Source organism: Streptomyces sp. NPDC002853, from assembly GCF_053591915.1.
In genome coordinates this window covers 319678-376409 of record NZ_JBSFUS010000003.1, presented here as the reverse complement: position 1 = coordinate 376409, position 56732 = coordinate 319678, and the positions used below count along the sequence as shown (strand labels likewise).

Genomic DNA, 56732 nt, shown 5'->3' with positions numbered 1-56732 from the left:
CTCCGTCACGGACATGCAGATCGTCGGCCCCGCCCCCGGCAGCAACGACCGCCGCCACTGGTCGATCAACCTCTACCGCGTGCACAGCGGTTCGGGCCGCCCCATAGGCATCGCGGGCCTCGGCACCGACGTCACCCGGCGGCACGCCGCCGCCCGCGAGGCCGCCCACGCCCGCCGCAACCTCGCCCTTCTCAACGAAGCGGGCGCCCGCATAGGCAACTCCCTCGACCTGGAGACGACCGCGCGCGAGCTGCTCGACGTCACCGTCCCCGGCTTCTGCGACCTCGCGTCCGTGGACCTCTACCAAGGGCTGCTCGACGGCGACGAGACGCCTCCCGGCCTCGCCGACGGGAGCGCCGAGCTGCGCCGCGTGGCCTTCGCCAGTGCCGTCGCCGACGCGCCCTTCCCGGACGGCGGCCACCCCGTCGACGTGGGCGCGGTGCACCGCTTCGGTTTCACGTCGCCCTGCGCCGACGCCCTGCGGACGGCGCGGCCACGGCTGGTCTCGGGGGCTGACGACGGCTCCGCGAGCAGGCTCACCGGCGGGCTCATCCAGTCGACGCTCGCCGTGCCGATGGTCGCCCACGACACCGTCGTCGGCCTCGCCCAGTTCTCCCGCACGAAGGGCAGCGAGCCCTTCGGGGAGCGCGATCGTGCCCTCGCGGTCGAGCTCGCCGCGCGCGCCGCCGTCTGCATCGACAACGCCCGCCTCTACCGCCGCGAGCACGAACGCGCGCTGATACTGCAACGGTCCCTGCTCCCGCCCGACGACCCCGAGGCGTCCGGCCTGGACATCGCCTGCCGCTACCTGCCGGGCAACGCGGCCACCGAGGTGGGCGGCGACTGGTTCGACGTCATCGAGCTGCCGGGCCACCGCACCGCCCTGGTCGTCGGCGACGTCATGGGCCGCGGTCTGCGCGCCGCCGTCGCCATGGGCGAACTCCGCACCGCCGTACGCACCTTGGCGCTCCTCGATCTGGAGCCCGCGGAGGTGCTCTCCGCGCTCGACGAGATCGCCCGTGGCCTCGGTGACCCCTCAGGCACCCAGCAGGCCACGAGAGCGGCCCGTCAGACGCGCTCCGCGAGCGAGACGGACCTCTCCGAGGTCTACCTCGCCACGTGCGTCTACGCGGTCTACGACGCCGTCACGCGCCGCTGCACCTTCGCCAACGCGGGGCATCTGCCGCCCGTGCTCGTCGAGCCCGGCGAATCACCGCTCATGCTCGACGTGCCGCCCGGCATGCCCCTGGGAGTCGGCGGCGAGCCCTTCGAGGAGGTCGAGGTCGAACTGCCCGAGGGCGCCCTGCTCGCGCTCTACACGGACGGGCTCGTCGAATCCCGCGACCACCCCCTGGACGAGGGCCTGAACGCCTTCGTACGGGCGCTGGACGACCCCGCGCCCGCCCTCGAGGACGTCTGCGACCACGTCCTGAACACCCTCGACACCCACCACGGAGAGGACGACATCGCGCTCCTCATGGCCCGCATCCAGGGCCTGCCCGCCGAAGCCGTCGGTGACTGGACGCTGGAGCGCGACCCGAAGTCGGTGGGCCGGGCCCGCGAACTGGCCTGCGCGCAGCTGCGCTCCTGGGACCTGGACCCCCTCTGCGACACCACCGAACTGCTGGTCAGCGAGCTGGTCACCAACGCCCTGCGGTATGGCGAGGGTGACATCCGGGTACGGCTCCTGCTCGACCGCACCCTGGTGTGCGAGGTGTGGGACGCGGGGCTCGTCCAGCCGCGCCGCCGCCGGGCGCGCGACACGGACGAGGGCGGCCGAGGGCTGCAGCTGGTCGGCCTGCTGAGCGCCGCCTGGGGCTCGCGCAGGACGCCGCGCGGCAAGACGGTGTGGTTCGAGATGCCGTTGCCGGACAGCGGGGTGCAGCCGATGGACGCGGCGGAGGCGCTGCTCAGCCTGTTCTGAGTACTCCTACGGGGTAGTTCTGAGTGCTCCTAAGTGGTCATGTGGTCGCTTTGAGCGCGGCGAGGCGGGCCGCGACCTCCGCCTCGTCGCCCAGGCCGTCCAGCTGCTCGAACTGCGCGTCGAGGGAGGACGCGGCGAGTTCCTGCTTGCCCAGCGCCCTGGCCTCCTCGCGGCGCACCTTGTCCTCGAAGCGGCTCAACTCGCTCGCCGGGTCGAGGACATCGATGCTCTGGGCGGCGTCCATCATCTGGTTCTGCGCCTGCGCGGTCTTGGCGCGGGCGACCAGCTGATCGCGCTTCGACCGGAGCTGGGTCAGCTTGATCTTCATCTGGTCGAGGCCGGACTTCAGCTTGTCGACGACCTCGGTCTGCGAGGCGATCGTCGGCTCGGCGTCCTTGGCCTCCCGCTCGGACTGCAACTGCCGCTGCAGCGCGACCTTGGCCAGGCCGTCGAACTTGTCGGCCTCAACGGCGCTTCCGCCGGAGCGCAGTTCGTCCGCCTTCTTGCTGGCGGCGACCGCCTTGGAGCCCCATTCGGCCGCCGCGTCCTGGTCCTCCTTGTGGTCCAGTTCCAGCATCCGCAGATTGCCGATCGTGGTCGCGACCGCCTCCTCCGCCTCCCGGATGTTGTTCGTGTAGTCGCGGATCAGCTGGTCGAGCATCTTCTGCGGGTCCTCGGCCTGATCGAGGAGGGAGTTGATGTTGGCCTTGGCGAGCTGGGCCACGCGGCCGAGGATCGTCTGCTTCGTCATGTGGGGCTCCTTCGTATGAGGGTGGCGGGGGAGAGGCGTGGGAGAAGCGGGAGGGGGTGCGGGAGGAGGGGCGTGGGAGGGCGCGTCTCAGAACCTCCCGCCCCCGCCCATCCGCCCCCGGGTCCCCCCGCCGCCGAAGCTTCCGGGGCCGCCTCCGCCGAAGCCGCCCCCTCCGAAGCCGCCTCCGCCGCCCGCCCCTCGGCCCATGCCTCCGAAGAGCTCGCCGAGGATGATGCCGCCGAGGACCGCGCCGCCCATGCCGCCGCGTCCGCCGCCGCCTCCATAGGGGTTGCCGTAGCCGCGTACGTCGCGTTCGGCGAGCTGCTGGGCCTGCCGGGCCTGGGCGTCGGCCTGCTGGGCCTCGGCGAGCGCGGCGGGGGCATCGGATTCCTGGGCGGCCTCCGCGCCCGAGAGGTGGCGCTGGGCCTCGGCCAGGCGGGTCCTCGCCTCGCTGCCCACCCCGCCCCGGTGGGTGTCGATGAAGTCCGCCGCCGTTCCCACGGCGCTGCGCGCGGTGAGCAGGGCCTGGCCGAGGAGGGCCGCGGCGCGGCGGCCGGTGACCTCGCGTTCGCGGGCGCCCTTGAGGGACTCGTCCAGGACCGTGTCGGCCTCCTCCACCCGGCGCAGGGCGTCGATCGGGTCGTACGGGCTCGCCGCCATCGTCTTGCCGACCTCGGAGACCACCGTCTGGGCGCGGGCGATACGGCCGTGCAGATCGGCCGTGGACGCTCCCGCCATGGTGCCTTCGAGGAGCCCGCGCGCCTCGGCGAGGTCGGTCTCCGTCTCGGTGAGCGCGGCGGGGAGCTTCTCCGCGGCCAGCGCGAGCTCGGCGGCGAGGCGCTCGACGGCGTCCACGAAGGTGCCCGCCTGATCGACGGCGCCTTCGGCGGCGCGCAGGTGGACGGCGGCCTTGCCGTTGTCGCGCGTGTGGATGGCCTGGCGGGCCTCGTTCAGATGGGTCGTGGCGAACATGAGCCGGTCCTTGGCCTGCTCGACATGGCCGATGACGGGCGCCGACGCCGACGGCGCGTACTGTTCGCGGATCCTGCCGAGGGTGGTCTCGGCCGCGGCGGTGCGGCCCGTGACGTCGCGGAAGATCTGCTCGGCGTGGTTCAGGGCTCCCGCCACGTCGCGTTCGAGGGCGCGCAGCTGGTCGAAGCCCGCGGCCTCCGCGTCGAGGCGGCGGCCGGCCTCGGTGCAGCGCGCGATGATCTCGTCCAGCATCGTGCGCCGGGTCGCGTCGTCCTCCGGGTAGGCATCGTCCAGCTGCTGGCGCAGCTTGAAGGCCTTCGTCAGCTCGGAACGTGCGTACGCGAGCGCGTCCGTGAAGGGACGCACCGCCTCGTCGCCGAACTGGGCGGTGGCGAAACCGAGTTCCTCCGCGCTGGTGCGGATCGCGTCGTCGGTCTCCACCAGGAGCTGTTTGCTTTGCCTGTCGAGTTCGGGGAGCGGGATCTGCTGCCCGCCCGCCGCCCCCTTGCCCCAGCCGCCGCCACCGGGCGTCGTCCGCGTGGCGGTGCGCTTCTTCCGCCGCCCGTACGCCACCGCGGCGAGGGCGCCCGCGCCGCCGACCACCACGATCGGCAGCACGAGGTCACCGGCGGCCGTCTCGTCACCGCTGCCGCCGCCTCCCGGGTCGGCGGCACCCGGGGTGATGGCCGGGGTGGGGACGGGCCGCCCGGCGAGCACCGCGCTGTAACCGTCCGCGGCGCCGATGGCGGCGCCCGCCCAGTCGTTCTGCCGCAGCGCGGGCTTGATCGCGGTGGTCGCGACGTCCTGGAGCTGCGCCTCGGAGAGCCGGGAGCCGACGTCGGCGGAGTAGGCGTACTGACGGTCGTGCGTGGCGACCACGAGCAACAGGTCCTCCAGGCCGAGCCCGTTGCGCTCGGCGGTGGCGTCCGCCCAGTCCTGCGCGCCGCGACCGGAGAAGTCACGCACGTAGACGACGAAGAGCTGGAGGCCGCGGTCGTCGTAGAGCTGGTCGAGCGCCCGCTCGGTGGAACCCTTGCGGTCACCGAGGGCGCTCACCTTGTCGGTGATCTGGCCATCACGGGAGAGCGTGACCGGATCATCGGCCGGGGCGGCGAGTGCCACGGGGGCGGACAGGAGCAGCAGGCACCAAGCGAGCAGTGCGGTGGCTGCCGCTGTCGCCCGCACGGCCATGTGCGAGGGCGGCGTCACATTTGGGAGCGTATGACCGTCTTCGGGGGTACGCGACCGGGGGACCGGGCGGCGCCTCCGGTGCTCTTTTGCTCATTGCGGCCCGGTGCCGTGCCGCCCGGCTCTACGCCAGCACCAGTTCCACCGCCGCCTCCGGCCACCGCACCTCGTCCGCCCCCGGCGTCGGATTCGCCGCCCGCCGTGCGCGGGCCTCCGCGAGGTGAGTGCCGTGCCGCCTCCTGCCCCCCCCTCCGCAGGGAGACCGCGCTTCACCCCGCGAACTCCACCTCCGGGTACTCCTCCGAGGGCCCGTCCAGCAGGTGATCGTCCTCATCTCGCAGCCAGCGGTCGAAGAACGACGTCGTGTACGCCCGTTGTGCTGCCACCGCCTGGCTCGGGCCCACCGTACCTATGTGCTCCTCGATGACCTTCTTGTCCACCCCTGCCTGCGGAAGCAGCGCGGCGAGGTCCGTGTACGTCTGGTGCGTCGAGCCGCGCAAGGTCAGGTTCCGCTTCCAGCCGGTCGAGTGGGACCAGAACGCGCGCCACGACGGTTCCGTCGTACGGTCACTGCCCTGCCGACCCATGAGGAGGAAGGGGCCGCTCAGGCCGTGCCGGGCCGCCGGCGTCAGATTCGTGCCATTCGGTTCGGGGTTGTTCTCCAGGGTGCCGTCCATGTTGATGCCTGCCTTGACCCGGTCGTCCTCGTACATGGTCTCGGCTGCCGCGATGCCGCCCGCCGACTGGCCGACCATGCCGACCCGCTTGCGGTCCACGACCTTGGCGAGGCCGTTCGGCAGCGAGCCGAGGCGGTCCATGACGAACTTCGAGTCGGCCACCCGGACGTCCAGGACCTTCTTGAGGAGCGCGGGCAGCGCTTCGTCCTCTTCCGCTTCCGCCAGTGCCGCGCGGAGCGGGGCGTCGTCCTTGACCGAGCCGTCGGGGAACTGCACGCCCGGCGCCTCGTACGTGTGGTCGATCGTCACCACCACATAGCCGTGGCTCGCGAGCTCCTCGACCACTGACGTGCCCCACGTGCGTGGGTCGTTGGCCCCCGCCGCGTACAGCAGGACAGGGCGCCTGCCCCCGCTCGTGTCGGCCGGCGCACCCTCCCGCGCGTGCGTGCGCATGGCGGCGAAGTCGATCGCGTCCTTCGGTATGCCGTGGGGAGACGTGGCGTTCCAGCGCTCCGCCGCTCCCGGTGCCATGTACGGAGCCAGGCGGTGTCCGGTCGCGCCGCCCGCCTTGCCCGCCGCCGGATACCAGACGCTGATCATCAGCTCCCGATACGGCACGGACCTCACCCAGGGGTCGTGCCGGGAGGTGTCGACGACGCGGGACGACACCGTGCCGATCCGGTGCGGTCCCGTGGGCGCGGGGAGCATCGCCTCGCCACCCACGGGCCCCGCCTGCGCGGGAGCCGGAGCGGGGGCCGGAGTGGAGGCCGGAGTGGAGGCAGGAGCGGCGCCCAGCGTCGCCGCCGCCAGACCGACCGCCGCGAGGCCGAGCACCGAGCGCCGGGTCACCACCGCACGAGCGGCCGAACGAGTCACAGCCGAGGAAGAGTTCATGCCTCAATGCTGATCTCGGCCCGGCCCCGTGACCATGGGGGAAATCTCGACTCTTCGGCCTGGGGGATTACCCCCAGATCCCCTAAGCCCCGAGCTCACCAGCTCCCCAGCTCCCCAGCCCTCCAGATCCCTCAGAACTCCCGGCCTCGCGTCACTTCTCCCCGCGACGCCGAATCTTGTCCCCGAGCCAGACCAGCGGATCGTACTTCCGGTCGACCGCGCGTTCCTTCAGGGGAATCAACGCGTTGTCCGTGATCTTGATGCCCTCCGGGCACACCTCCGTACAGCACTTGGTGATGTTGCAGTAGCCGAGCCCGTGCTCGTCCTGGGCGCTCTTCTTGCGGTCGATCCCGCTCTCCGCGGCCGCGTCCAGCGGGTGCATGTCCAGCTCCGCGACCCGCATCAGGAAGCGCGGACCGGCGAAGGCCGCCTTGTTCTCCTCGTGGTCACGCACCACATGGCACGTGTCCTGGCACAGGAAGCACTCGATGCACTTGCGGAACTCCTGGGAGCGGTCCACATCCGCCTGCTGCATGCGGTACTCGCCAGGACCGAGGCCCTCCGGCGGCACGAAGGCCGGCACCTCCCGTGCCTTCGTGTAGTTGAAGCCGACGTCCGTCACCAGGTCCCGCACCACGGGAAAGGCCCGCAGCGGTGTCACCGTGATGACGTCCTCGCGGTCGAACACCGACATCCGCGTCATGCACATCAGCCGCGGCCGGCCGTTGATCTCCGCCGAGCACGAACCGCACTTGCCCGCCTTGCAGTTCCAGCGCACCGCCAGGTCGGGTGCCTGGGTCGCCTGCAGGCGGTGGATGATGTCGAGGACGACCTCGCCTTCGTTGACCTCGACCTTGAAGTCCTCCAGGTCGCCGCCCTGGACGTCCCCGCGCCAGACCCGGAACCTGGCGTCGTACGACGTACTGGAAGCACCGGGAGAACTCGGCGTAGCGGCAGCACTCACTCGAAAAGCTCCTCTTCGGCCAGGTACTTGACCAGCTCTTCCTTCTCGAAGAGAGCAAGCAGGTCGTCTCGGATGGGCTCGGTGGTGACCCGCACCAGGTCGATCTGGCCGCGTACGGGATCCGTCGCCGCCAACCCGCCCGAGGGGTCCGTGAGTTGGCAGAGCAGGTTCGCGCGGCGCCATTCGCGGTTCATGCCCGGATGGTCCTCGCGGGTGTGCCCGCCGCGGCTCTCCGTGCGCTCCAGGGCGGCCCGTGCCACGCACTCGCTGACGAGGAGCATGTTGCGCAGGTCGAGCGCGAGGTGCCAGCCGGGGTTGAACTGGCGGTGCCCCTCGACACCGGCCCGCCGTGCCCGCACCCGCAGTTCCGCCAGCTTCTCCAGTGCCTGTTCCATCTCGGCCTCGCGGCGGATGATGCCGACCAGGTCGTTCATCGTCTGCTGGAGTTCCTGGTGGAGGGTGTACGGATTCTCCGGCGTCGCCCCGGTCTCGGGGCCCTCCGCGCTGAACGGCCGCAACGCCTCGGCCGCCGCCGTGTCCACCTGGACGTCGTCGATCACCGGCCTGGCGCCCGCCCCGGTGAGCCCGGAGGCGTACCGCGCCGCGTGCAGCCCGGCCCGCCGCCCGAAGACGAGCAGGTCGGAGAGGGAGTTGCCGCCCAGCCGGTTCGAGCCGTGCATCCCGCCCGCGACCTCTCCGGCCGCGAAGAGCCCCGGTACGCGCTGTGCCGCGGCGGTGTCCGACTCGACCGCGATGCCGCCCATCACGTAGTGGCAGGTCGGCCCGACCTCCATCGCCTCGGCGGTGATGTCGACGTCGGCGAGCTCCTTGAACTGGTGGTACATGGACGGCAGTCGGCGCCGGATGACCTCGGCGGGCATGCGCGTGGAGACGTCCAGGTAGACCCCGCCGTGCGGTGAGCCGCGGCCCGCCTTCACCTCGGAGTTGATGGCCCGCGCCACCTCGTCACGGGGCAGCAGCTCAGGGGGGCGGCGGTTGTGGTCGGGGTCCTCGTACCAGCGGTCGCCCTCTTCCTCCGACTGGGCGTACTTCTCCTTGAAGACGTCCGGTACGTAGTCGAACATGAACCGCTTGCCCTCGGAGTTGCGCAGCACCCCGCCGTCGCCGCGCACCGACTCGGTGACCAGGATGCCCTTCACCGAGGGCGGCCAGACCATCCCCGTCGGGTGGAACTGCACGAACTCCATGTTCAGGAGCGGCGCCCCGGCGAGCAGCGCGAGCGCGTGGCCGTCACCGGTGTACTCCCACGAGTTGGACGTCACCTTGAAGGACTTGCCGATGCCACCGGTCGCCAGGACCACGCTCGGGGCTTCGAGGACGAAGAAGCGGCCGGACTCGCGGTCGTAACAGAACGTGCCGCTGACCCGCTCATCCTCCTTGAGGACGCGGGTGACCGTGCACTCCTGGAAGACCTTCAACCGGGCTTCGTGGTCGCCGAACTCGCGCTCGTCCTCCTGCTGGAGGGAGACGATCTTCTGTTGGAGCGTGCGGATCAGTTCGAGGCCCGTCCGGTCGCCCACGTGTGCGAGGCGGGGGTACTCGTGCCCCCCGAAGTTGCGCTGGGAGATCCGCCCGTCAGCCGTACGGTCGAAGAGGGCGCCCCAGGTCTCCAACTCCCATACCCGGTCGGGAGCTTCGCGCGCGTGCAGCTCGGCCATCCGCCACTGGTTGAGGAACTTGCCGCCGCGCAGGGTGTCGCGGAAGTGGACCTGCCAGTTGTCGCCGGAGTTCACGTTGCCCATGGAGGCGGCGATGCCGCCCTCGGCCATCACCGTATGGGCCTTGCCGAACAGGGACTTGCAGATCACGGCGGTACGGGCGCCCTGTTCACGCGCCTCGATCGCGGCCCGCAGGCCCGCCCCTCCGGCTCCCACGACGACAACATCCCACTGCTGCCGCTCCACTTGAGACATCAGAACAACCTCGGATCATCGAAGACGCCGGACGCGATCAGATACACGTAGAAGTCGGCCAGCGCCACACTCACCAGGGAGGCCCAGGCGAGCAGCATGTGACGTGCGTTCAGCTTTCCGACCCACTGCCACATGCGGTAGCGCACGGGGTGCTTGGAGAAGTGCTTGAGCTTGCCGCCGACGATGTGCCGGCAGGAGTGGCAGGAGAGGGTGTACGCCCAGATCAGCGTGATGTTGACCAGGAAGATGAGCGTGCCGAGGCCCATGTGGCCCCACTCGTAGTGCTCGTCGCGGAACGACAGCACGGTGTCGTACGTGAGGATGCCCGCCACCGGCACCGCCGCGTAGAAGAAGTAGCGGTGGATGTTCTGCAGGATGAGCGGGAAACGGGTCTCCCCGGAGTACTTCTTGTGCGGCTCGGCCACCGCGCAGGCGGGCGGTGAGGCCCAGAAGCCGCGGTAGTAGGCCTTGCGGTAGTAGTAGCAGGTCAGCCGGAAGCCGAGCGGGAAGATCAGGATGAGCAGGGCGGGGGAGAGGCCCCACCAGCTGCCGAAGATCTCCCAGTTGGGCCCTGACTTCATCGGCTCGCAGTTCTCGGCGAGGCAGGGCGAGTAGAACGGTGAGACGTAGGGCGCCGCGTAGTAGTCCGCGTTCGCGAAGGCCCGCCACGTCGAGTAGACGATGAAGGCGAAGAGACCGGCGGCGGTCGCCGCGGGCGCAAGCCACCAGCGGTCGGTCCGCAGATGGGCAGCGCTGATCGCGGCGCGCGTCGCCGCTCGTACGCCGCCGGGATCCTGACCGCTTTTCAGATGGGGTTCCGTGCCAGTGGCCAACGAGGCTCCACTCCTTTGTCCTCAGATCGGCGGTCCTCAGAACGGCGGTGCTCACAAAGGGCGTGCTCAGGGCGGGTGCGGCAGCTCAAGGGGCACGCCGGTCGCGCGCGCCGAGGCCCTCGTCGTCCGAGTCCGTCCACAGCGAGCTGTCGTACGGCGCGTCGGGGATGGTGACCAGGTCGGGCCGCTTCGCCGGGGCGGCCGCCGGATCCTGGGCCGCGGCGCGCAGGAACGCGACGCTCTCGCGCAGATGGTCGGCGTCCGTGCGGACGCGGCGCACGTCGATCCCGGCAAGACCGCCCCGGGAACCTTCGCCGACCTGCTGCTCCAGCTTGCCGACGGTGCGGACCAGCTCGTCGACGCATCGCTGAACAGCCGTCAGATCATCGTGCAGAGCCATGACTTGCCCTCACTTCACGGGTGCGGCGGCAACGTTCATGCGCCTGCGAGTGTCGCGCGTCACATCCCGGCTTGTGAAGGGATCTGCAGGGATTCCCGGCTCGTACGCGCTGAAATGCGCCGGGGTGTACGCCGCCGCCGCGGCCGTGCCTCGGCGCGCGGGCCGAGGCCTTCGTCACGCTCGGTCACGCGTGGTTGGGCCGCACGAGTGGGATCTGGCGCCCCCACGCCGTGTCGCTCCCGCGTGCCGGGTCCCGTCCCCTTCAGTGGATCGATAGATGTGATCAGCTCCATATACCGCCAAACGTGATCAAACCCGGCCCGGTCCTGGTAGCGGGCGGCCGGGCGAGCCCCGGAGGTACCCGTCATGTCCCCAGACCGCGCCAGACTGAGATCTGCCGTGTTCCTCGCCACGGGCGTGCTAGCCCTGCCCGCCCTCGCCGCCTGCAGCTCCCAGGACGAGGCGGGCTCCCCGACCGCCGGCCAGGACATCGCCCCCGCGGCCCGGGACCACGTCGCCGACGGCGGGACCATGAACTGGGCCGTCGAGTCGATGCCGGAGACCCTCAACTCCTTCCAGTCGGACGCGGACGCGGGTACTTCACGCATCGCGGGAGCCGTCCTGCCGTCGATGTTCCGTCTCGACGCGCAGGGCAGGGCGCAGCGCAACAGCGACTTCCTGGAGTCCGCGGAGGTCGTGGAGCGCGAGCCCAAGCAGGTGGTGCTCTACAAGCTCAACCAGCAGGCGGTGTGGAGCGACGGCCGGGAGATCGGCGCCGATGACTTCGCCGCGCAGCAGCGCGCCCTGTCCGGGAAGGACAGCGCGTACTGGACGGCGCGCAACGCGGGCTACGACCGCATCGAGAAGATCGAGCGCGGCGCGGACAACCTGGAGGTGCGTGTCACCTTCCACAAGCCGTACGCGGACTGGCGTTCACTCTTCTCGCCGCTGTACCCGAAGGAGGTCATGGGCACTCCTGACACCTTCAACGACGGTGCGCGGCGCAAGCTCAAGGTGAGCGCTGGGCCGTTCGCGGTGCAGGACTTCGACAGCAAGGCGGACGAGGTCACGCTGGTGCGCAACCCGCGCTGGTGGGGCAGGCCGGCGAAGCTCTCCAAGCTGGTGCTGCGCGAGGTGCCGCGCGAGAAGCGGGCCGCCGCGCTCGCCGAGGGCAAGGTCGACCTCGCCGAGATCGACGCCCCCGAGGCCCGGCGCATCACGAACGCGGCCCGTGACAAGGGCGTCCAGGGTCCGCTCGGCCACGGCCCCGAGGCGCAGCTGACCCCCGCCAAGGCGCTGCGGTCCTGGGCGGTCGCCCACGGCTCCGACGAGGACGCGGCCGACACCGAGCAGCAGGCCCGCGAACGGACCGACAAGGCGATCAAGAAGTACGCCATTGAGCAGTCGGGCCTGCGGGGCTACACCGTCCGCAAGTCCCTCGAACCGGCCTACACCCAGCTCGCCCTCAACGGCACCGAGGGCCCGCTCGCCGACGACCGGGTGCGGCGCGCGGTGGCCAGGGCCCTCGACCGCGAGGAGCTCGCCAAGGCGGTGCTCTCGCCGCTCGGTCTGCCCGCCGAGCCGGTCGGCAGCCACCTGGCCCTCGCCGGTCAGCACGCGTACGCGGACAACAGCGGGGCCCTCGGCGAACAGGACACCGCGGAGGCGCGGGCGCTGCTCGCCGACGCGGGGTGGACGCCGGGCGGCCCGCTGAAGGAGCCGAAGGGGAAGACGGCCGGGGGCGAGGCGGACACCAAGAAGGCCAAGTCCGATGCCGATTCCGATTCCGATGCCGATTCGGACGCGGACTCGGGTGACGACGGTACGTACGTCGTCGGCGAGGACGACCAGAAGCCGGGCGACAGCGGCACCTCGGTGCTCGCGCCCGCTCCGGCGGCGGAATACCAGCGGGCGGCGCTGACCCGCCAGGCGGCGACCCTCACGGCTCCCGGCGAGGCGGACAAGGAGAAGAAGAAGGACCCCGGCGGGCACGCCAAGCAGCACGCCGAGAAGCGTGCCGACAAGCAGGCCGCCAAGGGCGGTGCGCCCGGGGCGTATGCCCCCAAGGGGACCGCGGCGCCGGCCGCCTCCGCCGCGGCGGGCGGTCCGATGGCCAAGGACGGCAAACCCCTCACCCTCCGCTTCGTGCTGCCGTCCGGTGAGGGCTCGGAGTCGCTGCGGACGGTGGCCGACCGGATCTCGCGGATGCTGGAGAAGATCGGCATCCGTACGGAGACGGCGAAGGTCGCCGACGAGAGCTACTTCAAGGACCACATCGCTTCCGGTCAGTACGACCTCGCCCTCTACTCCTGGCCCGCGACGGCCTTCCCGGCCACGGACGCGCGCCCGATCTTCGCCAAGCCGGTGCCGGCCGCTGACGGGTCGCTGAACGTCGAGCAGAACTACACGCGGGTCGGTACGGATCACATCGATCAGTTGTTCGACCAGGCGATGGGGGAGCTGGACGAGGACGAGAGCCGTGCGCTGGTCAAGAAGGCGGATGCCCGCATCTGGGCCGAAGCAGGATCGATTCCCCTCTATCAGCGCCCCCAGCTGATGGCGGCCCGCACGAACCTCGCGAACGCGGGGGCGTTCGGGTTCCAGGTGCCGAACTATGAGGACATGGGCTTCCTGAAGCAGGGCGCCAAGCCCGCGGCGAAGTAGCTCCGCCGCAGGTCAGGCTCAGATTCCCCTCAACTCCCTTGCCCGCCGCCCCCACCGGCGGGCAAGGTCGTTCCCACCCCTTGACCCGGGACACCCCTGCCCCTTTTTCCCGCTTCTGCTTCTTGCCCGCGCACCTGGAGCTCGACAGGCTCGACCGCGCGCCCGAAGTGTCCGTCCCGGACCATGAAAACCCCAGGTCAGGCCCCCCTTCAGGCCCCCGCGGAGGTGACCTCCACGTAAGGGCCGTAGACTGGGGTGAGGCCGTGGCGTGTTCTGCCCGGCAGGGCACGCGTGCCGGACCGTACGCGCGGCCATCCACTCTTCCCGGGAGAAGCGCAGCTCGTATGCCCACGCGCCATGACATTCGTAATGTTGCCATCGTCGCCCACGTCGACCATGGCAAGACCACCCTGGTCGACGCCATGCTCAAGCAGGCCGGCTCCTTCGCCGCGCACGCGGCAGAGTCCCTCGACGACCGCATGATGGACTCGAACGACCTGGAGCGTGAGAAGGGCATCACGATCCTGGCCAAGAACACGGCCGTCAAGTACCACCCCAAGGATGGCGGCGACGTCATCACCATCAACATCATCGACACCCCCGGCCACGCCGACTTCGGTGGTGAGGTCGAGCGCGGCCTGTCGATGGTGGACGCGGTCGTCCTCCTCGTGGACGCCTCCGAGGGTCCGCTGCCCCAGACCCGCTTCGTCCTGCGCAAGGCCCTCGCCGCGAAGATGCCGGTGATCCTCTGCATCAACAAGACGGACCGTCCGGACTCGCGTATCGCCGAGGTCGTCGACGAGACGTACGACCTCTTCCTGGACCTGGACGCGGACGAGGACCAGATCGAGTTCCCGATCGTCTACGCCTGCGCCCGTGACGGCGTCGCCTCGCTGACCAAGCCGGAGGACGGCACCGTCCCGGCCGACAGCGAGAACCTGGAGCCGTTCTTCTCCACGATCCTGGAGACCGTCCCGGCACCGAAGTACGACGAGGACGCGCCCCTCCAGGCCCACGTCACGAACCTGGACGCCGACAACTTCCTCGGCCGTATCGCGCTCTGCCGTGTCGAGCAGGGCGAGCTGCGCAAGGGTCAGACCGTCACGTGGATCAAGCGCGACGGGTCGCAGTCCAACGTCCGCATCACCGAGCTGATGATGACCGAGGCGCTCACGCGCAAGCCCGCCGAGAAGGCGGGCCCCGGTGACATCTGCGCCATCGCCGGTATCCCGGAGATCATGATCGGCGAGACCCTCGCCGACCCCGAGAACCCGATCGCGCTCCCGCTGATCACGGTCGACGAGCCCGCGATCTCCATGACCATCGGCACCAACACCTCGCCGCTCGTCGGCAAGGGCGGCAAGGGCCACAAGGTCACCGCCCGCCAGGTGAAGGACCGTCTGGACAAGGAGCTCATCGGTAACGTCTCGCTCCGTGTCCTGGACACCGAGCGTCCCGACGCCTGGGAGGTCCAGGGCCGTGGTGAGCTCGCGCTCGCCATCCTGGTCGAGCAGATGCGCCGCGAGGGCTTCGAGCTGACCGTCGGCAAGCCCGAGGTCGTCACCAAGCAGATCGACGGCAAGACGTACGAGCCGATCGAGCGCATGACGATCGACTCGCCCGAGGAGCACCTCGGCGCCATCACGCAGCTGATGGCGACCCGCAAGGGCCGCATGGAGACGATGACCAACCACGGCTCCGGCTGGATCCGCATGGAGTGGATCGTTCCGTCGCGTGGCCTCATCGGCTTCCGCACGGAGTTCCTGACCCAGACCCGCGGTACCGGCATCGCGCACTCGATCTTCGAGGGTCACGAGCCGTGGTTCGGCGACCTGCGCACCCGTCACAACGGCTCGCTCGTCGCGGACCGCTCGGGCTCGGTCACGCCGTTCGCCATGGTCAACCTCCAGGAGCGCGGTGTCATCTTCACCGAGGCCGGCACCGAGGTGTACGAGGGCATGATCGTCGGCGAGAACTCGCGCGCCGACGACATGGACGTGAACATCACCAAGGAGAAGAAGCTCACCAACATGCGTGCGGCTTCCGCGGACACGACCGAGAACGTCGTGCCCGCCCGCAAGCTGTCGCTCGAGCAGTCCCTGGAGTTCTGCCGCGACGACGAGTGCATCGAGGTGACCCCGGAGACCGTGCGTATCCGCAAGGTCGTCCTGGACGCCAAGCAGCGCGGCCGCAGCGCTTCGCGCGCCAAGCACGGCTGAGTGCCCAAGATCCGCTGACGTCCGGCGAATTCGGCATCCGAGGCCGGTTTCCGCCCTTCCTCCGGGAAGAGGCGGGGACCGGCCTCCGTGCGTCTGCGGGGGTTACCCCTTGCGGCGCCCTCAGGGGGCACTACGCTGGCCCGGGCCCCGGGGGCGACGGGTAATCCGCCGTCGCGACTCTCCGCGCATCTACGCGCGTCCACAGAGCCGCCCCCGAAGACGCCTCGAGTCGCCTCCGGCGTGGTCCGCCGCAACCGGTTTTCCTGGACCATCTGTCCGGAATGCGGACGCCGTTGACCGTTAGATGTGTAACACGTCCGTTTCGCAACCATCTATCTCGGATCGGTTTGTCCGGATTTTGGAAGTTGTACGCACCAGGTGTGATTGAACCGAGACCAAAAGAGTGTGGTCGGGCGGTACCTCATGGCTAATAGTTGACCGCGTATAGCTCGGGTCAATGGGTCACGCGCTGTGGGGAGCGCCGACTCACGAGCACACTGGGGTACTTCGATCTACGCGCCGTCAGGGGTGTCGGCGCGATTCCTGTACCCCCTCTTGTAGTGAACAAGTGGACTCATGAGGAGGAACCCCATGCGTGGTGCCAAGAGCGCCAAGTGGGTCGCGATAGCGGGTGTCGTGGCGCTGACGGCAACGGCCTGTGGTGGCGGCGACGACAGCAGCGGCAACAGTGGCAAGGTCGACCCGAAGGGGATCGTCAGCTACGCCAATGGTGAGCCGCAGAACGCCCTGCAGCCTTCCAACACCATGGAGGCGTACGGCAGCGTCGTCATCGACTCGCTCTTCACGGGCCTGGTCCACTACGACAAGCAGGGCAACATCACCTACGAGAACGCCGAGTCGGTCACCCCCGACAAGGCGAACAAGGTGTGGACCGTCAAGCTGAAGTCGGGCTGGAAGTTCCACAACGGTGAGGCTGTCACCGCCAAGTCGTACGTCGACGCCTGGAACTGGGCCGCCGACCCGGCCAACGGTCAGCAGAACAGCGGTTGGTACCGCGACATCGTCGGCTACGACAAGGTCCACCCCGAGAAGGGGAAGGCCAAGTCGAAGACGATGGAGGGCCTGAAGGTCGTCGACGACAACACCTTCACCATCACGCTGAACACGGGCATCCCGTACTACGCGTACAAGCTCGTCTACGCGCCCTTCTACCCGATGCCCTCGGCAGCGCTGAAGGACCCGAAGAAGTACGGCGAGGCGCCGGTCGGCAACGGCCCCTACAAGTTCAAGAGCTGGGACCACAAGAAGTCGGTGCAGGTCACCGCGTGGTCCGGCTACAAGGGTGCCAACAAGCCGAAGAACGGCGGCATCAACTTCAAGGCGTACACGACGCCGCAGGCCGCCTACAACGACCTGCGCTCGGACAACGTCGACACGATGCCGCTGATCCCGGACAGCGAGCTCGCGAACTTCAAGCAGGACTTCGGCGACCGCGCCATCGAGCAGGACTTCTCGGCGATCAACACGGTCAACCCGGCGTTCTACAGCAAGGCGTTCAAGGACGTCGACGTCAAGGTCATCCAGGGCCTGTCGATGGCCATCGACCGCGACACCATCGCGAAGACCACCTTCGCCGGTACGCGTGAGTCGGCCACGGGCTGGGTCGCCAAGGGCGTCAAGGGCTACAAGGCCGGCGCCTGTGGTGAGTTCTGCAAGTTCAACCCGAAGAAGGCCAAGCAGTTCGTCAAGGACGGCGGCGGCGTTCCCGGCAACGCGATCACCATCCAGTACAACGCCGACCAGCCGCACAAGGGCTGGGTCACGGCGGTGTGCAACAGCATCACCAAGTCGACCGGCGTGAAGTGCACCGGCGACCCGAAGACCGACTTCCAGGCCGACACCGAGGTGCGGGACAAGAAGCAGGTCAAGGCGATGTACCGGTCGGGCTGGGTGCTCGACTACCCGTTCAACGGCAACTTCCTCGCCGACCTCTACGGCACGGGCGTCGACGGCAACAAGGGCGGCTACTCGGACAAGAAGTTCGACGAGCTGACCAAGAAGGCCGACGCGGCCAAGACCATCGACGAGTCCGCGACGCTCTACCAGCAGGCTGAGAAGCGCCTGGCAGAGACGTTCCCGGGCATCCCGCTCTGGTACAACAAGACGCTCTCCGCGTACTCCAAGAACGTGAAGGACGTCAAGTTCGACCAGGCCGGAGACCCCGTCCTCACCGACATCGAGGTCTTCGAGAAGTAGGCGTCGGAGCCATTCCCCCGAAGCGACGCCCGGCGATCCCGGGCGTCGCTTCGGGCGGCTCCGGATTGGACGGAGGCACCAATGGGGCGTTATGTCGCGCGGCGACTGCTCCAGATGATCCCGGTCTTCATCGGGACAACCCTGTTGATCTTCATCATGGTCAACGTGCTCCCCGGCGACCCCGTACGGGCGCTGTGGGGCGACAAGCCGCCGGACCCGGCGCAGGTGGCGCAGATTCGCCACGACCGAGGCCTGGATCTGCCGCTCTGGCAGCAGTATCTGCATTACATGGGCGGTCTGCTGCAAGGGGACTTCGGCAAGACGATCGCCGGAAACCGGCCCGTCCTGGACGAGATCACCCAGGCGTTCCCGGTCTCGATGCGACTGGCCTCCATGGCCTGGACGTTCGAGCTCATCGTCGGCATCACGCTCGGCGTGCTCGCAGGCATCAAGCGCGGCCGCTTCGTGGACAACACGGTCACGCTCTTCACGCTTCTGGTGATCTCCGTTCCGATCTTCGTGGTCGGTCTGCTGTGCCAGCTGTTCTTCGGCAATGAGCTGGGGTGGATCACACCCACGGTCCAGGACTCCGAGAACATGGGCCAGCTGCTCGTCCCCGCGATCGTGCTCGGCATGGTCGGCCTCGCCTACGTGGCAAGACTGACGCGTACGTCGATCGCCGAGAACCGGCAGGCGGACTACATGCGTACCGCGGTGGCCAAGGGCCTGCCGCGCCAGCGCATCATCACCCGGCACCTGCTGCGCAACTCCCTGATCCCCGTGGTCACTTACCTCGGCACGGACGTCGGCACCCTGATGGGTGGCGCGGTCATCACCGAGGGCATCTTCAACGTGACGGGCGTCGGCAACCTCCTCTTCCAGGCTCTCGCCCGCCGTGAGGGCGCGGTCATCGTCGGTGTGGTCACCGTCCTGGTGCTCGTGTACCTCGCAGCCAGCCTGATCGTCGACCTGCTTTACGCGGTCCTGGACCCGAGGATCCGTTATGCCTGACCTCACCAAGACCACGGCCGCCGACGAGACGGCCGGCACGCCGGACGCACCCGTCGACGCGATCGCCGCCGGTCCCGCGCCGGGCAAGCCGCGCAGCCTGTGGAACGACGCGTGGCGGGAGCTGCGGCGCAATCCGCTCTTCGTCATCTCCGCGTTCCTGATCGTGATCCTGCTCGTGGTGGCGGCCTTCCCCGGCCTGTTCACCGACGCGAACCCGGACAGCGGTGACCAGGTCAACCACTTCCTGGGGAAGCCCGAGCTCACCCACTTCTTCCAGGCGGACTGGTTCGGGTACGACAGGGTCGGCCGCAGCATCTACTCCCGAGTGGTGCACGGCGCGCGCAACTCGATCCTCGTCGGCGTCGGCGTGACGCTCCTCGTCACCCTCTTCGGCGGACTCTGCGGCATGCTCGCGGGCTACTTCGGCGGGTTCTGGGACAGCCTCATCTCCCGGCTCACCGACGTGTTCTTCGGCATCCCGTTCCTGCTCGGCGCGATGGTCGTCCTGAACGCCTTCACCGAGCGCACGGTGTGGGTCGTCATGGGCGCGCTCGCCTTCCTGGGCTGGACGCAGATCGCCCGCGTGATGCGCGGCGCGGTGATCACCACCAAGCACGCCGACTACGTGGTGGCGGCGCGCGCGCTCGGTGCCGGGACGAAGCGGATCCTGTTCCGCCACATCCTGCCGAACGCGCTGGCTCCGGTGATCGTCGTGGCGACCATCTCGCTCGGCACGTACATCGTCGCCGAGTCGACGCTGTCGTACCTGGGCCTCGGCCTCGGTGACGGCGCCATCTCCTGGGGCGGCGACATCTCCGACGCCACGCAGGACATCCGGAACAACCCGCACACGCTGTTCTTCCCGGCAGGAATGCTGAGTATCACGGTGCTGGCGTTCATCATGATGGGTGACGCCGTACGCGAAGCCCTCGACCCGAAGCTGCGCTGAGGGAGGCGTAAATGACCAGCATCGACATCAAGGAAGACTCGGTTCCCGCCCCCCGCTCGGGCGAGGAAAAGGGCGGCAGGCTCCTGGACGTCAAGGACCTGCACGTCGAGTTCCACACCCGTGACGGTGTGGCCAAGGCGGTCAACGGCGTCAACTACAGCGTGGACGCGGGCGAGACGCTCGCCGTCCTCGGTGAGTCGGGCTCCGGCAAGTCCGTGACGGCCCAGGCCATCATGGGCATCCTCGACATGCCGCCCGGCAAGATCCCGCAGGGCGAGATCCTCTTCCGCGGCCAGGACATGCTGAAGATGTCCGGCGAGGAGCGCAGGAAGATCCGCGGCCGCAAGATCGCCATGATCTTCCAGGACGCGCTGTCGTCGCTGAACCCCGTGCTCTCGGTGGGCTACCAGCTCGGCGAGATGTTCCGGGTGCACGACGGACTCGGCCGCAAGGAGGCCAAGGCCAAGGCCATCGAGCTGATGGACCGGGTGAAGATCCCGGCGGCCAAGGAGCGGGTGAACGACTACCCGCACCAGTTCTCCGGCGGTATGCGCCAGCGCATCATGATCGCGATGGCGCTCGCCCTCGAGCCGGACCTGATCATCGCCGACGAGCCCACCACGGCTCTCGACGTGACGGTCCAGGCGCAGGTCATGGATCTCCTTGCCGACCTGCAGCGCGAGTACAACATGGGCCTGATCCTGATCACCCACGACCTCGGCGTGGTCGCCGACGTCGCGGACAAGATCGCGGTCATGTACGCGGGGCGGATCGTCGAGACGGCCCCGGTCCACGAGCTCTACAAGCGCCCCGCGCACCCGTACACGCGCGGTCTGCTCGAGTCGATTCCCCGGCTCGACCAGAAGGGCCAGGAGCTCTACGCGATCAAGGGCCTGCCGCCCAACCTGCTCCACATCCCGTCCGGCTGTGCCTTCAACCCGCGCTGCCCCAAGGCGCAGGACATCTGCCGTACGGACGTTCCGGCCCTGGTGCCGGTGGCGGAGCAGGACGGCACGGATCTGCCGGGCCGCGGCAGCGCGTGCCACTTCTGGAAGGAGACGATCCATGGCTGAGCCGCTCAAGAAGACGGACGAGCCGCAGGACGCGATGCCGAACGTCTCCGAGGTGGAAACGGTCGACGCGGCCACCGCCGAGGAGGCCGTCGCGGCCATCGAGGCTCCGGTGGAGCGCGGGGAGCCGATCCTCCAGGTCCGCAACCTGGTCAAGCACTTCCCTCTCACCCAGGGAATCCTGATCAAGAAGCAGATCGGCGCGGTCAAGGCGGTCGACGGCATCTCGTTCGACCTCTACCAGGGCGAGACCCTTGGCATCGTGGGCGAGTCCGGCTGTGGCAAGTCCACGGTCGCCAAGCTCCTGATGACCCTGGAGCGCGCCACGGCCGGCGAGGTCTTCTACAAGGGCCAGGACATCACCAAGCTGTCCGGGCGTGCGCTGAAGGCGGTCCGCCGCAACATCCAGATGGTGTTCCAGGACCCCTACACGTCCCTGAACCCCCGTATGACGGTGGGCGACATCATCGGGGAGCCCTTCGAGATCCACCCCGAGGTGGCTCCCAAGGGCTCGCGCCGCCAGAAGGTCCAGGACCTCCTGGACGTGGTGGGCCTGAACCCGGAGTACATCAACCGCTACCCGCACCAGTTCTCGGGCGGTCAGCGCCAGCGCATCGGCATCGCGCGCGGTCTGGCCCTCAACCCCGAGATCATCATCTGCGACGAGCCGGTCTCGGCCCTGGACGTCTCCGTCCAGGCCCAGGTCATCAACCTGATGGGGAAGCTGCAGGACGAGTTCAACCTCTCCTACCTCTTCATCGCGCACGACCTGTCGATCGTCCGGCACATCTCGGACCGCGTGGGCGTGATGTACCTCGGCAAGATGGCGGAGATCGGCTCCGACGAGCAGATCTACGAGCACCCGACGCACCCGTACACGCAGGCGCTCCTGTCGGCGGTCCCGGTGCCGGACCCGGAGGCCCGTGAGGGCCGCGAGCGGATCATCCTCACCGGCGACGTTCCGTCCCCGGCGAACCCGCCCTCCGGCTGCCGCTTCCGCACCCGCTGCTGGAAGGCGGAGGCGAAGTGCGCGGAGGAGACCCCGCTGCTCGCGATCCCGCAGCGGTTCGCGGGCCTGGACACCCCGGCGGCACACGAGTCGGCGTGCCACTTCGCGGAGGAGAAGGACGTCGTGCACGCGGCGTGAGCCTGTGCACGGCCTGCACGTGATGGGGGGCGCCCGGAACCACTTGGTTCCGGGCGCCCCCCATTTTCGTGCGTAACATCTGGTCGCCGCCGAGCGTGTCCGGCTCAGAAGCAGAACCTGAGGACGGACGGGGGACGATGACGAAACGGCCGGAAGGTGCGAAGCACGCCGCTGAGTTCGACGCGTTCTACGCCGCCACCGCGAAGAGAGTGGTCGCCACGGTCTACGCGATGACCGGCGATCTGGCGGAGGCGGAGGACGCGGTGCAGGAGGCGTATGTGCGGGCGTGGCAGCGGTGGGAGCGGCTGACGCGGGAGGGAGATCCGCTGCCGTGGGTCCGTACGGTGGCGTCCCGCCTGGCGATCAGTACCTGGCGCAGGACGCGGAACCGGCTGCGGGCGCAGCTCAGGCACGGCGTCGCGCCGGACGTCCCGGGGCTGTCCGCGGACCGGGTGGCCTTGCCGGCCGCTCTGCGTGAACTGCCGCCGCAGCAACGCCGGGCGGTGGTCCTGCATCACCTGCTCGACCTGCCCGTGGAACAGGTGGCCCGGGAGACGGGGGCGTCCAACGGGGCGGTCCGCACGCGGTTGAGCCGGGCCCGCAAGGCGCTGGGGGAGTGCCTGACCGACACGACAGCTTTCACCGCGGAAGGGGCGGGTCGCCATGGCTGAGGTCGAAGAACTGCTGAACGACGGCACGGTACGGATGCCGAGCGGTGCGGAGCTGCGGGCGAGGGGCGGGAGGCGGACGATGCGCAGGAGGGTCGCCGTGGCCGCGGCGGTCACGACGTTGGCGGCGGGGGCGGTGTGGGCGGTGCTTCCGGCGGGCGGGGAGGGCAGGGATGTGCGCCCCGCGGCCACGCCGACGAAGAACCCCTACATGGTGGGCGGTGTCGTACGCCTGCCGACGCCGGAACAGATGCCGCAGGCCGCTGAGTGGCACTGGAAGGGGTACGAGGAGGAGAACATGGCGGACCTCCCCCTGCCGAAGGTGGGCGATGACGACAGCTGCCCGGGCTCGTACTCGTACGCCGGGCGGAAGGAGCCGAACCAGATTCAGTACGGCACGCAGTACTACAGCGACAAGGGCGCCACGGCCAGGCAGCGTGTCACCGAGTACGACAGCGCGTCCGTCGCGGCGCAGGAGGTGACCCTCCTGCGCGAGGCACTGACGGAATGCGGCCTGCGGGAGCACACGGGAGGGTCTGCCCCCTACTGGTCCGGAACCACTGAGTCCTCCTCGCGGCTGCGCGTGAGCGTGGAGCGGTGGCGGGGCTGGGTGTCGGTGCTGGAGACGGAGGTGGACGGACGTGGCTGACGGGGTTCGCGGACTGCGCCCGTGGAGCGAGCGGGACGCCGTCGTCGTGCTCGACGCGTTCTCGGCGCCGGAGATGTCCCGGCAGTCCGATGAGCCGGTCGACTCCCGCGAGAGCGCCGTCCGCTGGATCGCGCGCCGGGAGGAGGAAGGTCGCGCCGGTACCGCGTACTCCTTCGCGGTGGTCGGCGGCGACGACGTCCCGCTGGGCAATGTCGCCGTGGGCGCGGTGAACCACGTCCACGCGACGGGCTGGGCGTCGTACTGGACGGCGCCGTCGGCGCGGGGGAGTGGCGTGGCGTCGTACGGGTGCGACGCGCTGGCCCGGTGGGCCTTCGGTGAGCTGGGCCTCTTCCGCCTCGAACTGGGCCACCGGGTCAACAACCCGGCGTCGTGCGGAGTGGCGCTGGCCGCGGGTTTCGTGGCGGAGGGCGTGCAGCGGCAGAAGCTCGCGTACGACGGAGTCCGCTACGACGTGGAGCTGCACGCACGGCTGGCATCCGACCAACCCGCCGCTCAGCCGTCGAGATTCCCCAGTTTTCCGTAGCGTCGGAACGCGGCGGTCTCCACGATCCACGGGCCGAACGGCCGGCGGTCATGTAGTGCTCGATGCCCACGGCGGGATACTCGGTCAGCTTCTCGCCGTAGGCGTTGTTCGGGTTGGACGGGGAGACGTCTCGACGACGGCAGGACCTGCGGCTGATTCCGGATGCGACGAACCGTGCCCTCTGCCTTCCCGTGATGCCATCCGGGGGTTTCCCGGTCCTACTGGCCCCGGAAAGCCCCCGTAGAGATGCGCTGAGCCATGCATTGCGGTGTATTTGGGCCTAAGTCAGACACAGGACGTCGGGCGCAGGCCTGAAAGGGAGGCTCTCCATGCGTGGAGCCACGCACGCCAAGTGGGCCGCATGTGCGGTGACCGTCGCGCTCGCGGCGACCGCCTGCGGTGGAGGCGGGGACAGCGGCGGTGGTGGCGGCGACGGCTCCGGGATCGTGGGGTCCTCCTGGGGTGATCCGCAGAACCCGCTGGAGCCCGCCAACACCAACGAGGTGCAGGGCGGCAAGGTGCTCGACATGCTCTTCCGGGGACTCATGCGGTACGACCCGAAGAGCGGCGAGGCGAAGAACATGGTCGCCGAGAAGATCGACACCAAGGACTCGCAGAACTTCACGGTGAAGATCAAGGACGGGTGGAAGTTCAGCAATGGTGAGGCCGTCACCGCGAAGTCCTTCGTCGACGCCTGGAACTACGGCGCGCATCTGAAGAACAACCAGAAGAACGCCTATTTCTTCGGGTACATCGAGGGGTACGAGGACGTTCATCCGGAGAAGGGTGACGCCAAGGCCGACACCCTCTCCGGGTTGAAGGTCGTCGACGACACCACCTTCACCGTCAAGCTCACGCAGAAGTTCTCCACCTGGCCCAAGACCCTCGGCTATCCGGCATTCGCGCCGCTGCCCAAGGCGTTCTACGACGACCACGACGCATGGCTCGCCAAGCCGGTCGGCAACGGCCCGTACACCGTGGACTCGTACGCCAAGGGATCCAAGATGTCCCTGCGGAAATGGGACGGGTACAGCGGTACGGACAAGGCGAAGAACGGCGGTGTGGATCTCAAGGTCTACACCGACAACAACACCGCCTACACGGACCTGATGGCGGGCAATCTCGACCTCGTCGACGACGTTCCCGCCTCGCAGCTCAAGAACGCCAAGAGTGACTTGGGTGACCGCTACATCAACACCCCCGCGGGGATCATCCAGACGCTCGCTTTCCCCTTCTACGACAGCAAGTGGTCCAAGGACGGGATGGAGAAGGTCCGCCAGGGGCTTTCCATGGCGATCAACCGCGAACAGATCACCGAGACCATCTTCCAGAAGACCCGCACCCCGGCCACCGACTGGACGTCCCCGGTGCTCGGCGAAGCCGGCGGCTACAAGTCCGGGCTCTGCGGCGACCCCTGCAAGTACGACGCGGACAAGGCGAAGAAGCTGATCGCGGACGGCGGCGGCATCCCCGGCGGCACGCTGAAGATCACGTACAACGCGGACACCGGCTCGCACAAGGAATGGGTCGACGCCGTCTGCAACTCCATCAACAAGGCACTCGGAAATGACAAGTCCTGTGTCGCGAGCCCGGTCGGCACCTTCGCCGACTTCCGCAGCAAGGCCTCCCAGCAGAAACTGGACGGCGCCTGGCGCGCGGGCTGGCAGATGGACTACCCGCTGATCCAGAACTTCCTGCAGCCGCTGTACTACACGGACGCCCCGTCGAACGACGGCAAGTGGTCCGACAAGAAATTCGACGAGCTCGTCGACAAGGCCAACGCCGAGACCGACACCGCGAAGGCCGTCTCCACCTTCCAGGACGCCGAAAAGGTCCTCGCCGAGCAGATGGCGGTCATTCCGCTCTGGTACCAGAACGGCAGCGCCGGCTATTCGGACAGGGTCTCCGACGTGGAGCTGAATCAGTTCAGCGTCCCGGTCTACAACGAGATCAAGGTCAGCTGAGGCCAGGGAGCGGTCATCCGGCGCGGCACCGCGCCGGATGACCGCTCCCGCTACTTCCGGAGCCCTCCATGGGACGTTATGTGATCCGGCGTCTGCTGCAGATGATCCCGGTCTTCTTCGGCGCCACACTGCTGATCTTCCTGATGGTGAACGTGATGGGCGACCCCGTCGCGGGCCTGTGCGGGGACCGAAAGTGCGACCCCGCGACAGCCACTCAGCTGAAGAAGGAGTTCGGCCTCGATAAGCCGGTGTGGCAGCAGTACGTGACCTACATGGGCAATGTCTTCACCGGCGACTTCGGTACCGCCTTCAACGGGCAGAAGGTCACCGAGCTGATGTCGACGGCCTTCCCCCTCACGATCCGCCTGACGCTCGTCGCGATCGTCTTCGAGATCGTCATCGGGATCTCGCTGGGTGTGGTGACAGGACTGCGGCGCGGGCGGCCCATCGACACCGTCGTCCTGCTCCTGACGCTCGTCGTCATCGCCATCCCCACCTTCGTCACCGGCCTGCTGCTCCAGCTGCTGCTCGGCGTCGAATGGGGCGTGATGAAACCCTCCGTCTCGTCGGAGGCACCCCTCAACGAACTCATCGTGCCGGGGCTCGTGCTCGCCTCGGTCTCCCTGGCGTACGTCACCCGGCTCACCCGGACCTCCATCGCCGAGAACCGCCGCGCCGACTACGTGCGCACGGCCATCGCGAAGGGACTGCCCAGGCGCCGCGTCATCACCCGGCACCTGCTGCGCAACTCACTCATCCCGGTGGTCACCTTCATCGGCACGGACATCGGCGCGCTGATGGGCGGCGCGATCGTCACCGAGCGGATCTTCAACATCCATGGTGTCGGATTCCAGCTCTATCAAGGGATTCTGCGGCAGAGCACCCAGACCGTCGTCGGCTTCGTGACCGTCCTCGTCCTGGTCTTCCTGGTGGCCAACCTGATCGTCGACCTGCTGTACGCCGTACTCGACCCGAGGATCCGCTATGCCTGAACCCCGAGAGCCAGACGGAGCCATCGCCCCGACCGGCGCGGGCGGCGCGATGGACCTCGCGGCGACCGAGGGGTCGACGCTGGAGAAGGCCCCCACGGGATCGGGCGGCCCCGGCCCCGCCGCCCCCGCCCGCAGCCTGTGGTCCGACGCCTGGCGCGAGCTGCGACGGAACCCGATCTTCATCATCTCCGCCCTCATCATCGTCTTCCTCGTCGTCATCGCGATCTGGCCGTCCCTGATCGCCTCCCGCAACCCGCTCGACTGCGACCTCGCCAACGCCCAGAAGAGCTCCACCGCCGGCCACCCCTTCGGCTTCGACGGACAGGGCTGCGACGTCTACACGCGGACCGTGTACGGGGCCCGCGCCTCGGTCACCGTCGGCGTCTGCGCCACGCTCGGCGTCGCGATCCTGGGCAGCGTCCTCGGCGGGCTCGCGGGCTTCTTCGGCGGGGTCTGGGACGCGATCCTCTCCCGCATCACCGACGTCTTCTTCGCCATCCCCGTCGTACTCGGCGGCCTGGTGCTCCTGTCGGTCGTCACCAGCAACACCGTCTGGCCGGTGATCGGCTTCATGGTCCTGCTCGGCTGGCCACAGCTCTCGCGCATCGCCCGCGGCTCCGTCATCACCGCCAAGCAGAACGACTACGTCCAGGCGGCCCGCGCCCTGGGCGCATCCAACTCGCGGATGCTGCTCCGGCACATCGCGCCGAACGCGGTCGCCCCGGTGATCGTGGTCGCCACCATCGCGCTCGGCACGTACATCGCCCTGGAGGCGACCCTCTCGTACCTCGGCGTGGGTCTGAAGCCGCCGACCGTGAGCTGGGGCATCGACATCTCGGCCGCCTCCCAGTACATCCGCAACGCCCCGCACATGCTGCTCTGGCCCGCCGGAGCCCTTGCGATCACCGTGCTCGCGTTCATCATGCTCGGCGACGCGGTGCGCGACGCCCTCGACCCGAAGCTGAGGTAGGCGCCATGGCAACCGTGGCATCAGAGGCGTCCGCATCCGATTCGCGCGGCGCGTCCAAACTGCTCGAAGTCCGCGACCTGCACGTGGAGTTCCGCACCAGGGACGGCGTAGCCAAGGCCGTCAACGGCGTCGACTACACCGTCAGCGAGGGCGAGACGCTCGCCGTGCTCGGCGAATCCGGCTCCGGCAAGTCCGTGACCGCGCAGGCCATCATGGGCATCCTCGACATGCCGCCCGGAAAGATCACCGGGGGAGAGATCCTCTTCAAGGGCCAGGACCTCCTCAAACTCAAGGCGGAGGAGCGGCGCAAGACACGCGGCGCCGGCATGGCGATGATCTTCCAGGACGCCCTGTCGTCGCTGAACCCCGTGGTCAGCGTCGGCCAGCAGCTCGGCGAGATGTACGTCGTCCACCAGGGGATGTCCCGCAAGGACGCCAGGGCCAAGGCCGTCGAGCTGATGGACCGGGTGCGGATCCCCGCAGCCAAGGAACGCGTCGGGCAGTATCCGCACCAGTTCAGCGGCGGCATGCGCCAGCGCATCATGATCGCCATGGCGATGGCGCTCGAACCCTCGCTGATCATCGCCGACGAACCGACCACCGCCCTGGACGTGACCGTGCAGGCCCAGGTGATGGAGCTCCTCGCCGAGCTCCAGCGCGAGCTGCACATGGGCCTGATCCTCATCACCCACGACCTGGGCGTCGTGGCGGACGTCGCCGACAACATCGCCGTCATGTACGCGGGCCGCATCGTCGAGAAGGCCCCCGTCCACGAGATCTACAAGGCCCCCGCGCACCCGTACACACGCGGTCTTCTGGAATCCATCCCCCGGCTCGACCAGAAGGGCCGGGAGCTCTACGCGATCAAGGGCCTGCCGCCCAACCTCATGAACATCCCGCCGGGTTGCGCCTTCAACCCCCGCTGCCCGATGGCTCAGGACGTCTGCAGGACCGATGTGCCGCCGCTCTACGAAGTGGCCTACGAAGGTCTGGCCGCCGATCGCCGGAGCGCCTGCCACTTCTGGAAGGAGACGCTCGATGCCTCATGGTGAGCACGTCAGCAAGAAGCAGCTGGAGGACGAGGGCGAGACCGCACGGCAGCTGATGCACAAGGCGCGGGCGGAGCACGAGTTCGCCGCGCACGGCTCGGCGTCGGGCCGCGAGCCGATCCTCCAGGTACGGGGCCTGGTCAAGCACTACCCGCTCACCCAGGGCATCGTCATCCGCAGGCAGATCGGCGCGGTCAAGGCCGTCGACGGCGTCGACTTCGACCTCGGCCACGGCGAGACGCTCGGCATCGTCGGGGAGTCGGGCTGCGGCAAGTCGACGGTCGCGAAGATGCTGGTGAACCTGGAGCGGCCGACGGCGGGCGAGATCCGCTACAAGGGCGAGGACATCAGCAAGCTGTCCGGGCGCGCGCTGAAGGCCGTGCGGCGCAACATCCAGATGGTCTTCCAGGACCCCTACACGTCGCTGAATCCCCGCATGACGGTCGGCGACATCATCGGGGAGCCGTACGAGATCCATCCCGAGGTCGCGCCCAAGGGCTCGCGGCGGCAGAAGGTGCGGGAACTCCTCGACGTGGTCGGGCTGAACCCCGAGTACATCAACCGCTACCCGCACCAGTTCTCGGGCGGTCAGCGGCAGCGCATCGGGATCGCGCGGGGTCTTGCGCTGCGGCCCGAGATCATCGTGGCGGACGAGCCGGTGTCGGCGCTGGACGTCTCGGTCCAGGCGCAGGTGGTGAACCTCCTGGACCAGCTCCAGAACGACTTCGACCTGTCGTACGTGTTCATCGCGCACGACCTGTCGATCGTGCGGCACATCTCCGACCGGGTCGGCGTGATGTACCTGGGGCGGATCGTCGAGATCGGCTCCGACCAGGAGATCTACGAGCATCCGACGCATCCGTACACGCAGGCGCTGCTCTCGGCCGTGCCGGTGCCCGATCCCGAGGCGCGGGAGCATCGGGAGCGGATCATCCTGGCGGGCGACGTGCCCTCGCCCGCCAACCCGCCCTCGGGGTGCCGCTTTCGCACGCGGTGCTGGAAGGCGCGGGAGCGGTGTGCGCTCGAGGTACCGCTGCTGGCCGTTCCGGCGGAGTTCCGCGGCGTCTCGGGCCCGGCCGCCCATGACTCGGCGTGCCACTTCGCCGAGGAGAAACAGGTGGTGCCGTAGGGGTGGGTTCGAGCGTTCCCTGCGGGGCAATCCCCCATCCCACCCCTTCCCGAAACCATGGGGCTCCGCCCCCTGGACCCCCAGATCGCCCTCCGGGCTCTGTCCTCAAACGGACAAGGCCCCCGCGCCGAGCGGGTTTTCGGGAAGGGGCGGGGTTGGGGAAAGAAACATGAGGGCAACCCCACCGACCCGGCACCGCCATACGCCCGCGGCAGGCTGAGCCTCGTACGGCCGTGCGGGTGCCGTAGGTCGGCCGGGGCAAGCCATGACGCCCCGGCCGATCGCCCCGCGCTAGGACAGCCCCAGCGACCGCTTCAGGAAGTCCACCTGAAGCAGCAGCAAGTTCTCCGCCACCTGTTCCTGCGGAGTCATGTGCGTCACCCCGGAGAGCGGAAGAACCTCATGCGGCCGCCCCGCGGCAAGCAGCGCCGACGAGAGCCGCAACGCATGCGCCACGACCACGTTGTCGTCCGCGAGGCCGTGCACGATCATCAGCGGCCGGTGCGGGTCCTCCGGCGCCACCAGGCCCTCCTCGGTGACGAGGGAGCTCAGTGCGTAGGGAGCCGGGTCCGCGCCCGGATCGCCCAGGTAGCGCTCCGTGTAGTGCGTGTCGTACAGCTGCCAGTCCGTCACCGGCGCCCCCGCGATCCCCGCGTGGAAGACATCGGGGCGGCGAAGGACCGCCAGCCCGGCGAGGTAACCGCCGTAGGACCAGCCCCGGATGGCGACCCGGTCCAGGTCGAGGGGGAACGAGGCGGCGAGCCCCTGGAGCGCGTCCACCTGGTCGTCCAGGGTGAGGGTGAAGTCCCGCCGGATCGCCTTCTCCCAGGCGGGGGAGCGGCCCGGAGTGCCCCGGCCGTCGGCGACGACCACCGCGAAACCCTGATCGGCGAACCACTGGGACGTGAGGTACGGGTTGTGGGCGGCGAGGACCCGCTGACCGTGCGGGCCGCCGTACGGATCGAGGAGCACGGGCAGCGGGCCCGAACCCTCCTCGTAGCCCGTGGGGAGCAGGACGGCGCACGGGATCTTGCGTGCGCCCCCCTCGGTCAGCGTCACGCGCGGGGTGAGCTCCGGATGCCGAGCGTACGAGGCGACGGTAGCCACCTGCTTGCCGTCGCGCAGTACCTGGACGCGTGCGCCCGGCTGGTCGAGCGTGGCCGTCACGAGGACGGTGAGGCCTCCCGAGCGCACCGCCGAGTGCACCCCGGGTTCGCTGGAGACGCGCTCGACGCCCAGTTCGTTGACCCGGTAGACGTGCACCTCGCCGGTCTCGGGGGCCGCCGCGGCCGCACCCGCCGACGCCGAGATCAGCACGTCGTCGTCCGCCACGTCCAGCACCGCGCGGACGTGCAGCGGCGGCCCCGTCAGGGGGCGTTCGCCCACCGCAAGCACCCGCGCGCCGCCCTCGTCCACGATCCGCACGAGGCGACCGCTGGGCGACCAGGAGGGGGCGCCGGGGAAGAGTTCGAGCCACTGCGGGTCCTCTTCCGCGTGCACCATGCGGGTCGAGCCGTCGTCCGGGTCCACCGCCAGGTAGAGCTGGCTGAGCTGGTCACGGGACTGGACGAGGAGCAGCGGCGCACCGGCCGACGACCAGTGCACGCGCGCCAGGTAGGGGTAGCGGGCGCGGTCCCACATCACCTCGGTGCGGGCGCCGTCCAGGGTCACGACGAAGAGGCGTACGTCCGCGTTGGCGGTGCCCGCAGCCGGGTACGCGACCCGCGCGGGCTCCGTCTCCGGGTGCGCGGGATCGGCGATCCACCAGCGCCGGACGGGGGCGTCGTCGGCGCGTGCGACAAGGAGCCGGTCCGACTCCGGCGACCACCAGAAGCCCCGCGAACGCTGCATCTCCTCGGCCGCGATGAACTCCGCGAGGCCGTACGTCACGGTCTCCTTCTCGACGGAGTCGGGCTCCGGCGCCACCAGCGCCCGGTCGCCGTCCCCGTCGGCGCCCGTCACCCGCAGGGCGCCCCCGGCGACGTACGCGATGTGCCGGCCGTCGGGCGAGGGGCGCGGGTCGATCACCGGTGCGGGGGCGGGCAGTTCGCGCGCCGTGCCCACGCGCAGCTCCGCGGCGAAGAGCCGCCCGGACAGGGCGAAGGCGGCCAGCTCCACCGCCGCGTCCGTCGCATAACCCACGATGCCCGCGCCGCCCTCGCGGCTGCGCTCACGGCGGGCCCGCTCCGCGGCGGAGAGGCGCTCGGCCGCGCCCTTCAGCAGGGCCTCGGGGTCGGCCGCGACGCGCTCGGTGGCGCCGTCCGCCAGGTCCAGGACCCAGAGTTGGTTCGCCCGGTCCGTGCCGGACGGCGAGCGCAGGAAGGCGACGCGTGACCCGTCCGGCGCCACCGTGAACGCGCGGGGCGCACCGAGAGTGAAGCGTTGCGTGCGGGCGTGCAGGCGAGGGAAGGAGAGCCGCTGCGCGTGACTCTCGGCGGGCCCGGCGGTTCCGGGCGTCTCGGTGGTCATCCCCCGAGCCTATGGGGCATGCGCCCCCTTGTGCTGCCGTGCTCCGACTCATGCGGACCCACGGATAGTTATGATCCGTAGCGCTTAGTGGGTATGTACCTGCTGGCGTCCGCACTGGTGCAGGGTCTGGGACTTGGAGGTGAGCCGCCGTGGCACTCTCGATTTCGGCGGTGGTGCTGCTGGCGATCATTGTCTTCTTGCTGGTCAAGAAGTCAGGGTTGAAAGCGGGCCACATGATCGTCTGTGTCTTGCTCGGCTTCTATCTGGCGAGTTCCTCCATCGCCCCGACGATCAACGAACTGACGACGAACGTGGCGGGGATGATCGGCGACATCAAGTTCTGATCATCGCGCGGGGTGCTCGTAGGGTGGTCCCATGACGGAACTGCCCGCCCGGCGTCTGCTGCTCGTGCACGCGCACCCCGACGACGAGTCGATCAACAATGGCGCGACGATGGCCAAGTACGTGGCCGAAGGCGCCCATGTCACGTTGGTGACGTGCACGCTGGGCGAGGAGGGCGAGGTCATCCCGCCCGGCCTCGCCCATCTCGCGCCCGACCGCGAGGACGCGCTCGGCCCGCAGCGCATCGGCGAGCTGGCCGCCGCGATGAAGCAGCTCGGCGTCGCCGACCACCGCTTCCTCGGCGGCACCGGCCGCTACCGCGACTCCGGGATGATGGGCGTCGAGCAGAACCACCGCACGGGCGCCTTCTGGTCCGCCGATCTGGACGCCGCCGCCGCGCACCTCGTCGAGGTGATCCGCGAGGTGCGGCCCCAGGTGCTCGTGACGTACGACCCGGACGGCGGGTACGGCCACCCCGATCACATCCAGGCGCACCGCGTCGCGATGCGCGCCGCGGACCTCGCGGCCGAGAGCGCCTTCCGCGCGGATCTTGGCGAACCTCACACCATTGCCAAGATCTACTGGAACCGTGCGCCGCGCTCCGTCGTCGAAGAACGGTTCCGGTGGATGGAGGGGGCCCTGCGGCACTCACCGTTCACGACCCCCGGCGTGGTCGCGGACGTGCCCGGCGTGACGGACGACGAGCGGATCACGACGGAGATCGACGGGACCGCCTTCGCCCCGGCGAAGGCGGCGGCCATGCGCGCGCACGCCACGCAGATCGAGGTGCAGGGGCCGCTCTTCGTCCTGTCGAACGGGCTCGCGCAGCCGATCTTCGATGTGGAGTACTACGAGTTGGTGCGAGGAGGAAGCGGTGCGATGGACGGCGAACGTGAGACCGATCTGTTCGCGGGGCTCGCTGACGCGGGGCTCGAAGGGCCCGAAGGGGTGACGGCGCCATGAGTACTCGTTCGCGTGCCACGTCGGCATCGTCACCGGCTTCCGGTTCGTCGTCCGCCGCGTCCCCGCCGGGCGGCAGCGCCCTCGCGCAGCCGCTGAACCCCGGCCGCGTCGCCTCGTACGGAGGCCTCTTCGTGCTGGGAGCGGTCGTCGGCGCCGCGGGCGCCCTCGTCCAAGGAGGCTGGTTCCCGGGCGGGTTGCTGCTCGCGCTCCTCGGGGCCGCGGGGCTCTTCCACGGCGGGGTGCGTGCCGTCGGCACCAGAGCGGGGGCGGTGGCGCCGGCGGCGGGCTGGCTCGTCTCCGTCATGCTGCTCACGGCCAGCCGGCCCGAGGGGGACTTCCTCTTCGGGGCGGGAATCGGCTCGTATGCCTACTTGCTGGGCGGGATGGCGGTTGCTGTGATGTGTGCCACCCTCGGGCAGCGACCGCAACCAGGCGGGCCCGCCGCCCGACTTGGCAAGTGACGTACCACTTCAACCCGTGTCCCGCACGGGTTTGACGGCGGTCACAGGATGAGTGCCGACGGCGGCCAGTATGGTGGTGCGCGCCGCCGAGCCTCCCCCAGCCTCCGGCCGGAGGGAATTCCCCTCCGCGCGGGGAGCACGGGCGGCGGAGCCAACCGGGAGAACCTGCCTTGAGTCGTGAAACTGACAGTTCGTCCTCCGGGCCCCAGGGGCGCGGTGGAGCCGCTTACCCCTCGGGTACGCCGCCGTACGGCTCGCCCGCGCAGGGTGCCGCGTCGGACGGCGCCGTGGACGGCGCGCAGCGGCAGGCCGCCGACGAGCGGCCCGACGAGCCCAAGACCGAGACCACGCTGACCACGCGTATCCGGATCAACATCCCCGGGTCGCGGCCCATCCCACCGGTCGTCATGCGCACGCCCGTCGGGGACAGTGACGCCGGCGCGTCACGTCCGCTGGACGGCGGCCGCGCCGCGGCCGACGCCGGGGACGGCGCCGGACGCCAGGGGTCCGCGAACGGCGCGGGCGGCCCCGGTTCCGCCGGGCTTCCGGCATCGGGCTCCGCACCCGCGGGGCCCGCGGCCGCCGGGCCCTCGTCGCCCTCCGCTCCGGCGGAGGAGAAGACGAGCGACTGGTTCGCGCCACGCAAGAGCGGACCGGCGACCGGCGGTAACCCCGCGCCCGGCAGCGGTACGGCGGGGAACACCGCGCCCGGCAGCGGCAATTCGGGGGGCAACGGCTCCGGTACGGGCTCCTTCGACGTGTCCGGCGCCGTGGCGGCGGGTCCGCTCGGCACGGGCGCGCCGCAGGGCGGCGACCCGCAGCGCGGGGACCTGCCGTACTTCTCCGGAAGCGGTGCGGGCGAGGGCGGCCGTGGTCCTTCCGGGCCGACCGGCGGACCCGTGACCGGCGAAGGACCGCTGGCGCCGAAGCCCGCCGATCCGTCCCACCCGGCGAACCAGGCCAACCCGGCGGGCAGGGCGAACCCGATGGCGAACCCGCTGGCGGCGCCCAATCAGGGTGGACCGGGCAATCCCGGCAACCCGGGCAATCGGCCCAACCCGGCCAATCCCGCGGCCCGTTCGGGCGCGGGCGCCGGTGCCCCCGTGAGGAGCGACGACACCGCCATCCTCACGCCGCAGAAGGCGGGCCCGGTCCAGGGCCCCGGCGGCGGCCCGCGGCCCCCCGCCGCGGGCGGTCCGGTCCCCGGCGGCCCCGGCTCCATCCCGGGCGGCCCGAGCGCACCCTCGCCCGGGACCAACGTCTCCGGCGACACCCTGACGAGCGGCATCCCCGTGGTGCCGCCCGCGCAGAACTCGCCGTTCGCCACGGCCCCGCAGACCGACGGGCCCGTGCCGCACACCCCGCCCAAGCTGCCCGAGCCGGTGCAGCCGAACGTGCCCGTCGCCGCGGCCGCGCCCAAGAAGAAGGGGCGCAACAAGCTCGTCCTGGTGGCCGTCGCCGTGGTCGTCGTGGCCTGCGGGGCGTACGGCGCAGGGCTGTTGATGAACCACGCGGACGTGCCCAAGGGCACCACCGCGCTCGGCGTCGACATCGGCGGCGGCACGCGCGACGAGGCCGTCAAGAAGCTCGACGCTCAGATCGGCGAGCGCGTCGCCAAGCCCCTGAAGTTGTCGGTCGACGGCGAGGCGGTCCCGCTCAGCCCGGACCAGGCGGGCCTGACCCTGGACAGCCAGGCGACCGTCCGCGAGGCCGCGGGCAGCGACTACAACCCCGTCTCGGTGATCGGTTCGCTCTTCGGCGGCGCGCGCGTCGCCGAGCCGGTCATGCCCGTGGACGAGGAGAAGCTGGCGGCCGCCCTGGAGCGCGCCGCGGGCGGCTCGGGCTCGGCCAAGGAGGGCTCGGTCAAGTTCGTGCCCGGCAAGGCCGTCCCGGTGTACGGCAAGGCGGGCAAGGGCATCGACGTCGCCGCGTCGACCACGGCCGTGTCGGAGGCGTACAAGAGGCAGGTCGAGACCGGCAGCGCCGGCACCGTCGAGCTGCCCGTCACGACCCGCAAGCCGACCGTGCCGAACGCCGAGGTCGACAAGTTCATGACGCGCTTCGCGAAGCCCGCCATGTCGGCCAACGTCACGATCAAGGCGGGCAACGCGTCGATCCCGTTCGGCCCGGCGAGGTCGCTGCCGAAGGTGCTCGAGACGAAGGTGCTCAAGAACGGCACGCTGCAGGTGCACTACAACACCGTCGAGCTCAAGAAGCTCTACGGCAACGTCTTCGACGGCATCCTGATCCAGCGCGGCAACGGCGACAAGACGCCGGTCCAGCCGACGGACGTGGCCGCCGCGATGAACAAGGCGCTGATCGGCAAGACGCCTGCGGAGCGGATCGGCGTGATCGAGACCAACGCGAGCTGATCCCCGTACGCACCCGGAGGCCGGGCGGCTCACGTCAGTGATCCGCCCGGCCTCCGGCATGAACGAGCGCGACGGCATGACATCCGTCATCCCGAACCCGGCACACACGACACTGCCGCCGCCCACCATGCCTTGGCGACGATGGATCACATGAACGCAGTGAGTTCCACAGCGGTGGCAGCGGTGGCATCGGTGCCGGCGGTGAGCTTCCGCCAGGTGACCAAGGCATACGGGGACGTCCGGGCCGTCGACGACCTCACGCTCGATCTCCACCCCGGCGAGACCGTCGCCCTCCTCGGGCCGAACGGCGCGGGCAAGTCCTCCACGCTCGACCTGCTCCTCGGCCTGAGCGAGGCGGACAGCGGCACCGTGCGGGTCTTCGGCACGAGCCCGCGCGAGGCGATCACCGCGGGCCGGGTCGGCGCGATGCTGCAGAGCGGCGGCCTGATGGCGGAGGTCACCGTCCGCGAGCTGGTGCGGCTCGCCTGCGACCTGCACCCGAGGCCGCACCGAGCGGACGACGTGCTGGCCGCCGCGGGCCTCGCCCAGCTCGCCGACCGGAAGGTCGACAAGCTCTCCGGTGGCCAGGAACAGCGTGTGCGATTCGCACTCGCGACCGCTGGTGCGAACGACCTGATCGTCCTCGACGAGCCGACCACCGGCATGGACGTCACCGCGCGCCAGGCCTTCTGGGCGACCATGCGCGAGCAGGCCGACCGAGGGCGCACGGTCCTGTTCGCCACGCACTACCTGGAGGAGGCCGACGCGATCGCGGACCGGGTCCTCGTCCTGCGTCGCGGCCGACTCCTCGCCGACGGCACGGCCGCCGAGATCAAGGCGAGGGCCGGGGCGCGGCGGGTCTCCTTCGACCTCCCCGAGCTGGACGCCGTACTCGCGGAGAAGCTCGGCGCCCTGCCGTTCCTCACCGCGGTGGAGGTCTCCGGCCACTCCGTACGCCTGCGGTCGACGGACGCCGACGCCACCGTGCACGCGCTCTACGCGCTCGGTCTTTACCCCCGCAACCTTGAGGTCGCGGGTCTCGGCCTGGAGCAGGCCTTCATGGCGATCACCGCCGCCGAGGAAGCCAGGAAAGAAGCCAAGGAAGCCAAGAAGGAGGCCGGGGCATGCTGATCAAGCTGGAGATCATCCGCGCCCTGCGGAACAAGAAGTTCCTGTTCTTCTCGGTGATCTACCCGTCGATGCTCTTCCTGATCATCGCGGGCGGTCAGGACAGCAAGGAGATGGTGGGCGACACAGGGCTCGCGCTGCCCGCCTTCTTCATGGTGTCGATGGCCTCGTTCGGCGCCCTCACCGCCGTCCTCATGGGCAACAGCGAGCGCATCGCCAAGGAGCGCGAGAGCGGCTGGGTACGCCAGCTGCGCCTGACGAGCCTGCCGGGGCGCGGCTACGTCATCGCGAAGACCGCGAGTGCCGCCGTGGTCAGCCTGCCGTCGATCGTCGTGGTGTTCGTGGTCGCGGCGGCCGTCAAGGACGTACGCCTCGAAGCCTGGCAGTGGCTCGCCCTGACCGGCGCGATCTGGGCCGGCAGCCTCTGCTTCGCCGCCCTCGGCGTGGCCATCGGCTATCTCGCGACCGGCGACGCCGTGCGTCCGATCACGATGATCGTGTACTTCGGGCTCTCCGTGCTCGGCGGCCTGTGGATGCCCACGGCGACCTTCCCGGGGTGGCTGAGCGACGTCGCGACCTGGCTGCCGACCCATGCGTACGCTGCCCTCGGACAGGCCATCGAACTGGGTGAGGCCCCGCACGCGCAGGACGTCCTGCTCCTCGTCGGGTACTTCGTCCTCTTCGCGGGCGGCGCGGCATGGCTGTACCGGAAGGACACCTCGAAGGCGTGAACGGCACCGATGGCTGCACCGAGCAGGACCACCCGCTGGACAGCTTCGCGCGGCCGGGGCGCGACCGCCGCCAGTGGCTGACGAAGGCGCTGTGGATCGGCATCTGGCTGGTCTTCCTGGCCAGTCCGGTGGAGGACCTGGTGGGCGGCGAGCACGACGGCACGGCCACCGTGCTCGGCAGCCTCGGCCTGGCCGCGTTCGTGGTCTGCTATCTGTCCCTGGTCTTCCGGTACACCGCCAGGGTGCTCGACTGGCGCCCGGTGCAGGTGTCGTTCGTGGGGCTGCTCGCGCTGGCCGTGATCCTGTCGTTCTCCTTCGGCAAGCCCTGGCTGGGGCTCTTCGTGTACGTCTCCGTGTCCGCGGGCGCCGTGCTGCCGCTGCGCCACGCGGCGTGGGTCATCCCGGCCGTCACCGGCGTCATGATCCTGATCGGCCTGCGCACCGACAGCGTCGCGGACCTGCTCGGCAGCCTCGCGGTGCTCACCGTCCTGGTCGGCTTCGCGATGACCGGGGTCCGCCAGCTGGTGCGTACGACGATCGAGCTGCGCCAGGCGCGGGCCACCGTCGCCCAACTGGCGGCGAACGAGGAGCGGTTGCGGCTCGCCCGTGATCTGCACGACCTCCTCGGCCACTCGCTCTCCCTCATCACCCTGAAGAGCGAGCTGGCCGGGCGCATGCTCCCGGCCCACCCCGACAAGGCCGCCCAGCAGGTGGCGGACATCGAGCAGGTCAGCCGCCAGGCCCTGGTGGACGTGCGCGAGGCGGTCTCCGGCTACCGGAGGCGGACCCTCGCCGGTGAGCTCGCGGGCGCGCGCACGGCGCTGACCGCCGCCGGTGTCGAGGCCGACGTACCGCTCGAGGTGCCCGTCGTGCTGCCGGGTGAGCAAGGGGAGACGGCGCTGGCCTGGGCGCTGCGCGAGGCGGTGACGAATGTCGTGCGGCACAGCGGTGCGCGCCGCTGCACGGTGGCGTTCACCGCACGGCACACCCTCGACGGGCCGGTGGTCGAGCTGACGGTGGAGGACGACGGCAGGGGCGGTTCCGGCGCCGCCCAGGGCAATGGTCTGGCGGGCCTGACCGAGCGCGTGGAGTCGGTCGGCGGCGTCCTGGACGTGGGACCGGGCGCGCGCAGGGGCTTCCGGCTCACGGCCAGGGTGCCGCTGGAGCCGGCGGCGCGGCCGGACAAGGGTGAGGGCGACGGCACCGGCGGGCTGCCTCCGGGATCTTCGGCCCTAGGATCCTCCGCATGAGTACGAACAGTGCGGGGCCCGCCGTCAGGGTCCTCCTCGCCGAGGACCAGTCGATGGTCCGCGAGGCGCTGGCCGCGCTGCTCGGCCTGGAGCCGGACATCGAGGTGGTCGCCCAGGTGGCCCGAGGCGACGAGGTGCTCGCGGCGGCGCGCGAGCACGCGGTGGACGTGGCGCTCCTCGACATCGAGATGCCCGGCCGCACGGGCATCGAGGCGGCGGCCGAACTCCACGCGGAGCTGCCGGAGTTGAAGATCGTGGTCCTCACCACCTTCGGCCGCCCCGGCTATCTCCGCAGCGCCATGGAGGCAGGCGCCGACGCCTTCCTGGTCAAGGACGCGCCAGCGGCCCAGCTCGCCGACGCGGTCCGCAAGGTCCTCGCGGGGGAGCGGGTCATCGACCCCACGCTCGCGGCGGCCGCGCTCGCCGGAGGCGCGAACCCGCTGACCGACCGCGAGCGCGAGATCCTGCGCGCGGCGGCCGACGGCGCCACCAACGCCGAGCTGGCCACGGCCCTGCATCTCTCCGCGGGCACGGTCCGCAACTACCTCTCTACGGCCATCCAGAAACTCGCCGTACGCAACCGCGCCGAGGCGGTCAAGGTGGCCCGCGACAAGGGGTGGCTCTGAACTGCCGCTTCTGAAAATTCAGTTGAGCATCGCCCGCGCGCCGTGTGCCTCCTGGCGCAGCCGTACCGCGGCTGCCTCGTCCGTCGCCGCCAGGACGTCGGCGTACGTCTCGATCTCCAGGGCGCCAGTCAGGAAGTCGCCGCGTTGGACGAGGAGTTGCGCGCGGTCGTAGTGCAGCCGGTCGGAGTGCTCGGGCAGCAGCAGGGAGAGTTCAACCGCCCAGAGCGCGACGTCCGAACGCTCGGGCCGGGCCGCCGCCCACGCGCGGATGTTGTTGAGGACGCGCAGGACGATGTCCAGGGGCCCGGCGGGGCTCAGCATCGACGGCACGAGCGGCGCGCCCGTGGCCCCGGCGACCAGCAACTCCGCGTCCATGGGCGTCAGTACGTCGCCACCCGCGAAGGGATTGGCGAGTACCTGCTCGTCGTGGGCGCCGAAGCCGACCACGAAGTGGCCGGGCAGGGCCACCCCGTGGACGGGTACGCCCGCACGGCGGGCGACCTCGATCCACACCACCGAGAGCAGGATGGGCAGGCCTCTGCGCCGTCGGAGCACCTCGTGCAGCAGCGCGGACCGGAGGTGCTGGTAGTCGCCGGGCCTGCCCTTGAACCCGTAGCGCGCGCCGAGCAGTTCGGCGAGCGCGAGCGCCCAGGGCCGGGGGTCGTCGGCCTTGTCGGGCAGCCGCTCGGCCAGCTGGTCGGCGAGGCGGTCGAGGATGCGCCGCGCCGCGCGCATGCCCGTGTCATCGAGGTCCGGGTCCGCCTCCGCGCCGATCAGCAGGCACAGCAGCGCGAGATCGGGCCGCGCCGACCGTGCCTGATCGGCGAAGAGGCGTCGCCGCTCGGGGGATTGGGGGTGCATAGGAGCTTCGTGCCCTGCCGGGCCGATCGATAGCGCTCCGATCTCACCCCTTGGTTCTGCCCCCGTCGGTCAAGGGTGCATCCGCGCCCCTTTGAGGACCTTGTCGACCGCGTTGCGCGGACCGTGCACGAGGAGTCCGACCAGGTCGAGCTGATCCGTCGGCACGGCGCGCACCGCGGCCCGGTTGTCCCGGTCGTTGCCGGTGGTGAACAGGTCGGACGTGAACACCGCCCTCGGCAGCGAACGCGAGAGGGCGCGGCGGTGCGCGGCGCCCACGGTCTCCTTCGACCCCTCGAAGACCAGGACGGGCTGGCGGATCATCGGCAGGTAGGGGGTGCCGTCGGCGTCCTCGTACGGTTCGCCGATCACCTCGGGCGCCGCCGTGCCGAGCCCGCTGACCAGGAACGCGGTCACGTTGAGGCGCTGCCAGGGCTCCAGGTTGTCACGGAGCAGGACGGCGATCTTCGTGTCGAAGCGGACGGGGGCCTCGCCCGTGGTCGCGGCGGCGGTGTCTGTCTCAGCGGTGGTTCTCATGCATTGAGACTGCCGAGTGGACGGCCGGCACGTCTTGTACGTTCTTTGCATGGTGGTCCGGCGGGAAATATCCGCATGGCGCCCGCCGGTCGCGGGTGTCGTGGAGGTCTTCCACGCCCACTTCACGGAGCACGCGTACCCGATGCACGTCCACGACGCGTGGACCCTGCTGATCGTCGACGACGGAGCCGTCCGCTACGACCTGGACCGTCACGAGCACGGCACCCCGGCTGACACCGTCTCCCTGCTGCCGCCCCAGGTCCCGCACAACGGCTCGCCCGCCACCCCCGACGGTTTCCGCAAGCGCGTGCTCTACCTGGACATGACACAGCTGGACGCCGGCCTCATCGGCGCGGCGGTGGACGGCCCCGACCTGGTCGACCCCGTCCTGCGCACGCGCGTGGGCCAGCTGCACGCGGCCCTGGCGTGTCGGGGCGACGAGCTGGAGGCCGAGAGCCGCCTGGCCCTGATCAGCGAGCGCCTGCGCGGTCACCTGCGCCCCAGGGCCACCACCCGCGCCCCGGGCGACACCGGTCGCGGCGTCGCCCAGAACCTCCGTGACCTGCTCGACGAGCGGCTCCTCGACGGGGTGACCCTGGACGAGGCGGCGCGCCTGGTCCACGCCCATCCCACCCACCTCGTGCGCGCCTTCAGCGGGGCCTACGGCATCGCACCGCACCAGTACGTGATGTCCCGTCGTGTCGACCGCGCCCGCCGTCTCCTCCTGGCGGGGCAGCCGCCGGGAGAGGTGGCGACCGCCGCCGGTTTCTACGACCAGTCGCACCTCAGCCGGCACTTCAAGCGGGTGGTGGGCATCGCACCGGGGCGGTACGCCCGCACCTCCGGAGCCGTCAGTTGAGCATGGCGCGTGCCGCCCGTGCCTGGTCCCGCACGCGGTCCGCCGTGGTCGGCTCCACCGCCGTCACCACGTCGGCGTACTCCTCGAGCTCGGCGGCGCCCGCGAGGAAGTCGCCGCGCTGGACGAGCAGTTGGGCCCGTTCGTAGCGCAGCCGTGCCGGGTGGGCGGGCAGCAGCAGGGAGAGCTCCACGGCCCAGAGCGCGACGTCCGAGCGCTCGGGGCGGGCCGCCGCCCACGCACGGATGTTGTTGAGGATGCGCAGCACGATGTTCAGCGGGTCGGCGGGCGTCAGCATCGACGCGGACACTGTGCCGCCCGACGACCCGGCGACGAGCAGCTCCGCGTCCGCGCCCGTGAGCAGCCGCCCGCCGGCGAACGGATCGGTGAGCACCTGCTCCTCGCGGGTGCCGAAGCCGACGACGAAGTGACCGGGCAGCGCGACGCCGTAGACGGGTGCGCCGGCCCGGCGGGCCACCTCGATCCACACCACCGAGAGCAGGATCGGAAGACCGCGGCGGCGGCGCAGCACCTCGTGCAGCAGGGAGGAGTCGAGGCGCTGGTAGTCGGCGGGCGTGCCCATGAACCCGCATTGCGCGCCCAGGAGTTCGGCGAGGGCGGCTGCCCACTCCCGGGCCCCGCCGGGGCGGTAGGGGAGCTGTCCGGCGAGCCGGTCGAGCTCGATCTGCGCCGCGTCGATGCCGTCGTCGCCGAGCCCGGGGTCCGCCTCCGCGCTCACCAGGAGGCACAGCAGGGACAGGTCGGGCCGCTCGGACCTGGCTTCCTCGGCGAACCGCCGCCGGGACGCGGCCGTCCTTGACTCCTCGTGCATGCGTGCCTCGTGCCTTACTTACCGAGCCGACCGGTAGAAGCTACCGAGCCGACGGGTATCGATAGTGGTGGTACGTGTGGTGCGCGGCGAAGCCAAGACCGCCGTACAGCGCCCGCGCACCTTCGTTGTCGTCCTCGACCTGCAGCCAGGCCGCCGAAGCGCCCTCGGCCAGCGCCTGCCGGGAGAGCGCGGCCATCACGGCCGTCGCCAGCCCCTGCCTGCGGTGCGCCGGATCCACCTCGACCGCCATGAATCCCGCCCAGCGTCCGTCCACGACGCACCGCCCGATCGCGGCGGGCCCCGCGTCAGGAGAGGCCCCGGGCACGGAAGCGAACCACACCGACGGGCCGCCCGCCAGCACCTTGCGCACATGGGAACCCGGCACCTTGAATCGCTTGTACCGGCGCAGCCACGCCTCGTCGAAGGAGCGCGCGAGAAGCACGTGGTCCGGCCCTGCTCCGGGCACGTCCCGATCGCCGAGGGGCGCGAGAGCGCCGACGTGGATCGCGGAGCTCACCTCGCGCTCCCAGCCCCGCTCCTCGAGCTCGGCGCACAGCAGCTCCTGGGTGTCCTCGGCCCCGGTGGCGGTCTGGACGTACGCGGGCAGCTCCCGCCGCGCGTACCACTGACGTACGTACGCCAGCGCCTCGTCCAGCGGCCGTCCCGGATCGCCCAGCGGCAGCACCGAGTTGGCCCGCCGGGTGAATCCGGCCGCCGCGCGCAGCTCCCACTCGCCGAGCGGCTCGCTCTCCACGGGCGGCCAGGCGCGCGCCGCCACCCGGGCCAGCTCACGGTAGGAGGCCGCCGGGCCGCGCCTGCGGGCCGGGGCGGAGGGGACCACCTTGCCCGCCACCAGGGAACTCTCCGCGATGTGGACACGCTCGCCGTCGCGTCGTGTGATCAGTACCACACCGTCGTTCCACGATGTGAGAACACCCACCGTGTCAGTGAACTTGCCACCCGTCCCGGGCCCTTCGTTCAGGCGGCGCACCGACACGCGTTTGCCCACGTCAGCAGGGTTGATGCGCACCTCAAGCCGTCCGCCCGCAGTGAATTCCACAGCTCTGTACGCCCCTCCTGTTCGGATCATGCCCGGGAACGGAGATACTAGAGGCGGGCATCGACGACGCCGCGCTCCCGCGCGCCAGGCGAGCGGAGCCTGAGGACGGCCCGCCAGCGCCCGTATCGAGGAGGAACGACAGCGTGACCTACGTCATCGCGCAGCCTTGTGTCGACGTCAAGGACAAGGCGTGCATCGAGGAGTGCCCGGTCGACTGCATTTACGAGGGCTCCCGGTCCTTGTACATCCACCCGGACGAATGCGTCGACTGCGGAGCCTGCGAACCGGTCTGCCCGGTCGAGGCGATCTTCTACGAGGACGACACCCCGGAAGAGTGGAAGGACTACTACAAGGCGAACGTCGAGTTCTTCGACGAGCTCGGATCGCCCGGTGGTGCCAGCAAGCTCGGTCTGATCGAGCGCGACCACGCCTTCATCGCCGCATTGCCGCCGCAGAACCAGTAACGGCGGCTTGAAGCGCCGCCCCGGTCCCGTACGGCACAAGTCGCCGTGCGGGACCGAGGCATTTGTCCACCCAGTGCGTACACGCATCACGGCAGTACGTACACGCAGTACGGGAGTCAGCACGTGTCCGTAGTCTCCGGTCTCTCCGGCCGCCTTCCCGCCTTCCCCTGGGACAAGCTCGAGCCGTACAAGGCCACGGCGGCCGCCCACCCCGGCGGCATCGTCGACCTTTCGGTGGGCACCCCGGTCGACCCGGTCCCCGAGCTGATCCAGAAAGCGCTGGTCGCGGCGGCGGACTCGCCGGGCTACCCGACGGTGTGGGGCACGCCCGAGCTGCGCGACGCGATCACCGGCTGGTGCGAGCGGCGCCTCGGCGCGCGCGACGTCACGCACCGGAACGTGCTGCCCGTCGTGGGCTCCAAGGAACTGGTGGCCTGGCTCCCGACGCAGCTGGGCCTCGGCCCGGGTGACGTCGTCGCCTACCCGCGCCTCGCCTACCCGACGTACGAGGTGGGCGCGCGTCTCGCCCGCGCCGACTACGTCTCGTACGACGACCCGACGGACCTCGACCCGACGAACCTCAAGCTGCTCTGGCTCAACTCGCCCTCGAACCCGACCGGTCGCGTCCTGTCCAAGGGAGAGCTGACCCGGACCGTCGCCTGGGCGCGTAAGCATGGCGTGCTCCTGGTGAGCGACGAGTGCTACCTGGAGCTCGGCTGGGAGGCCGAGCCCGTCTCGGTGCTGCACCCGGACGTGTGCGGTGGTTCGTTCGAGGGGGTCGTCGCCGTCCACTCGCTCTCCAAGCGGTCGAACCTCGCGGGCTACCGCGCCGCGTTCATCGCCGGTGACGCGGACGTCCTCGGTGAGCTGCTGCAGATCCGCAAGCACGGCGGCATGATGACGTCCGCGCCGACGCAGGCGGCCGTCGTCGCGGCGCTCGGCGACGACGAGCACGTGCGCGAGCAGCGCGATCGGTACGCGGCCCGGCGCACCGCCCTGCGCGACGCCCTCCTGAAGCACGGCTTCCGCATCGAGCACAGCGAGGCGAGCCTCTACCTCTGGGCGACCCGCGACGAGTCCTGTTGGGACACCGTCGGGCACCTCGCGGACCTGGGCATCCTGGTGGCGCCCGGCGACTTCTACGGCCCGGCGGGCGACCGCTTCGTGCGCGTGGCGCTCACGGCGTCGGACGAGCGCGTGGCCGCGGCGGTGGAGCGGCTCGCCTGAGCCGCTGACCGCTGACCGCTGACCGCGGCCCCGGTTGCGGTGGCCGACGCGCGAGGAGGGCCCGGAGCCAGTGGCTCCGGGCCCTCCTCGCGGTTACGCGGTGATCAGCCGAGCGGCAGGCTCTTGACCGGCAGCTGGTCGGTGGGCAGTCCGCCCTTGGTGACCGCGTCCGTCGGCAGGCCCTCGCCGACGGCGTCGGTCGGCAGACCGCCCTTGGTGGCCGTGCCCGCGGTGTCGCCGACCACGTCGCCGGCGCTGCCCGCGAGGTCGCCCGCGGCCTTCTGGGCGACGGGAGTCGCGGTCTTGGCGCCCGAACCGACGACCTTGCCGGCGGTCGGCACGCCCTTCTTCACTGCCTTGCTGCCGGTCTCACCCGCGAGACCGGTGGTGTTCTGAGCCGCGCCGTCGACGGTGTTGCCCAGACCGGCACTGTCCAGGGCGGTCACACCGCCCAGGTCGGGGGCGGCCGGAAGCTGGGCGGCGCTTGCGGAGCCGGCCGCACCGACCACGGGAGCCGCCCCCGCTGCGATGAGCAGCGCGGCGCGGGCGATCCTGCGGGTCAGGGGGAGGGACATGATGCTCCTTCAGACGGGAGAGTGCGTTGGTGTGTCCGGCCGGATGGGGCCCGGCGTTCGGACGCAGTGACTACCGCTCGAAGCCCTCGAAGGTTGCGGTGGGCCAACGCAAAGAATTGGCAATGCATCGCATAATCGGCTGTGGATAAAAACGGGCAAAACGATCAGCTCCGGTGAGGCTGCTGAAACGTCAATGCCCTGTGCTCGCAAGGGGTCCGAAGGGCGGAGGCGTGAGGGCGCGAACCTCTGGGCGGCACTTCGCCCGTGCGTGATCAGCGTGACTCGATCGGGTGATCCGCCGCACTACTGCCCAATGACGATTCGGACGTCGCCCGAGCCCGTTCCGCCGTCCGCGGGTCGTCCGTCCGTGCCTGCCGCACCCGTCTTGCCCGGCTTGCGCCATTTCTTCCCGGAGTCGTCGGCGCTCCACTCCCGGCCGCCGTACGAGACGCGCTCGATGCCGAGCGCCGACGCCTGGGCCACCGCCCAGTGCGCGAGCTCCCAGCCCCGCTGCTCGCCGCCTCCCGCGCCCGACGCCGTGGAGTTCACCGGCACGGTGACGGTGTCCCCGCCGCCGCTGCCACCCTCCGGCGCGACCTCGCGGCCGAAGTCGCGGGCCAGGGCGGCCCGCACCTTCGCCGGGTCGCCCGGTTCGTCGGCCGTGCGGCCCTCGCAGGTGAGGGTGGCGGGGGCGCGGCCGGTGAGCGCGGCGGCGAGCAGCACGGCGTCCGGCTCGTGCTTCGCGTACGCCTGGGGGTAGCCGCTGCGCTGCACGCGCTGCGCGGCGACGGTCAGGGGGAGCCGTGAATAGCCCGGGACGTCCTTGAGGTGGTCGTAGAAACGCGCCGCCGAGTACGCCGGGTCCATGATCTGTTTCTCGTTGCCCCAGCCCTGTGAGGGCCGCTGCTGGAAGAGGCCGAGCGAGTCCCGGTCGCCATGGCTGATGTTGCGGAGCCCCGACTCCTGCAGGGCCGTCGCCAGGGCGATGGTGACCGCCCGCTCCGGCATGCCGCGGGAGGTGCCCACGGCGGCGACCGTCGCCGCGTTCTCGGCCTGCTCGGCGCCGAATTCGTACGACGCCCCGTCGCCGTTGCCCGAGACGACCTGGCAGCGTGGCGCGGCCTTGCCCCCGAAGACGTACTGGACGACCACATAGCCCACGAGCGCGAGCAGGACCGCGACCGCGGCCCCGATACGGAGGAGGCGGCCGCGCCGGACGAGGGTGGGGGGCTCAGGCACGCGACCAAGGTACTGGAGGCCACCGACAAGGCGGCGCGCCGAGGGGCGTTAGGGTCGAAACCATGGCTCAGACCTCACACGACGCGTCGCTCGACCTCACGCTCGACGCCGCCGCGCTCACCGCCCGGCTGGTCGACTTCCCGTCGCCGAGCGGTCAGGAGAAGACCCTCGCGGACGCGATCGAGACGGCCCTGCGCGGCCTTCCGCACCTCACGGTCGACCGGCACGGCAACAACGTGGTGGCCCGCACGAACCTGGGCCGGGCCGAGCGCGTGATCCTCGCCGGACACATCGACACGGTCCCGATCGCGGACAACGTGCCGTCGCGCCTGGACGAGGACGGCATCCTGTGGGGCTGCGGCACCTGTGACATGAAGTCGGGCGTCGCCGTCCAGCTGCGCATCGCGCAGACCGTGACCGAGCCGAACCGCGACCTCACCTTCGTCTTCTACGACAACGAAGAGGTCGCCGCCCACCTGAACGGCCTCGGCCACGTCGCCGAGGCCCACCCCGACTGGCTCGCGGGCGACTTCGCGGTCCTCCTGGAGCCGACCGGCAACCAGGTCGAGGGCGGCTGCCAGGGCACCCTGCGGGTCTTCCTCAAGACGAAGGGCACGCGCGCGCACTCCGCGCGCGCGTGGATGGGCTCCAACGCCATCCACAAGGCCGCGCCGATCCTCGCGAAGCTCGCCGCGTACGAACCGCGCAAGCCGGTCGTCGACGGCCTTCGGTACCACGAGGGACTCAACGCCGTACGCGTCGAGGGCGGCGTCGCGACCAACGTCATCCCCGACGAGTGCACCGTCGTCGTGAACTTCCGTTACGCGCCGGACCGCAGCGAGGACGAGGCACTCGCCTTCGTGCGCGACTACTTCGCCGACTGCGAGATCGACGAGTTCATCGTCGACGACCACACGGGCGCCGCGCGCCCCGGCCTCGACCATCCGGCCGCCGCGGCCTTCATGGCGGCGGTCGGCGGCCAGGCGCAGCCCAAGTTCGGCTGGACGGACGTCTCCCGCTTCAGCGCGCTCGGTGTGCCCGCCGTGAACTACAGCCCGGGCAACCCGCTGCTCGCCCACAAGATCGACGAGCGGGTGCAGGCCTCCCTCATCCCGGAGGCCGAGAAGCGGCTCAGCGCCTGGTTGACATCCTGAGTTCTGTTGAGGATGCGACGCCTGTAACGCCCGTAGACCTACGCTGAAGTGGCACGTCGAGCAAGAGTGTCAGCGGAAGGGGATGTTCATGGGTAGTCCAGAAGGGCAGGGCCCGCGGGACGAGCAGCACTTGGGGCCCGTGGTGCGGCGGCGTGAGCAGATCACCCCGGGCACCACGGACCAGCGTCTCCTCGACACCGACGCCGAGGGCCAGTCGGAGTGGGTGCACACCGACCCCTGGCGGGTCATGCGCATCCAGTCGGAATTCGTCGAGGGCTTCGGCGCGCTCGCCGAACTCCCCAGCGCCATCAGCGTCTTCGGCTCGGCACGCACGCCGGTCGGTTCGCTGGAGTACGAGGCGGGTGTCCGCATCGGCAAGGCGCTCGTCGATGCGGGCTTCGCCGTGATCACCGGGGGCGGCCCCGGCGCCATGGAGGCCGCCAACAAGGGCGCGCGGGAGGCCAAGGGCGTCTCCGTCGGCCTCGGCATCGAGCTGCCCTTCGAGCAGGGCCTCAACGAACACGTCGACATCGGCGTGAACTTCCGCTACTTCTTCGTGCGGAAGACCATGTTCGTGAAGTACGCGCAGGGCTTCGTGGTCCTGCCCGGCGGTCTCGGCACCCTGGACGAGCTCTTCGAGGCGCTCACCCTCGTCCAGACCCGCAAGGTGACGCGCTTCCCGATCGTCCTCTTCGGATCGGCGTACTGGGGCGGACTCGTCGACTGGCTGCGCGACACGGTGGTGGCGGGCGGCAAGGCGTCCGAGCACGACCTGCACCTCTTCCACGTCACGGACGACGTGGACGAGGCGGTCGCCCTGGTCACCAAGGAAGTCGGCCGCTAGGGCCCTTTCGCCGGGCGGGCGCACGCCTGGCCCGCCCGGCGGCCGTTCGCTCCGCTACGCCAGTCCCCGGCGGGCCACGGCCGGATCCCGGTGCCCCGCGATGGTGGCGACCATGTCCAGGACCTGCCGCGTCTCCGCGACCTCGTGCACCCGGTACACCTGCGCCCCCAGCCAGGCCGAGACGGCGGTCGTGGCCAGCGTCCCGAGCACACGCTCCTTGACCGGCTTGTCGAGCGTCTCGCCGACGAAGTCCTTGTTGGACAGGGACACCAGGACGGGCCACCCGGTGTCGACCATCTCGCCGAGCCGCCGCGTCGCCTCCAGGGAATGCCGCGTGTTCTTCCCGAAGTCGTGCCCGGGATCGATCATCACGGACTCACGCGGCACCCCGAGCGCGACCGCGCGCTCGGCGAGGCCGAGGGTGACCGAGAGGATGTCGGCCATGACGTCCTCGTACGCCATCCGGTGCGGTCGGGTGCGCGGCTCGGCGCCGCCCGCGTGCGTGCACACCAGACCCACGCCGTGGCGCGCGGCCACCTCCGCGAGCCGCGGGTCGACCCCGCCCCACGCGTCGTTCAGGAGGTCGGCGCCCGCCTCACAGACCGCCTCGCCGACCTCATGCCTCCACGTGTCGACGCTGATCACGACATCGGGGAACCGCTTGCGCACATCGGCGACGAAACCGACCGTACGGCGCGCCTCCTCCTCGGCCGTCACCTCCTCGCCGGGACCGGCCTTGACCCCGCCGATGTCGATGATGGCGGCGCCCTCCGACACCGCCTGCTCCACGCGGGCGAGCGCGGGCTCGTCACGGAACGTGGCGCCCTGGTCGTAGAAGGAGTCAGGGGTCCGGTTCACGATCGCCATGATCACCGGCTCGTGCGCGTCGAATTCACGCCTGCCAAGCCTGAGCATCCCCTGTGAGCCTCCTTCGTCGGTGCCGTGGTCCGGCCGCCTGCGACCTTAACTGTCACAGGGGCATGGCACGATCAGAGCCTGACAGTTTCAGCACGGCAGTCGAGCGTGGGGGCCTGAAGAGATGGTCTTGTTCTTGTTCCTGGTCATCGCCCTCGTCGTGGTGGTCGGCGCGGTGACCCTGGCCGTGGTGGGCGGCGGGGAGCGCGCCGCGCTGCCCGACGTGCCGGCCGAGCGGTTCACCGACCCGCTGCCGCCGGACCGTGCCCTGCGCCGCGCGGACGTGGAGGCACTGCGCTTCCCGCTGACCGTGCGGGGCTATCGCATGGCGGACGTGGACGACGCGCTCGGCCGCCTCGCCGCCGAACTCGCCGAGCGTGACGCCCACATCGCGGAGCTGGAGGCGGCCCTCGCGGGCGCCCAGGCCACCGCGGTCGGCGGCCCCGGCCTCCTCAAGACGCACGCCCCGGCCAGGCCCGAGGACCACGCCGCCCCGAGGACTCTCAAGGACGCGGCCGAAGAGGAGGACGGACGGTGAGCGGCGACGCGGTGGCGGGCCCGGACGGCAGACTCCGCTGCCCCTGGGGCCTCTCGACCGAGGACTACGTGGCGTACCACGACGACGAGTGGGGCCGCCCGGTCCACGGGGACGACGCGCTGTACGAGCGGCTCTGCCTGGAGGCCTTCCAGTCGGGCCTCTCCTGGATCACGATCCTGCGCCGCCGCGAGGGCTTCCGTGCCGCCTTCGCGAACTTCGAGATCGCCGAGGTCGCGCGATTCACGGACTCCGACCGCGAGCGGCTCCTCGCCGACCCCGGCATCATCCGCAACCGCGCCAAGGTCGACGCGACCCTCGCCAACGCGCGCGTGCTCGCCGACTGGTCCGACGGCGAGCTCGACGAGCTCATCTGGTCGCACGCGCCGGACCCGGCGTCCCGCAAGGCCCCGGGCACGCTGGCCGACGTACCGGCGATCACGCCCGAGTCCACGGCCCTGTCCAAGGCCCTGAAGAAGCGCGGCATCCGATTCGTCGGCCCCACCACGGCGTACGCCCTGATGCAGGCCTGCGGCCTGGTGAACGACCACCTGGAGGACTGCGTGATCCGCGTCCCCCGGGACGGCTCGAAGGGCTAGCGGCCCAGGTACTTGGGCTTCGCCTTGTCCAGGAACGCCTGGACGGCGATCGCGTGGTCCTCGGACGCGCCCGCCTTCGTCTGGAGCTCGTCCTCCTTCTCCAGGGCCTCCTCCAGGGTGTGGCCCGCCGCGTAGGCGAGCGACTCCTTGAGGGCCCCGTAGGCGAGGGTGGGGCCCTCGGCCAGGGTGCGGGCCAGCTTCTCGGCCTCGGCCGCCAACTCGGCCTCGGGGACGACCCTGTTGGCGATGCCCAGGTCGTACGCCTCCTGCGCGCCGATGTTGCGCGGGAACAGCAGCAGGTCGCTCGCGCGGCCGGGCCCGATCACGCGCTGCAGCGTCCAGGAGACGCCCGAGTCGGCGGTCAGCGCGACCCCGGCGAAGGACGTGTTGAAACGCGCGGTGTCCGCGACGATCCGGTAGTCGGCGGCGAGGGCGAAGCCGAGACCCGCGCCCGCCGCGACGCCGTTCACCCCGGCGACGACCGGCTTGGCCATCCCGGTCAGCGCGCGCAGGACGGGGTTGTAGTGCTCCCGCACGGTGCTCATCGTCTGCCCGGTGCCCGCGGCGCGGTCCGCCATGAGGGAACCGACGTGTTCCTTCAGGTCCTGCCCCACACAGAAGGCGCGTCCGGTCGCGGTGAGCAGCACGGCACGGACCGCGGGGTCCGACCCGGCCGACTCCACCGCCTCCCGCAGGGCGACCTTGGCCTCGACGTTCATCGCGTTCATCGCCTCGGGGCGGTTGAGCGTGATGGTCGCGAGCCCGTCGCTCACCTCGTAGAGCACGGTGTCGGCCATGGTGAATCCCCTCCAGTGGTCCTGCGCCGGTCATCTTTGTCCGAGCCCAGCATGACGGAGATCATCGGGCTCCGACATGAGGGGAGATATGTGACCTGCGTCAAAGAATTCCTGGCCATGGAGGCGTAAGAGGCGGCGAAGTATCGCAGCCACATCGCCGAATTGAGTGGTTTTGCGGGCGCGCGTTGCGCAAGCGATGCAGACCGATGTTGGTCATCGGGTCCTGCCATGCGGGATAATGGCCTGGAAGCAATGTGTTCGATGCCGGTGACACCTGGGTTGTCGGCTGCGATGAGCTGGTTTCAGGAAGGGGAACGAGCATGGCGGCCATGAAGCCGCGAACGGGCGACGGCCCGCTCGAGGTGACCAAGGAGGGGCGGGGCATCGTCATGCGCGTTCCGCTCGAAGGCGGCGGGCGACTTGTCGTCGAACTGACTCCGGACGAGGCCGATGCACTCGGCGACGCCCTGAAGAAGGTCGTCGGCTGACGCGGAAGCGCCCACACTTTTTCACTGCCCCGGCATCGTCACGACATGCCGGGGCAGTGCTATGTCCACGACGGACCCGCAGGTTGTGTACGGCGAAACCGGCGGAGCGCTACCGCTTGACGGCGCAGAGCAGGCCGTCGCCCACCGGGAGCAACGCCGGCATCAGGTCCTGGCTCTCCCGCACGGTCCGCAGCAGCTCGCGGATGCGCAGCACCTCGACGGGCTGCGGGCCGGAGTCCACCGTCCGGCCGTCGGAGAAGGCGCCCTCGAAGCAGACGAGACCGCCGGGGCGCAGCAGGCGCAACGATTCAGCGAGGTAGTCCAGGTACTCCGTGCGGTCGCCGTCACAGAACACGAGGTCGTAGCCGCCGTCCGCGAGACGCGGGAGTACGTCGAGCGCGCGGCCGGGGATGAAGCGCGCGCGGTTGCCGGCGAACCCGGCGGCACGGAAGGCCTCCCGGGCGAACTGCTGGCGCTCGGGCTCGGGGTCGACAGTGGTCAGCACGCCGTCGGGCCGCATCCCGTGCAGCAGGTGGAGCCCGGACACGCCCGTGCCCGTCCCGATCTCGGCGACGGCCTTGGCGTCCGCGGTGGCGGCCAGCAGGCGCAGTGCGGCGCCGGTACCGGGAGACACCGAGGGCAGGCCCGCGTCCTGGGCCCGGTCACGGGCCCAGCGTGTGGCCTCGTCCTCGGCGACAAAGGCGTCGGCGAACGCCCAGCTCGTCTGCCGGTTGCCGGTAATGGCCCTCTCCTGTCCCCGTGGGTGCCTGGCCGTGACTGTATCCGTTGGGGGTGGGAACCCGCAGATGGGACCGGGCGTTTAGTAGGGGTAGGCGGACGCCGGGGGTAACGAATGGATCAAGACTGGCTGCGGGCCCTGCGACCAGGCAGGAAGCCCGTACCAAATTCCAGTAAAAATGCTTATCCGGAGCTAACGGGCGAGGTGGTTATGGTAGGGGCTCCACTGGACACCACCAGAGCCGACAGGGGAGGTGCGGCTGCGTCCGCGGATCGGGGAGGAGCGCTGAGGCGCTTTCTCGGGTTGGCGGGTGAGCCGAAATCCGTGACCGAGACCGCTGACCGATTCCACACCGCCAACTCCGCTCAGACCGCGACCTTTGCCGCTGATGCGGAATCGCAGGCGTGGACTCCGCCCACCTGGGAGGAGATCGTCAGCACGCACAGCGGACGCGTCTACCGCCTCGCATATCGCCTGACCGGCAATCAGCACGACGCCGAGGACCTCACGCAGGAGGTCTTCGTCCGTGTCTTCCGGTCCCTGTCGACCTACACCCCCGGCACGTTCGAGGGCTGGCTGCACCGCATCACCACGAATCTTTTCCTGGACATGGTGCGCCGCAAGCAGCGCATCCGTTTCGACGCCCTCGGGGACGACGCGGCCGAGCGCCTCCCCAGCCGTGAGCCGTCACCGCAGCAGGTCTTCAACGACACGCACTTCGACGCGGACGTCCAGCAGGCTCTCGACACCCTCGCGCCCGAGTTCCGTGCGGCAGTGGTCCTGTGCGACATCGAGGGCCTCTCGTACGAGGAGATCGCCGCGACTCTCGGCGTCAAGCTGGGCACGGTCCGCAGCCGTATCCACCGCGGCCGTTCGCAGCTGCGCAAGGCCCTTCAGCACCGGTCGCCCGAAGCCCGCGCCGAGCGCCGCTCGCTCGCAGGAGCCGTGGCGCTGGGAGGAGGGGGCGCGACCGCGTGAGTGGATCACGGTCGAATCCTGCCGAGCGGCATCTGGCCGAGCAGCATCTGGGGGACCGACTCGCCGCCCTGGTGGACGGTGAGTTGGGCCATGACGCGCGTGAGCGGGTTCTCGCTCATCTCGCGACCTGTCCGAAGTGCAAGACCGAGGCCGACGCACAGCGGCGGCTGAAGAGTGTCTTCGCCGAGGCGGCGCCGCCGCCTCCCTCCGAGAGTTTCCTCGCCCGGCTCCAAGGCCTTCCCGGCGGTGGCAGCGAGCCCCCTTCGGGCCCCAGGCCTCCTGGCAGCGGCGGCTTCGCCACCGCGGACAGTGAGTCAGGGCTGCCGCCGAGCGGAATCTTCGGCGTGCGGCCCGAGACCTTCGGCTACGCACCATCGGGCAGCCATGCCGCGGTGCTGCCGGGGTCGGGGCGCGGTTTCCGCCTCCATGACGTCGACCGCCGTGACGTCGGCCGTGCCGAGGCCGAGCGGTCGCTGTGGCGCGGGCGGCGGTTCGCCTTCGCCGCCGCCGGTGCGGTGTCGCTGGCCGCGATAGCACTGGGCGGTGTCACGACGGGCATTCCCACCGACCCGGGCAACCCACGCGCGGGTTCCGGCACGAGCAACAGCTCGGGCAGCACCACCTCGGGCAACAGCAAGAGCAACGCGTCGCCGATGCGTTCGCCGGGCTCGGGAGTCACCGCGGCTCCCGATTCGGTGCGCCGCCGGGGCAGCGGGCCGCTGTCGGTGCAGGGCCAGCGTCCCGGGGTCCTCGCGGCGCCGGTCGCGCCCACGCAGGCGAGCGGGCCCCTGCTGCCCGGAGTGCCCGCGCGGGGTCCTCGTGTCCAGCAGCCCGAGCCGGTGTACGCCGGGCATCAGGTCGCGGCTCCGATGCTGACCGGCGCGGCGATCATGTCCCCGCTGATCCGGCCGGTCCCTCCTGTCGTACAGGGCACCGCGTCCCCCGCGGGCACCGTGCCCACGGCGGGCGGGGCGGACCCGGCACGTACCGCGGCGTCCTCGCCCATCGAGGGCACGCTGCAGGGCACTTCGCAGATACGCTGACGTGCTCTGCGCTTCGGCGCGGGAACCTGGTTGAATCCTCGGTGGGCCGTGCCTGCCCGAGGCTTGTGGCGGGCGCGGAGATGAGCACGTGATCGGCGTCCGCCGTAGGCCAGGTGTGGGGAGAGCATGGACGAGGGCAAGCCCACGAAGGCGAAGTGGTGGAGCCGCCCCAGGCCGGCCTCCGCATCTGACGGAAGGGGCGGCCCCGACGAGGGGACAGGCGCCGACGGCCGAGCGGAAGACGCCTCGGGCGACTTCACCCTGGCCGCGGCGACACCACCGGCCGCAGCCAAGCCCGGCTCCGAGCCCGGCCCCGCCACTCCGGCCGCGACCGCCCAGGGGGTACCCGCGCAGACCGGCACGACTCCCGGCGCACCCACGGAGCCCGGCTCCAGCGCCTTGGCTGCGCCTGAGGCTGCAAGTGCGCCTGGTGCCATGACGCCGCCTGCCGCTGCCAGCGCCTCTGATGCCATGGCTTCCCCCGAGGCGGCAGGCGCCCCCGGTGCCATGACTCCGCCCGAGGCGTCCAACGCCCCCGGTGCCATGACGCCGCCTGCCGCTGCCCCCGGTGCGGTGGCTGCGCCCGAGGCTGCCACTGCCCCCGGTGCCATGACTCCGCCCGAGGCGTCCAACGCCCCCGGTGCCATGACGCCGCCTGCCGCTGCCCCCGCCCCTGGCGCCACGCCTCCGCCCGAGGCTGCCCCCGCCCCCGGCACCACGCCTCCGCCCGACGCTGCCGCCGCCCCCGGCGCTCCCGCCGACCGCCCCCGTCCGCTGCACGACCCCGATCCGTACAGCACCCCGCCCTACGGTGAGCCCGGCCCCTGGGCCCCCGCCCCGCCCGTACAGCACCCGGCGGCGACCCCGGCTC

51 protein-coding genes and 1 pseudogene (1 of these 52 running past the window's edge) are annotated in these 56732 nt (G+C 70.5%); 35 read left to right on the top strand and 17 right to left on the bottom strand.

From position 1 onward, the window contains the following. Nucleotides 1–1924, top strand: the 3' portion of a protein-coding gene (locus ACWD02_RS09610) for a SpoIIE family protein phosphatase (protein WP_451206684.1). The gene continues 740 nt to the left of window position 1, outside the view; 1924 of the gene's 2664 nt are visible here — the last part of the coding sequence; its start codon lies beyond the left edge, outside the window; it ends in the stop codon at nt 1922–1924. 37 nt (nt 1925–1961) lie between these two features. On the opposite strand, the gene ACWD02_RS09605 is transcribed toward ACWD02_RS09610, so the two are convergent. The 7 genes from ACWD02_RS09605 to ACWD02_RS09575 form a co-directional block, all read right to left on the bottom strand. Beyond that, a complete protein-coding gene (locus tag ACWD02_RS09605; RefSeq protein WP_451206682.1) occupies nt 1962–2675 on the bottom strand; it encodes a PspA/IM30 family protein in 714 nt (237 codons plus the stop codon). An 87-nt stretch (nt 2676–2762) separates the two neighbouring features. Beyond that, nucleotides 2763–4838: a TPM domain-containing protein gene (locus ACWD02_RS09600; RefSeq protein ID WP_451207455.1), complete on the bottom strand. Its 2076-nt coding sequence runs from the start codon at nt 4836–4838 to the stop codon at nt 2763–2765. Nucleotides 4839–5104: 266 nt separating this feature from the next. Continuing rightward, the gene (locus tag ACWD02_RS09595; protein ID WP_451206679.1) at nt 5105–6406 is read right to left on the bottom strand and encodes an alpha/beta hydrolase; all 1302 of its coding nucleotides are present in this window, start codon (nt 6404–6406) and stop codon (nt 5105–5107) included. 151 nt (nt 6407–6557) lie between these two features. Then, nucleotides 6558–7370 (bottom strand): succinate dehydrogenase/fumarate reductase iron-sulfur subunit, encoded by an 813-nt coding sequence (locus tag ACWD02_RS09590; protein WP_451206676.1) that lies wholly within the window; start codon nt 7368–7370, stop codon nt 6558–6560. Continuing rightward, nucleotides 7367–9304 carry a fumarate reductase/succinate dehydrogenase flavoprotein subunit gene (locus ACWD02_RS09585; RefSeq protein WP_451206673.1) on the bottom strand — a complete coding sequence of 646 codons (1938 nt, stop codon included), beginning with the start codon at nt 9302–9304 and terminating at the stop codon, nt 7367–7369. Before ACWD02_RS09585 ends, ACWD02_RS09590 begins: the two co-directional genes overlap by 4 nt. Further along, the gene (locus ACWD02_RS09580; protein ID WP_451206670.1) at nt 9304–10137 is read right to left on the bottom strand and encodes a hypothetical protein; all 834 of its coding nucleotides are present in this window, start codon (nt 10135–10137) and stop codon (nt 9304–9306) included. Before ACWD02_RS09580 ends, ACWD02_RS09585 begins: the two co-directional genes overlap by 1 nt. An 85-nt stretch (nt 10138–10222) precedes the next feature. Beyond that, entirely contained in the window at nt 10223–10537 is a 315-nt protein-coding gene (locus tag ACWD02_RS09575) for a hypothetical protein (protein WP_451206668.1), read from the bottom strand. Nucleotides 10538–10903: 366 nt separating this feature from the next. On the opposite strand from ACWD02_RS09575, the gene ACWD02_RS09570 reads away from it, so the two are divergent. The 15 genes from ACWD02_RS09570 to ACWD02_RS09500 all read left to right on the top strand — a co-directional run bounded on the left by ACWD02_RS09570 (nt 10904) and on the right by ACWD02_RS09500 (nt 29779). Next, entirely contained in the window at nt 10904–13201 is a 2298-nt protein-coding gene (locus ACWD02_RS09570; RefSeq protein ID WP_451206666.1) for an ABC transporter family substrate-binding protein, read from the top strand. 344 nt (nt 13202–13545) lie between these two features. Next, nucleotides 13546–15420 carry a translational GTPase TypA gene (gene typA / locus ACWD02_RS09565; protein WP_399395128.1) on the top strand — a complete coding sequence of 625 codons (1875 nt, stop codon included), beginning with the start codon at nt 13546–13548 and terminating at the stop codon, nt 15418–15420. 591 nt (nt 15421–16011) lie between these two features. Further along, complete coding sequence (locus tag ACWD02_RS09560; RefSeq protein ID WP_451206663.1) at nt 16012–17637, top strand: peptide ABC transporter substrate-binding protein; 1626 nt, start codon at nt 16012–16014, stop codon at nt 17635–17637. A gap of 81 nt (nt 17638–17718) precedes the next feature. Next, on the top strand, nt 17719–18648 hold the full coding sequence (locus tag ACWD02_RS09555; RefSeq protein WP_360767861.1) for an ABC transporter permease: 930 nt from the start codon (nt 17719–17721) through the stop codon (nt 18646–18648). Further along, a complete protein-coding gene (locus tag ACWD02_RS09550; protein ID WP_451206660.1) occupies nt 18641–19597 on the top strand; it encodes an ABC transporter permease in 957 nt (318 codons plus the stop codon). The genes ACWD02_RS09555 and ACWD02_RS09550 overlap by 8 nt, the downstream gene beginning before the upstream one ends. Nucleotides 19598–19608: 11 nt before the next feature. Further along, nucleotides 19609–20670 (top strand): ABC transporter ATP-binding protein, encoded by a 1062-nt coding sequence (locus ACWD02_RS09545; protein WP_451206657.1) that lies wholly within the window; start codon nt 19609–19611, stop codon nt 20668–20670. Next, entirely contained in the window at nt 20663–21814 is a 1152-nt protein-coding gene (locus ACWD02_RS09540; protein WP_451206654.1) for an ABC transporter ATP-binding protein, read from the top strand. Before ACWD02_RS09545 ends, ACWD02_RS09540 begins: the two co-directional genes overlap by 8 nt. A 137-nt stretch (nt 21815–21951) precedes the next feature. Beyond that, nucleotides 21952–22485, top strand: a complete 534-nt coding sequence (locus ACWD02_RS09535; protein WP_451206651.1) for a SigE family RNA polymerase sigma factor — start codon at nt 21952–21954, stop codon at nt 22483–22485. Continuing rightward, complete coding sequence (locus ACWD02_RS09530; protein ID WP_451206648.1) at nt 22478–23131, top strand: hypothetical protein; 654 nt, start codon at nt 22478–22480, stop codon at nt 23129–23131. Before ACWD02_RS09535 ends, ACWD02_RS09530 begins: the two co-directional genes overlap by 8 nt. Next, nucleotides 23124–23675 carry a GNAT family N-acetyltransferase gene (locus tag ACWD02_RS09525; RefSeq protein ID WP_451206645.1) on the top strand — a complete coding sequence of 184 codons (552 nt, stop codon included), beginning with the start codon at nt 23124–23126 and terminating at the stop codon, nt 23673–23675. The genes ACWD02_RS09530 and ACWD02_RS09525 overlap by 8 nt, the downstream gene beginning before the upstream one ends. Nucleotides 23676–24004: 329 nt before the next feature. Next, nucleotides 24005–25639, top strand: coding sequence for a peptide ABC transporter substrate-binding protein (locus ACWD02_RS09520; RefSeq protein WP_451206642.1), 1635 nt, complete (start codon nt 24005–24007; stop codon nt 25637–25639). A gap of 68 nt (nt 25640–25707) precedes the next feature. Continuing rightward, nucleotides 25708–26631: an ABC transporter permease gene (locus tag ACWD02_RS09515; RefSeq protein WP_451206639.1), complete on the top strand. Its 924-nt coding sequence runs from the start codon at nt 25708–25710 to the stop codon at nt 26629–26631. Then, nucleotides 26624–27601 carry an ABC transporter permease gene (locus ACWD02_RS09510; RefSeq protein WP_451206637.1) on the top strand — a complete coding sequence of 326 codons (978 nt, stop codon included), beginning with the start codon at nt 26624–26626 and terminating at the stop codon, nt 27599–27601. The genes ACWD02_RS09515 and ACWD02_RS09510 overlap by 8 nt, the downstream gene beginning before the upstream one ends. A 5-nt stretch (nt 27602–27606) precedes the next feature. Beyond that, nucleotides 27607–28653, top strand: a complete 1047-nt coding sequence (locus ACWD02_RS09505) for an ABC transporter ATP-binding protein (protein ID WP_451206634.1) — start codon at nt 27607–27609, stop codon at nt 28651–28653. A 52-nt stretch (nt 28654–28705) separates the two neighbouring features. Beyond that, nucleotides 28706–29779, top strand: a complete 1074-nt coding sequence (locus ACWD02_RS09500; RefSeq protein WP_451207452.1) for an ABC transporter ATP-binding protein — start codon at nt 28706–28708, stop codon at nt 29777–29779. Nucleotides 29780–30070: 291 nt separating this feature from the next. Here the strand turns inward: ACWD02_RS09500 and ACWD02_RS09495 are convergent, their stop codons facing one another. Then, the gene (locus tag ACWD02_RS09495; RefSeq protein ID WP_451206631.1) at nt 30071–32248 is read right to left on the bottom strand and encodes a prolyl oligopeptidase family serine peptidase; all 2178 of its coding nucleotides are present in this window, start codon (nt 32246–32248) and stop codon (nt 30071–30073) included. A gap of 149 nt (nt 32249–32397) precedes the next feature. On the opposite strand from ACWD02_RS09495, the gene ACWD02_RS09490 reads away from it, so the two are divergent. The 8 genes from ACWD02_RS09490 to ACWD02_RS09455 all read left to right on the top strand — a co-directional run bounded on the left by ACWD02_RS09490 (nt 32398) and on the right by ACWD02_RS09455 (nt 40121). Continuing rightward, a complete protein-coding gene (locus ACWD02_RS09490; protein WP_344521425.1) occupies nt 32398–32592 on the top strand; it encodes a hypothetical protein in 195 nt (64 codons plus the stop codon). A 31-nt stretch (nt 32593–32623) separates the two neighbouring features. Next, nucleotides 32624–33553, top strand: coding sequence for an N-acetyl-1-D-myo-inositol-2-amino-2-deoxy-alpha-D-glucopyranoside deacetylase (mshB, locus tag ACWD02_RS09485; protein ID WP_451206628.1), 930 nt, complete (start codon nt 32624–32626; stop codon nt 33551–33553). Beyond that, complete coding sequence (locus tag ACWD02_RS09480) at nt 33550–34014, top strand: DUF6113 family protein (RefSeq protein ID WP_451206626.1); 465 nt, start codon at nt 33550–33552, stop codon at nt 34012–34014. Before mshB ends, ACWD02_RS09480 begins: the two co-directional genes overlap by 4 nt. Before the next feature lie 170 nt (nt 34015–34184). Beyond that, nucleotides 34185–36386, top strand: coding sequence for a hypothetical protein (locus ACWD02_RS09475; RefSeq protein ID WP_451206623.1), 2202 nt, complete (start codon nt 34185–34187; stop codon nt 36384–36386). Between the two features lie 150 nt (nt 36387–36536). Further along, on the top strand, nt 36537–37517 hold the full coding sequence (locus ACWD02_RS09470) for an ABC transporter ATP-binding protein (protein ID WP_451206620.1): 981 nt from the start codon (nt 36537–36539) through the stop codon (nt 37515–37517). Continuing rightward, nucleotides 37511–38245 carry an ABC transporter permease gene (locus tag ACWD02_RS09465; RefSeq protein WP_451206617.1) on the top strand — a complete coding sequence of 245 codons (735 nt, stop codon included), beginning with the start codon at nt 37511–37513 and terminating at the stop codon, nt 38243–38245. Before ACWD02_RS09470 ends, ACWD02_RS09465 begins: the two co-directional genes overlap by 7 nt. Nucleotides 38246–38280: 35 nt before the next feature. Then, nucleotides 38281–39495, top strand: coding sequence for a sensor histidine kinase (locus ACWD02_RS09460; protein ID WP_451207450.1), 1215 nt, complete (start codon nt 38281–38283; stop codon nt 39493–39495). Further along, nucleotides 39492–40121: a response regulator transcription factor gene (locus ACWD02_RS09455; RefSeq protein WP_363209087.1), complete on the top strand. Its 630-nt coding sequence runs from the start codon at nt 39492–39494 to the stop codon at nt 40119–40121. Before ACWD02_RS09460 ends, ACWD02_RS09455 begins: the two co-directional genes overlap by 4 nt. An 18-nt stretch (nt 40122–40139) precedes the next feature. Here ACWD02_RS09455 and ACWD02_RS09450 read toward each other — a convergent pair whose 3' ends face one another. Next, complete coding sequence (locus ACWD02_RS09450; protein WP_451206614.1) at nt 40140–40982, bottom strand: transglutaminase family protein; 843 nt, start codon at nt 40980–40982, stop codon at nt 40140–40142. Between the two features lie 69 nt (nt 40983–41051). Beyond that, a complete protein-coding gene (locus tag ACWD02_RS09445) occupies nt 41052–41516 on the bottom strand; it encodes a DUF2000 family protein (RefSeq protein WP_451206612.1) in 465 nt (154 codons plus the stop codon). A 49-nt stretch (nt 41517–41565) separates the two neighbouring features. Here ACWD02_RS09445 and ACWD02_RS09440 point away from each other — a divergent pair, with 49 nt between their 5' ends. Further along, a complete protein-coding gene (locus ACWD02_RS09440; RefSeq protein WP_451206609.1) occupies nt 41566–42375 on the top strand; it encodes an AraC family transcriptional regulator in 810 nt (269 codons plus the stop codon). Here ACWD02_RS09440 and ACWD02_RS09435 read toward each other — a convergent pair. Together ACWD02_RS09435 and ACWD02_RS09430 are read right to left on the bottom strand one after the other, a co-directional pair. Beyond that, nucleotides 42368–43204, bottom strand: coding sequence for a transglutaminase family protein (locus tag ACWD02_RS09435; RefSeq protein ID WP_451206606.1), 837 nt, complete (start codon nt 43202–43204; stop codon nt 42368–42370). The genes ACWD02_RS09440 and ACWD02_RS09435 overlap by 8 nt on opposite strands. Nucleotides 43205–43244: 40 nt before the next feature. Next, a complete protein-coding gene (locus ACWD02_RS09430; protein WP_451206604.1) occupies nt 43245–44264 on the bottom strand; it encodes a GNAT family N-acetyltransferase in 1020 nt (339 codons plus the stop codon). 143 nt (nt 44265–44407) lie between these two features. Between ACWD02_RS09430 and fdxA the strand changes: the two genes are divergently transcribed. Continuing rightward, nucleotides 44408–44728 (top strand): ferredoxin, encoded by a 321-nt coding sequence (fdxA, locus tag ACWD02_RS09425; RefSeq protein WP_030573070.1) that lies wholly within the window; start codon nt 44408–44410, stop codon nt 44726–44728. Between the two features lie 123 nt (nt 44729–44851). Then, on the top strand, nt 44852–45955 hold the full coding sequence (locus ACWD02_RS09420; protein WP_451206601.1) for a bifunctional succinyldiaminopimelate transaminase/glutamate-prephenate aminotransferase: 1104 nt from the start codon (nt 44852–44854) through the stop codon (nt 45953–45955). 104 nt (nt 45956–46059) lie between these two features. Here ACWD02_RS09420 and ACWD02_RS09415 read toward each other — a convergent pair whose 3' ends face one another. Beyond that, nucleotides 46060–46530, bottom strand: a complete 471-nt coding sequence (locus ACWD02_RS09415) for an ATP-binding protein (protein WP_451206598.1) — start codon at nt 46528–46530, stop codon at nt 46060–46062. Nucleotides 46531–46833: 303 nt separating this feature from the next. After that, entirely contained in the window at nt 46834–47769 is a 936-nt protein-coding gene (locus ACWD02_RS09410; RefSeq protein WP_451206595.1) for a heavy metal transporter, read from the bottom strand. Nucleotides 47770–47831: 62 nt separating this feature from the next. On the opposite strand from ACWD02_RS09410, the gene dapE reads away from it, so the two are divergent. Both dapE and ACWD02_RS09400 read left to right on the top strand, forming a co-directional pair. Further along, nucleotides 47832–48923 carry a succinyl-diaminopimelate desuccinylase gene (gene dapE, locus ACWD02_RS09405; protein WP_451206592.1) on the top strand — a complete coding sequence of 364 codons (1092 nt, stop codon included), beginning with the start codon at nt 47832–47834 and terminating at the stop codon, nt 48921–48923. Nucleotides 48924–49011: 88 nt separating this feature from the next. Then, a complete protein-coding gene (locus ACWD02_RS09400) occupies nt 49012–49767 on the top strand; it encodes an LOG family protein (protein WP_451206590.1) in 756 nt (251 codons plus the stop codon). Nucleotides 49768–49821: 54 nt separating this feature from the next. On the opposite strand, the gene folP is transcribed toward ACWD02_RS09400, so the two are convergent. Beyond that, nucleotides 49822–50682 (bottom strand): dihydropteroate synthase, encoded by an 861-nt coding sequence (gene folP, locus ACWD02_RS09395; RefSeq protein ID WP_451206588.1) that lies wholly within the window; start codon nt 50680–50682, stop codon nt 49822–49824. Between the two features lie 124 nt (nt 50683–50806). On the opposite strand from folP, the gene ACWD02_RS09390 reads away from it, so the two are divergent. Together ACWD02_RS09390 and ACWD02_RS09385 are read left to right on the top strand one after the other, a co-directional pair. After that, a complete protein-coding gene (locus ACWD02_RS09390; protein WP_451206585.1) occupies nt 50807–51220 on the top strand; it encodes a DivIVA domain-containing protein in 414 nt (137 codons plus the stop codon). Further along, the gene (locus tag ACWD02_RS09385; protein WP_451206583.1) at nt 51217–51816 is read left to right on the top strand and encodes a DNA-3-methyladenine glycosylase I; all 600 of its coding nucleotides are present in this window, start codon (nt 51217–51219) and stop codon (nt 51814–51816) included. Before ACWD02_RS09390 ends, ACWD02_RS09385 begins: the two co-directional genes overlap by 4 nt. On the opposite strand, the gene chcB is transcribed toward ACWD02_RS09385, so the two are convergent. Beyond that, nucleotides 51813–52613: a 2-cyclohexenylcarbonyl CoA isomerase gene (gene chcB / locus ACWD02_RS09380; protein WP_451206580.1), complete on the bottom strand. Its 801-nt coding sequence runs from the start codon at nt 52611–52613 to the stop codon at nt 51813–51815. The genes ACWD02_RS09385 and chcB overlap by 4 nt on opposite strands. 320 nt (nt 52614–52933) lie before the next feature. Here chcB and ACWD02_RS09375 point away from each other — a divergent pair, with 320 nt between their 5' ends. Further along, nucleotides 52934–53101: a DUF3117 domain-containing protein gene (locus ACWD02_RS09375; RefSeq protein ID WP_003966491.1), complete on the top strand. Its 168-nt coding sequence runs from the start codon at nt 52934–52936 to the stop codon at nt 53099–53101. A 109-nt stretch (nt 53102–53210) separates the two neighbouring features. Here ACWD02_RS09375 and ACWD02_RS09370 read toward each other — a convergent pair whose 3' ends face one another. After that, complete coding sequence (locus ACWD02_RS09370) at nt 53211–53909, bottom strand: O-methyltransferase (protein ID WP_365820682.1); 699 nt, start codon at nt 53907–53909, stop codon at nt 53211–53213. A 141-nt stretch (nt 53910–54050) separates the two neighbouring features. Between ACWD02_RS09370 and sigE the strand changes: the two genes are divergently transcribed. The 3 genes and pseudogenes from sigE to ACWD02_RS09355 all read left to right on the top strand — a co-directional run. Then, entirely contained in the window at nt 54051–54818 is a 768-nt protein-coding gene (gene sigE, locus ACWD02_RS09365) for an RNA polymerase sigma factor SigE (RefSeq protein ID WP_451206578.1), read from the top strand. Then, nucleotides 54815–55861, top strand: coding sequence for a zf-HC2 domain-containing protein (locus ACWD02_RS09360; protein ID WP_451206575.1), 1047 nt, complete (start codon nt 54815–54817; stop codon nt 55859–55861). Before sigE ends, ACWD02_RS09360 begins: the two co-directional genes overlap by 4 nt. Before the next feature lie 126 nt (nt 55862–55987). Then, nucleotides 55988–56732, top strand: a pseudogene (locus ACWD02_RS09355) (hypothetical protein); the annotation flags it as partial.

What these genes read in the sequence shown, in the direction of transcription:
- mshB (WP_451206628.1), top strand. Translation starts at nt 32,624, where the DNA reads ATGACGGAACTGCCCGCCCGGCGTCTGCTGCTCGTGCACGCGCACCCC.
- ACWD02_RS09555 (WP_360767861.1), top strand. Translation starts at nt 17,719, where the DNA reads ATGGGGCGTTATGTCGCGCGGCGACTGCTCCAGATGATCCCGGTCTTC.
- ACWD02_RS09480 (WP_451206626.1), top strand. Translation starts at nt 33,550, where the DNA reads ATGAGTACTCGTTCGCGTGCCACGTCGGCATCGTCACCGGCTTCCGGT.
- ACWD02_RS09570 (WP_451206666.1), top strand. Translation starts at nt 10,904, where the DNA reads ATGTCCCCAGACCGCGCCAGACTGAGATCTGCCGTGTTCCTCGCCACG.
- ACWD02_RS09440 (WP_451206609.1), top strand. Translation starts at nt 41,566, where the DNA reads ATGGTGGTCCGGCGGGAAATATCCGCATGGCGCCCGCCGGTCGCGGGT.
- ACWD02_RS09595 (WP_451206679.1), bottom strand. Translation starts at nt 6,406, where the DNA reads ATGAACTCTTCCTCGGCTGTGACTCGTTCGGCCGCTCGTGCGGTGGTG.
- ACWD02_RS09470 (WP_451206620.1), top strand. Translation starts at nt 36,537, where the DNA reads ATGAACGCAGTGAGTTCCACAGCGGTGGCAGCGGTGGCATCGGTGCCG.
- ACWD02_RS09560 (WP_451206663.1), top strand. Translation starts at nt 16,012, where the DNA reads ATGCGTGGTGCCAAGAGCGCCAAGTGGGTCGCGATAGCGGGTGTCGTG.
- ACWD02_RS09390 (WP_451206585.1), top strand. Translation starts at nt 50,807, where the DNA reads ATGGTCTTGTTCTTGTTCCTGGTCATCGCCCTCGTCGTGGTGGTCGGC.
- ACWD02_RS09550 (WP_451206660.1), top strand. Translation starts at nt 18,641, where the DNA reads ATGCCTGACCTCACCAAGACCACGGCCGCCGACGAGACGGCCGGCACG.
- chcB (WP_451206580.1), bottom strand. Translation starts at nt 52,613, where the DNA reads ATGGCCGACACCGTGCTCTACGAGGTGAGCGACGGGCTCGCGACCATC.
- dapE (WP_451206592.1), top strand. Translation starts at nt 47,832, where the DNA reads ATGGCTCAGACCTCACACGACGCGTCGCTCGACCTCACGCTCGACGCC.
- ACWD02_RS09465 (WP_451206617.1), top strand. Translation starts at nt 37,511, where the DNA reads ATGCTGATCAAGCTGGAGATCATCCGCGCCCTGCGGAACAAGAAGTTC.
- ACWD02_RS09455 (WP_363209087.1), top strand. Translation starts at nt 39,492, where the DNA reads ATGAGTACGAACAGTGCGGGGCCCGCCGTCAGGGTCCTCCTCGCCGAG.
- ACWD02_RS09495 (WP_451206631.1), bottom strand. Translation starts at nt 32,248, where the DNA reads ATGACCACCGAGACGCCCGGAACCGCCGGGCCCGCCGAGAGTCACGCG.
- folP (WP_451206588.1), bottom strand. Translation starts at nt 50,682, where the DNA reads ATGCTCAGGCTTGGCAGGCGTGAATTCGACGCGCACGAGCCGGTGATC.
- ACWD02_RS09510 (WP_451206637.1), top strand. Translation starts at nt 26,624, where the DNA reads ATGCCTGAACCCCGAGAGCCAGACGGAGCCATCGCCCCGACCGGCGCG.
- ACWD02_RS09530 (WP_451206648.1), top strand. Translation starts at nt 22,478, where the DNA reads ATGGCTGAGGTCGAAGAACTGCTGAACGACGGCACGGTACGGATGCCG.
- sigE (WP_451206578.1), top strand. Translation starts at nt 54,051, where the DNA reads ATGGTAGGGGCTCCACTGGACACCACCAGAGCCGACAGGGGAGGTGCG.
- ACWD02_RS09500 (WP_451207452.1), top strand. Translation starts at nt 28,706, where the DNA reads ATGCACAAGGCGCGGGCGGAGCACGAGTTCGCCGCGCACGGCTCGGCG.
- ACWD02_RS09540 (WP_451206654.1), top strand. Translation starts at nt 20,663, where the DNA reads ATGGCTGAGCCGCTCAAGAAGACGGACGAGCCGCAGGACGCGATGCCG.
- ACWD02_RS09605 (WP_451206682.1), bottom strand. Translation starts at nt 2,675, where the DNA reads ATGACGAAGCAGACGATCCTCGGCCGCGTGGCCCAGCTCGCCAAGGCC.
- ACWD02_RS09545 (WP_451206657.1), top strand. Translation starts at nt 19,609, where the DNA reads ATGACCAGCATCGACATCAAGGAAGACTCGGTTCCCGCCCCCCGCTCG.
- ACWD02_RS09400 (WP_451206590.1), top strand. Translation starts at nt 49,012, where the DNA reads ATGGGTAGTCCAGAAGGGCAGGGCCCGCGGGACGAGCAGCACTTGGGG.
- ACWD02_RS09575 (WP_451206668.1), bottom strand. Translation starts at nt 10,537, where the DNA reads ATGGCTCTGCACGATGATCTGACGGCTGTTCAGCGATGCGTCGACGAG.
- typA (WP_399395128.1), top strand. Translation starts at nt 13,546, where the DNA reads ATGCCCACGCGCCATGACATTCGTAATGTTGCCATCGTCGCCCACGTC.
- ACWD02_RS09585 (WP_451206673.1), bottom strand. Translation starts at nt 9,304, where the DNA reads ATGTCTCAAGTGGAGCGGCAGCAGTGGGATGTTGTCGTCGTGGGAGCC.
- ACWD02_RS09535 (WP_451206651.1), top strand. Translation starts at nt 21,952, where the DNA reads ATGACGAAACGGCCGGAAGGTGCGAAGCACGCCGCTGAGTTCGACGCG.
- ACWD02_RS09520 (WP_451206642.1), top strand. Translation starts at nt 24,005, where the DNA reads ATGCGTGGAGCCACGCACGCCAAGTGGGCCGCATGTGCGGTGACCGTC.
- ACWD02_RS09600 (WP_451207455.1), bottom strand. Translation starts at nt 4,838, where the DNA reads ATGGCCGTGCGGGCGACAGCGGCAGCCACCGCACTGCTCGCTTGGTGC.
- ACWD02_RS09375 (WP_003966491.1), top strand. Translation starts at nt 52,934, where the DNA reads ATGGCGGCCATGAAGCCGCGAACGGGCGACGGCCCGCTCGAGGTGACC.
- ACWD02_RS09505 (WP_451206634.1), top strand. Translation starts at nt 27,607, where the DNA reads ATGGCAACCGTGGCATCAGAGGCGTCCGCATCCGATTCGCGCGGCGCG.
- ACWD02_RS09450 (WP_451206614.1), bottom strand. Translation starts at nt 40,982, where the DNA reads ATGCACCCCCAATCCCCCGAGCGGCGACGCCTCTTCGCCGATCAGGCA.
- ACWD02_RS09415 (WP_451206598.1), bottom strand. Translation starts at nt 46,530, where the DNA reads ATGTCCCTCCCCCTGACCCGCAGGATCGCCCGCGCCGCGCTGCTCATC.
- ACWD02_RS09445 (WP_451206612.1), bottom strand. Translation starts at nt 41,516, where the DNA reads ATGAGAACCACCGCTGAGACAGACACCGCCGCCGCGACCACGGGCGAG.
- ACWD02_RS09515 (WP_451206639.1), top strand. Translation starts at nt 25,708, where the DNA reads ATGGGACGTTATGTGATCCGGCGTCTGCTGCAGATGATCCCGGTCTTC.
- ACWD02_RS09435 (WP_451206606.1), bottom strand. Translation starts at nt 43,204, where the DNA reads ATGCACGAGGAGTCAAGGACGGCCGCGTCCCGGCGGCGGTTCGCCGAG.